General features: G+C 61.5%; 57 protein-coding genes (2 of these 57 only partly in view). 20 read left to right on the top strand and 37 right to left on the bottom strand.

Features of this window, described 5'->3' with window-relative positions; genetic code table 11:
• Together CRO46_RS04875 and chrA are read left to right on the top strand one after the other, a co-directional pair.
• Positions 1 to 750 carry the 3' portion of a chromate resistance protein ChrB domain-containing protein gene (locus tag CRO46_RS04875; protein ID WP_097105543.1) on the top strand. It extends 81 nt beyond the left edge of the window, so 750 of the gene's 831 nt are visible here — the last part of the coding sequence; its start codon lies beyond the left edge, outside the window; the stop codon is at positions 748 to 750.
• Entirely contained in the window at positions 747 to 2,063 is a 1,317-nt protein-coding gene (gene chrA, locus CRO46_RS04870) for a chromate efflux transporter (protein WP_097105541.1), read from the top strand. Before CRO46_RS04875 ends, chrA begins: the two co-directional genes overlap by 4 nt.
• A gap of 64 nt (positions 2,064 to 2,127) precedes the next feature.
• On the opposite strand, the gene CRO46_RS04865 is transcribed toward chrA, so the two are convergent.
• The 6 genes from CRO46_RS04865 to lgt form a co-directional block, all read right to left on the bottom strand.
• On the bottom strand, positions 2,128 to 3,060 hold the full coding sequence (locus tag CRO46_RS04865; protein ID WP_097105539.1) for a ribose-phosphate pyrophosphokinase: 933 nt from the start codon (positions 3,058 to 3,060) through the stop codon (positions 2,128 to 2,130).
• A gap of 186 nt (positions 3,061 to 3,246) precedes the next feature.
• Complete coding sequence (locus tag CRO46_RS04860) at positions 3,247 to 3,843, bottom strand: hypothetical protein (RefSeq protein WP_143438960.1); 597 nt, start codon at positions 3,841 to 3,843, stop codon at positions 3,247 to 3,249.
• Positions 3,844 to 3,989: 146 nt separating this feature from the next.
• A complete protein-coding gene (locus tag CRO46_RS04855; protein WP_097105535.1) occupies positions 3,990 to 5,144 on the bottom strand; it encodes a M24 family metallopeptidase in 1,155 nt (384 codons plus the stop codon).
• Complete coding sequence (gene pgeF / locus CRO46_RS04850; RefSeq protein ID WP_097105533.1) at positions 5,128 to 5,946, bottom strand: peptidoglycan editing factor PgeF; 819 nt, start codon at positions 5,944 to 5,946, stop codon at positions 5,128 to 5,130. Before pgeF ends, CRO46_RS04855 begins: the two co-directional genes overlap by 17 nt.
• A 103-nt stretch (positions 5,947 to 6,049) precedes the next feature.
• Positions 6,050 to 7,150, bottom strand: a complete 1,101-nt coding sequence (locus CRO46_RS04845) for a class I SAM-dependent methyltransferase (protein ID WP_097105531.1) — start codon at positions 7,148 to 7,150, stop codon at positions 6,050 to 6,052.
• Between the two features lie 23 nt (positions 7,151 to 7,173).
• Positions 7,174 to 8,007 carry a prolipoprotein diacylglyceryl transferase gene (lgt, locus tag CRO46_RS04840; protein ID WP_179758953.1) on the bottom strand — a complete coding sequence of 278 codons (834 nt, stop codon included), beginning with the start codon at positions 8,005 to 8,007 and terminating at the stop codon, positions 7,174 to 7,176.
• A 238-nt stretch (positions 8,008 to 8,245) separates the two neighbouring features.
• On the opposite strand from lgt, the gene CRO46_RS04835 reads away from it, so the two are divergent.
• From CRO46_RS04835 to CRO46_RS04820, 4 genes are all read left to right on the top strand, one after another.
• On the top strand, positions 8,246 to 8,524 hold the full coding sequence (locus CRO46_RS04835) for an accessory factor UbiK family protein (RefSeq protein WP_097105529.1): 279 nt from the start codon (positions 8,246 to 8,248) through the stop codon (positions 8,522 to 8,524).
• Positions 8,525 to 8,901: 377 nt separating this feature from the next.
• Complete coding sequence (locus tag CRO46_RS04830; protein WP_097105527.1) at positions 8,902 to 9,402, top strand: type III secretion system chaperone family protein; 501 nt, start codon at positions 8,902 to 8,904, stop codon at positions 9,400 to 9,402.
• A gap of 1 nt (position 9,403) precedes the next feature.
• Positions 9,404 to 10,216: a pyrroline-5-carboxylate reductase gene (gene proC / locus CRO46_RS04825; RefSeq protein WP_097105525.1), complete on the top strand. Its 813-nt coding sequence runs from the start codon at positions 9,404 to 9,406 to the stop codon at positions 10,214 to 10,216.
• Between the two features lie 23 nt (positions 10,217 to 10,239).
• Positions 10,240 to 10,581 (top strand): tRNA-binding protein, encoded by a 342-nt coding sequence (locus tag CRO46_RS04820; protein ID WP_097105522.1) that lies wholly within the window; start codon positions 10,240 to 10,242, stop codon positions 10,579 to 10,581.
• A 35-nt stretch (positions 10,582 to 10,616) separates the two neighbouring features.
• Here the strand turns inward: CRO46_RS04820 and CRO46_RS04815 are convergent, their stop codons facing one another.
• The 4 genes from CRO46_RS04815 to CRO46_RS04800 form a co-directional block, all read right to left on the bottom strand.
• Positions 10,617 to 11,999, bottom strand: coding sequence for an ATP-binding protein (locus CRO46_RS04815; RefSeq protein ID WP_097105521.1), 1,383 nt, complete (start codon positions 11,997 to 11,999; stop codon positions 10,617 to 10,619).
• Between the two features lie 232 nt (positions 12,000 to 12,231).
• On the bottom strand, positions 12,232 to 14,085 hold the full coding sequence (locus tag CRO46_RS04810; RefSeq protein WP_097105518.1) for a methyl-accepting chemotaxis protein: 1,854 nt from the start codon (positions 14,083 to 14,085) through the stop codon (positions 12,232 to 12,234).
• 236 nt (positions 14,086 to 14,321) lie between these two features.
• Complete coding sequence (locus CRO46_RS04805; protein ID WP_097105516.1) at positions 14,322 to 15,029, bottom strand: response regulator; 708 nt, start codon at positions 15,027 to 15,029, stop codon at positions 14,322 to 14,324.
• The gene (locus CRO46_RS04800; protein WP_244577806.1) at positions 15,026 to 15,505 is read right to left on the bottom strand and encodes a MarR family winged helix-turn-helix transcriptional regulator; all 480 of its coding nucleotides are present in this window, start codon (positions 15,503 to 15,505) and stop codon (positions 15,026 to 15,028) included. The genes CRO46_RS04805 and CRO46_RS04800 overlap by 4 nt, the downstream gene beginning before the upstream one ends.
• 263 nt (positions 15,506 to 15,768) lie before the next feature.
• On the opposite strand from CRO46_RS04800, the gene CRO46_RS04795 reads away from it, so the two are divergent.
• Both CRO46_RS04795 and CRO46_RS04790 read left to right on the top strand, forming a co-directional pair.
• Positions 15,769 to 16,659 carry a branched-chain amino acid aminotransferase gene (locus tag CRO46_RS04795; RefSeq protein WP_097105513.1) on the top strand — a complete coding sequence of 297 codons (891 nt, stop codon included), beginning with the start codon at positions 15,769 to 15,771 and terminating at the stop codon, positions 16,657 to 16,659.
• Positions 16,660 to 16,836: 177 nt separating this feature from the next.
• Positions 16,837 to 17,445, top strand: a complete 609-nt coding sequence (locus tag CRO46_RS04790; protein WP_097105510.1) for a 2-hydroxychromene-2-carboxylate isomerase — start codon at positions 16,837 to 16,839, stop codon at positions 17,443 to 17,445.
• Between the two features lie 71 nt (positions 17,446 to 17,516).
• Here CRO46_RS04790 and hppD read toward each other — a convergent pair whose 3' ends face one another.
• On the bottom strand, positions 17,517 to 18,626 hold the full coding sequence (gene hppD / locus CRO46_RS04785) for a 4-hydroxyphenylpyruvate dioxygenase (RefSeq protein WP_097105508.1): 1,110 nt from the start codon (positions 18,624 to 18,626) through the stop codon (positions 17,517 to 17,519).
• A gap of 148 nt (positions 18,627 to 18,774) precedes the next feature.
• Here hppD and CRO46_RS04780 point away from each other — a divergent pair, with 148 nt between their 5' ends.
• From CRO46_RS04780 to CRO46_RS04770, 3 genes are all read left to right on the top strand, one after another.
• Positions 18,775 to 19,245: an Lrp/AsnC family transcriptional regulator gene (locus CRO46_RS04780; protein WP_097105506.1), complete on the top strand. Its 471-nt coding sequence runs from the start codon at positions 18,775 to 18,777 to the stop codon at positions 19,243 to 19,245.
• A gap of 217 nt (positions 19,246 to 19,462) precedes the next feature.
• A complete protein-coding gene (locus CRO46_RS04775) occupies positions 19,463 to 20,407 on the top strand; it encodes a mechanosensitive ion channel family protein (RefSeq protein ID WP_244577805.1) in 945 nt (314 codons plus the stop codon).
• A 124-nt stretch (positions 20,408 to 20,531) separates the two neighbouring features.
• Positions 20,532 to 21,179: an MBL fold metallo-hydrolase gene (locus tag CRO46_RS04770; RefSeq protein ID WP_097105502.1), complete on the top strand. Its 648-nt coding sequence runs from the start codon at positions 20,532 to 20,534 to the stop codon at positions 21,177 to 21,179.
• Between the two features lie 99 nt (positions 21,180 to 21,278).
• Here CRO46_RS04770 and CRO46_RS04765 read toward each other — a convergent pair whose 3' ends face one another.
• The 9 genes from CRO46_RS04765 to CRO46_RS04725 all read right to left on the bottom strand — a co-directional run bounded on the left by CRO46_RS04765 (position 21,279) and on the right by CRO46_RS04725 (position 29,102).
• Positions 21,279 to 23,120: a methyl-accepting chemotaxis protein gene (locus CRO46_RS04765; RefSeq protein ID WP_097106506.1), complete on the bottom strand. Its 1,842-nt coding sequence runs from the start codon at positions 23,118 to 23,120 to the stop codon at positions 21,279 to 21,281.
• Positions 23,121 to 23,505: 385 nt separating this feature from the next.
• A complete protein-coding gene (locus tag CRO46_RS04760) occupies positions 23,506 to 23,961 on the bottom strand; it encodes a BA14K family protein (RefSeq protein WP_097105500.1) in 456 nt (151 codons plus the stop codon).
• Positions 23,962 to 24,179: 218 nt separating this feature from the next.
• Complete coding sequence (locus tag CRO46_RS04755) at positions 24,180 to 24,392, bottom strand: cold-shock protein (protein ID WP_097105498.1); 213 nt, start codon at positions 24,390 to 24,392, stop codon at positions 24,180 to 24,182.
• Positions 24,393 to 24,758: 366 nt separating this feature from the next.
• A complete protein-coding gene (locus tag CRO46_RS04750; RefSeq protein ID WP_179758952.1) occupies positions 24,759 to 25,001 on the bottom strand; it encodes a DUF1344 domain-containing protein in 243 nt (80 codons plus the stop codon).
• A 255-nt stretch (positions 25,002 to 25,256) separates the two neighbouring features.
• Positions 25,257 to 25,499: a DUF1344 domain-containing protein gene (locus CRO46_RS04745; RefSeq protein WP_097105495.1), complete on the bottom strand. Its 243-nt coding sequence runs from the start codon at positions 25,497 to 25,499 to the stop codon at positions 25,257 to 25,259.
• A gap of 301 nt (positions 25,500 to 25,800) precedes the next feature.
• Entirely contained in the window at positions 25,801 to 26,685 is an 885-nt protein-coding gene (locus tag CRO46_RS04740; RefSeq protein ID WP_097105493.1) for a DMT family transporter, read from the bottom strand.
• Positions 26,686 to 26,938: 253 nt separating this feature from the next.
• On the bottom strand, positions 26,939 to 27,196 hold the full coding sequence (locus CRO46_RS04735) for a hypothetical protein (protein ID WP_097105492.1): 258 nt from the start codon (positions 27,194 to 27,196) through the stop codon (positions 26,939 to 26,941).
• Positions 27,197 to 27,335: 139 nt separating this feature from the next.
• Complete coding sequence (locus CRO46_RS04730) at positions 27,336 to 27,827, bottom strand: DUF1499 domain-containing protein (RefSeq protein WP_143438958.1); 492 nt, start codon at positions 27,825 to 27,827, stop codon at positions 27,336 to 27,338.
• A gap of 96 nt (positions 27,828 to 27,923) precedes the next feature.
• Complete coding sequence (locus CRO46_RS04725) at positions 27,924 to 29,102, bottom strand: PQQ-dependent sugar dehydrogenase (protein ID WP_244577763.1); 1,179 nt, start codon at positions 29,100 to 29,102, stop codon at positions 27,924 to 27,926.
• 90 nt (positions 29,103 to 29,192) lie between these two features.
• Between CRO46_RS04725 and CRO46_RS04720 the strand changes: the two genes are divergently transcribed.
• Complete coding sequence (locus CRO46_RS04720) at positions 29,193 to 29,753, top strand: hypothetical protein (protein ID WP_143438956.1); 561 nt, start codon at positions 29,193 to 29,195, stop codon at positions 29,751 to 29,753.
• Here the strand turns inward: CRO46_RS04720 and CRO46_RS04715 are convergent.
• A complete protein-coding gene (locus tag CRO46_RS04715; protein ID WP_143438955.1) occupies positions 29,740 to 29,970 on the bottom strand; it encodes a hypothetical protein in 231 nt (76 codons plus the stop codon). The genes CRO46_RS04720 and CRO46_RS04715 overlap by 14 nt on opposite strands.
• Before the next feature lie 107 nt (positions 29,971 to 30,077).
• On the bottom strand, positions 30,078 to 31,022 hold the full coding sequence (locus tag CRO46_RS04710) for an EAL domain-containing protein (protein WP_097105486.1): 945 nt from the start codon (positions 31,020 to 31,022) through the stop codon (positions 30,078 to 30,080).
• Positions 31,023 to 31,207: 185 nt separating this feature from the next.
• Between CRO46_RS04710 and CRO46_RS04705 the strand changes: the two genes are divergently transcribed.
• Entirely contained in the window at positions 31,208 to 32,410 is a 1,203-nt protein-coding gene (locus CRO46_RS04705) for a pyridoxal phosphate-dependent aminotransferase (protein WP_097105484.1), read from the top strand.
• Positions 32,411 to 32,487: 77 nt separating this feature from the next.
• Here CRO46_RS04705 and CRO46_RS04700 read toward each other — a convergent pair whose 3' ends face one another.
• The 3 genes from CRO46_RS04700 to CRO46_RS04690 form a co-directional block, all read right to left on the bottom strand.
• Positions 32,488 to 32,892: a DUF2177 family protein gene (locus CRO46_RS04700; protein ID WP_097105483.1), complete on the bottom strand. Its 405-nt coding sequence runs from the start codon at positions 32,890 to 32,892 to the stop codon at positions 32,488 to 32,490.
• Between the two features lie 102 nt (positions 32,893 to 32,994).
• Positions 32,995 to 33,939 (bottom strand): diacylglycerol/lipid kinase family protein, encoded by a 945-nt coding sequence (locus CRO46_RS04695; RefSeq protein WP_097105482.1) that lies wholly within the window; start codon positions 33,937 to 33,939, stop codon positions 32,995 to 32,997.
• A 180-nt stretch (positions 33,940 to 34,119) separates the two neighbouring features.
• The gene (locus CRO46_RS04690; protein WP_097105481.1) at positions 34,120 to 35,031 is read right to left on the bottom strand and encodes a LysR family transcriptional regulator; all 912 of its coding nucleotides are present in this window, start codon (positions 35,029 to 35,031) and stop codon (positions 34,120 to 34,122) included.
• Between the two features lie 93 nt (positions 35,032 to 35,124).
• On the opposite strand from CRO46_RS04690, the gene CRO46_RS04685 reads away from it, so the two are divergent.
• On the top strand, positions 35,125 to 36,177 hold the full coding sequence (locus tag CRO46_RS04685; RefSeq protein ID WP_097105479.1) for an NAD-dependent epimerase/dehydratase family protein: 1,053 nt from the start codon (positions 35,125 to 35,127) through the stop codon (positions 36,175 to 36,177).
• A gap of 567 nt (positions 36,178 to 36,744) precedes the next feature.
• On the opposite strand, the gene CRO46_RS04680 is transcribed toward CRO46_RS04685, so the two are convergent.
• Entirely contained in the window at positions 36,745 to 37,641 is an 897-nt protein-coding gene (locus tag CRO46_RS04680) for a LysR family transcriptional regulator (protein ID WP_097106504.1), read from the bottom strand.
• Positions 37,642 to 37,695: 54 nt separating this feature from the next.
• Positions 37,696 to 38,670: a thioredoxin-disulfide reductase gene (gene trxB, locus CRO46_RS04675; RefSeq protein WP_097106502.1), complete on the bottom strand. Its 975-nt coding sequence runs from the start codon at positions 38,668 to 38,670 to the stop codon at positions 37,696 to 37,698.
• Positions 38,671 to 38,954: 284 nt separating this feature from the next.
• Between trxB and CRO46_RS04670 the strand changes: the two genes are divergently transcribed.
• Both CRO46_RS04670 and CRO46_RS04665 read left to right on the top strand, forming a co-directional pair.
• The gene (locus tag CRO46_RS04670; protein WP_097105478.1) at positions 38,955 to 39,425 is read left to right on the top strand and encodes an Lrp/AsnC family transcriptional regulator; all 471 of its coding nucleotides are present in this window, start codon (positions 38,955 to 38,957) and stop codon (positions 39,423 to 39,425) included.
• Between the two features lie 13 nt (positions 39,426 to 39,438).
• A complete protein-coding gene (locus tag CRO46_RS04665; protein WP_179758951.1) occupies positions 39,439 to 40,203 on the top strand; it encodes a glycosyltransferase family 2 protein in 765 nt (254 codons plus the stop codon).
• Positions 40,204 to 40,218: 15 nt separating this feature from the next.
• On the opposite strand, the gene CRO46_RS04660 is transcribed toward CRO46_RS04665, so the two are convergent.
• The 4 genes from CRO46_RS04660 to greA are packed head-to-tail and all read right to left on the bottom strand — an operon-like array spanning position 40,219 to position 43,784.
• The gene (locus CRO46_RS04660) at positions 40,219 to 41,262 is read right to left on the bottom strand and encodes a glycosyltransferase family 4 protein (protein ID WP_097105476.1); all 1,044 of its coding nucleotides are present in this window, start codon (positions 41,260 to 41,262) and stop codon (positions 40,219 to 40,221) included.
• Positions 41,259 to 42,206 carry a glycosyltransferase gene (locus tag CRO46_RS04655; protein WP_097105474.1) on the bottom strand — a complete coding sequence of 316 codons (948 nt, stop codon included), beginning with the start codon at positions 42,204 to 42,206 and terminating at the stop codon, positions 41,259 to 41,261. Before CRO46_RS04655 ends, CRO46_RS04660 begins: the two co-directional genes overlap by 4 nt.
• A complete protein-coding gene (locus tag CRO46_RS04650; RefSeq protein ID WP_097105472.1) occupies positions 42,199 to 43,269 on the bottom strand; it encodes a glycosyltransferase family 4 protein in 1,071 nt (356 codons plus the stop codon). The genes CRO46_RS04655 and CRO46_RS04650 overlap by 8 nt, the downstream gene beginning before the upstream one ends.
• Before the next feature lie 38 nt (positions 43,270 to 43,307).
• Positions 43,308 to 43,784: a transcription elongation factor GreA gene (gene greA / locus CRO46_RS04645; RefSeq protein WP_097105470.1), complete on the bottom strand. Its 477-nt coding sequence runs from the start codon at positions 43,782 to 43,784 to the stop codon at positions 43,308 to 43,310.
• A 523-nt stretch (positions 43,785 to 44,307) separates the two neighbouring features.
• Here greA and CRO46_RS04640 point away from each other — a divergent pair.
• On the top strand, positions 44,308 to 45,669 hold the full coding sequence (locus CRO46_RS04640; RefSeq protein WP_097105469.1) for an NAD(P)/FAD-dependent oxidoreductase: 1,362 nt from the start codon (positions 44,308 to 44,310) through the stop codon (positions 45,667 to 45,669).
• 140 nt (positions 45,670 to 45,809) lie between these two features.
• On the opposite strand, the gene CRO46_RS04635 is transcribed toward CRO46_RS04640, so the two are convergent.
• Genes CRO46_RS04635 through carB form a run of 4 tightly spaced genes read right to left on the bottom strand, consistent with a single transcriptional unit; the run spans position 45,810 to position 50,268 of the window.
• On the bottom strand, positions 45,810 to 46,250 hold the full coding sequence (locus tag CRO46_RS04635) for an SRPBCC domain-containing protein (RefSeq protein WP_097105467.1): 441 nt from the start codon (positions 46,248 to 46,250) through the stop codon (positions 45,810 to 45,812).
• A gap of 37 nt (positions 46,251 to 46,287) precedes the next feature.
• Positions 46,288 to 46,566: a type II toxin-antitoxin system HicB family antitoxin gene (locus tag CRO46_RS04630; protein WP_097105465.1), complete on the bottom strand. Its 279-nt coding sequence runs from the start codon at positions 46,564 to 46,566 to the stop codon at positions 46,288 to 46,290.
• 3 nt (positions 46,567 to 46,569) lie between these two features.
• Positions 46,570 to 46,764 (bottom strand): type II toxin-antitoxin system HicA family toxin, encoded by a 195-nt coding sequence (locus CRO46_RS04625; RefSeq protein ID WP_097105463.1) that lies wholly within the window; start codon positions 46,762 to 46,764, stop codon positions 46,570 to 46,572.
• A 12-nt stretch (positions 46,765 to 46,776) separates the two neighbouring features.
• On the bottom strand, positions 46,777 to 50,268 hold the full coding sequence (gene carB, locus CRO46_RS04620; RefSeq protein ID WP_097105462.1) for a carbamoyl-phosphate synthase large subunit: 3,492 nt from the start codon (positions 50,266 to 50,268) through the stop codon (positions 46,777 to 46,779).
• Positions 50,269 to 50,554: 286 nt separating this feature from the next.
• On the opposite strand from carB, the gene CRO46_RS04615 reads away from it, so the two are divergent.
• A complete protein-coding gene (locus CRO46_RS04615) occupies positions 50,555 to 51,499 on the top strand; it encodes a phosphatase PAP2 family protein (protein ID WP_179758950.1) in 945 nt (314 codons plus the stop codon).
• Between the two features lie 11 nt (positions 51,500 to 51,510).
• Here CRO46_RS04615 and CRO46_RS04610 read toward each other — a convergent pair whose 3' ends face one another.
• Together CRO46_RS04610 and CRO46_RS04605 are read right to left on the bottom strand one after the other, a co-directional pair.
• Positions 51,511 to 51,879 (bottom strand): hypothetical protein, encoded by a 369-nt coding sequence (locus CRO46_RS04610; protein ID WP_244577762.1) that lies wholly within the window; start codon positions 51,877 to 51,879, stop codon positions 51,511 to 51,513.
• Positions 51,880 to 51,947: 68 nt separating this feature from the next.
• Positions 51,948 to 52,817: a LytTR family DNA-binding domain-containing protein gene (locus CRO46_RS04605; protein WP_143438953.1), complete on the bottom strand. Its 870-nt coding sequence runs from the start codon at positions 52,815 to 52,817 to the stop codon at positions 51,948 to 51,950.
• A gap of 134 nt (positions 52,818 to 52,951) precedes the next feature.
• Between CRO46_RS04605 and CRO46_RS04600 the strand changes: the two genes are divergently transcribed.
• Together CRO46_RS04600 and ypfJ are read left to right on the top strand one after the other, a co-directional pair.
• The gene (locus CRO46_RS04600; RefSeq protein WP_097105456.1) at positions 52,952 to 53,923 is read left to right on the top strand and encodes a DUF2306 domain-containing protein; all 972 of its coding nucleotides are present in this window, start codon (positions 52,952 to 52,954) and stop codon (positions 53,921 to 53,923) included.
• A 70-nt stretch (positions 53,924 to 53,993) separates the two neighbouring features.
• Positions 53,994 to 54,794: the 5' portion of a KPN_02809 family neutral zinc metallopeptidase gene (gene ypfJ / locus CRO46_RS04595; protein WP_097105455.1), read on the top strand. The gene runs 111 nt beyond the window's last position; the window shows 801 of its 912 coding nt (coding positions 1–801); it begins with the start codon at positions 53,994 to 53,996; its stop codon lies off the right edge, out of view.

Below are 54,794 nucleotides of genomic sequence, written 5' to 3'. Positions count from 1 at the left end.
CGCGCCAAGTTCGAGGACGAGGCACGCGCGATTGCAGGATCTGTTTGGCGCGACCACATGCAGAGCGAAATCTGGGGGCCTGATCTCGCACGGCTCGGCAAACCGATCATTGTCTACTGCGTGCACGGGCACAATGTCAGCCAGCTGGCGGTGGCGCGGTTGCGAGCCATGGGTATTGACGCAAGCTATCTGGAAGGTGGGATCAATGCCTATGAAGAGGCGGGCGGCATGGTGCTCAAGCGGAGGGGACCGGGCGTGCCGCTGCTGTTGCCGGAGCCGACGTGGTGGATTGCCCGGGAGAGCCCCGCACCCGGCTGCATGGCGTTCGCCTGGATGGTGCGCCGGTTCATCGATCCAATGGCGCAATTTCATTTCGTCGAAGAAGAGTGGGTGGTCGATATTGCCAGGGAAATGGGGGCGATCCCGTTTGATGTCGGTGGCGTGACCTATACTCGCCGCGGCGACACCGGTAGTTCGTGCAGCGTCGATACGCTACTGGATCTGTTCGGAATCGAGGAAATGGCGCTGCGGCATCTGGCGCGGATCGTCCGCGCGGCGGACACGGGCGAACTTGAGCAGGCGCGGCAAGCGGCAGGGCTGCTGGCGATTGCGCTGGGATTGTCATCTTCGAAAAAGGATGATCTGGCACTGCTGGAAAAGAGCATGGTGATTTACGACGCGCTCTATGCGTGGTGCCGTCATGCTACCGGTAAAATTCATACTCCGGCCTCGGGGAAAGCTGCATCATGAGTTCCGTATTTGCTCCCTCCTGGTCCGAGATGTTCCGGGTCTTTGGCCGCATCGGACTATTGTCCTTCGGCGGCCCTGCCGGCCAGATCGCGCTGATGCATCGCGAACTGGTCGATGAACGGCCGTGGCTAGACGAGTCGCGGTTTTTGCATGCGCTGAATTTCTGCATGTTGCTGCCCGGGCCCGAAGCCATGCAGCTGGCGACCTATGCCGGCTGGTTGCTGCGCGGTGTCGCTGGCGGGTTGCTCGCCGGGTTGCTGTTCATCCTGCCGGGTTTTGCAATTATCATGGGACTGTCGGCGGCCTATTTTTACTATGGCGATCTTCCGGTTGTGGCCGGCGTGCTGTTCGGGCTGAAAGCGGCAGTGCTGGCGATCGTGCTGGAGGCGCTGATCAAGGTCTCCAGACGGGCACTGAAATCACGTTTTGCCTGGGGTCTGGCGGGCGCGGCATTCGTGGGGATCGCGTTTCTGAAGCTTCCGTTTCCGCTGATCGTGCTGGGCGCAGGGCTGCTCGGGATCCTCGCCTCACTGCTGGGCAAGCAAGACCCTACGGTTGGAGCCGGGCCTGGCAGTGCGCCTGCGGATTCCGGGGTGACGGCGCTGGCCGGGCCGACATTCCGCACGGTGTTGGTCTGGGGGGCTATCTGGCTTCTGCCTCTGGGCGTGTTGCTGGTGATGCCCGGCGTCCCCGACGCCGTTTCCGCCATGGCGATGTTCTTCTCGAAGGCGGCGATCGTCACCTTTGGCGGCGCCTACGCGGTGCTTGCCTATGTCGGGCAGCAGGCGGTCGAAGTACATGGCTGGCTGGTGCCCGGCGACATGCTGGCGGGCCTCGGGCTGGCCGAAACCACGCCGGGGCCGCTGATTCTGGTGCTGGTCTTTGTCGGCTTTCTTGGCGGCGCACGGGAAGCGGGGGTGGATCCGCTTGCGGGCGGGCTGATTGGAGGAATGCTGGCGCTGTTCTTCACCTTCGCACCGTGCTTTTTGTGGATCTTCGCCGGGGCGCCGCATATCGAGCGGTTGCGCTCGGTCAGATGGCTTTCAGCCGGTCTGGCCGCGATCACTGCCGCAGTGGTTGGTGTCATCGCCAATCTCGCGGCGTGGTTCGCACTCAATGTGCTGTTTGCCAGCGTCGGGGAGGCCGTGTTCGGGCCCTTCACCCTGCCGGTGCCCGAGATTGCAACGCTCAATCCGGGCGCGCTTGCCATCGCCCTTGCAGCGGGGGTGGCGTTGCTGCGCTTTCACGTCAACCTGTTTGCGGTGCTCGGCGCTTCCACCCTGGCCGGAATTGCAGTGACACTGCTGGCCTGAACCGTCGGCGCAATCGGAAATTGGCGTGCTTGGAACCCGGTCGAATGCCGGGTTCTGAGAGGCGTCAGTCGAACAGGGAGGAGACCGACTGTTCGGCAGCGGTGCGGTTGATGGCTTCGCCGATCAGCGCATCCGTCGACAGAACCCGGATGTTGGGCGCGTTCTGGATTTCCTGCGTCGGCTGGATCGAGTCGGTGATAACCAGTTCCTTGAGCTTCGACGAGGAAACGCGGGCCACGGCGCCGCCAGACAACACCCCGTGGGTGATGTAGGCGGTCACGGAATTGGCGCCATTGTTGAGCAGCGCTTCGGCGGCGTTGCAGAGCGTGCCGCCGGAATCGACGATGTCATCGATCAGGATGCAATCCTTGCCGCTGACTTCACCGATGATGTTCATGACTTCGGATTCACCGGGCCGGTCACGGCGCTTGTCAACGATGGCGAGCATCGCGCCAAGCCGTTTGCCGAGCGCGCGGGCGCGGACCACGCCGCCGACATCCGGCGAGACCACCATGACGTTTTCCAGCTCGTAATGGGCCTTGATGTCACGGGCGATCACCGGAATGGCGAACAGGTTGTCGGTGGGAATGTCGAAGAAACCCTGGATCTGGCCGGCGTGAAGGTCGAGGGTGAGAACCCGGTCCGCACCGGCTTCGGTGATCAGGTTGGCCACCAGCTTGGCCGAAATCGGTGTGCGGCCCGATGCGCGGCGGTCCTGGCGGGCGTAGCCGAAATAGGGCAGCACCGCGGTGATGCGCTTGGCCGACGACCGCCGGAAGGCGTCGATCATGATCAGCAGTTCCATCAGGTGATCATTGGTCGGATAGGAGGTGGACTGCAGGATGAAGACATCCTCGCCGCGCACGTTTTCCTGGATCTCGACGAAGATCTCCTGATCGGCGAAGCGACGGACGCTTGCCTTGCCCAGAGGCACATTGAGATATTTGCAAATGGACTCTGCCAAACGCCGGTTCGAGTTTCCCGCGAAAACCTTCATTTGGGACCGCCTGTTTTTTGGCCGCGTCGCAGCCCGCGCAGGATCACGCAGGAGGACGGGGCGCCAACCCGTTGGCCCGCTTTTTAGCGGGGGTTTTGCTGATTGCAAGCACGCATCGGCTGTGGGCGTAATTTTTCTGTTAAACTTCTCTGCGAGTGACGCCGGCAAGGCACATTGCGGAGGGTGTCAGAGTCCGCGCCAGGCGACATAATCGGACAGGGTGCGGGTTGCGATCTGTTCCATCACATTGGCAGGGACGGAGGCCCAGGGGTCGCCCGAGCCGCCGGCAAAGGTTTCCTGGCCCTGAATGCGTGTCAGCCGGGTGCCTGCCGGATCGAGAATGTCCCAGACATAATAGATGGTGGTCTGGCCATCGAAATTGTCGGCGGAAAAATAACCCTTGAGCACGTGGTCGCCACCCGGATCCGATGCGCTGAGGATTGCCAGTCCGCGATTGCGTGCTTCCGCAGCCAGTTGCCGCGAGAGCGGCGTCACAGCGTTCACGGGCGCGCCAATGACCGGCATGAAGCGGATCTGTCCGCGCATCTGTCCGGCGGGAAGTAACGCCTGCGTCTGGGCCGGGTTCGTCTGGGCAGGATTTGGCTGTGCCGGATTTGCCGGACTTGTCGCGCCCGGGTTCGCTGCCGGCGAGAACGGATCAACCCCGCCGGGAGGCACAGCGGCTGCATTTTCGCCAGAAGCCGACTGGTCACCGGGAATCGGCTGAAGTGTCTGCTCGGTGCTGTTGCATCCGGCAAGTGCCAAGGCCAGAGCGCCTGTCATCCCGATTATCCCGATGCGCTGCATCATACTTCCCGCCCGTTTTCCCCCTTTGTTATGAAATCCCGAGAGCAGACATGTCAATCGCCGAAAGGATCTGGCGGTGGGACGGCGGGCAGGCGAGTGGGGCAAAACCAAGATCTGCGTTCCTACGGCGCGATGATCAGGTCAAGCGGTTTCGCAGACAAGGATTCTGGCTCTTCAGTGGTTGTCAGGTAGGTCTGCCCCAGTGTCATGGCGGTTCCGGTTTCGGAATCCATGATAATCATGTGGACAAACAGGGTCATGTCAGGCGCGATCTCGAGCGGGTTTCCGGCGTGGAACATCTGGTGCTCCATCCAGCTCGGTGTAAAGCGTGCGCCCACAGAATAGCCGCACGCATTTAGCCGGTGCCGGGTCAGGCCGCGCTCGTCCATCACATCGGCATGGGCATCGAAGACCTCTCCGAAGGTGGTGCCGGGCCTGAGTATGGCCGTAATCGCATCAAGCGACTCCTTGCAGGCCTCGTAGAGCTCGATATGCCGGTCTGTGGGTTCTCCGATAATGATCGTGCGCATCATCGGTGCGTGATAGTGGGCGAAGGAGCCGGCCCATTCCAGCGTCAGCTGATCGGTGGCCGTCAGTTGGCTGCGCCCGGCCTTGTAGCGGCACAGAAGCGCGTCCTGGCCGGAGCCGATGATGAACTCGTTGGCGGGATAGTCGCCGCCGCCGGAGAACACCGCGCCCTGCATGGCTGACAGGATCTCGGCTTCATCGGCGCCGGGCTTGATCAGGGGCAGGGCGGCATCGAGTGCTGCGTCGGACAGTTCAGCTGCCCTGCGGGCATAGGCGATTTCCGCCGGGCTCTTGATCAGCCGCAGCTGGCTGACGACGTAGGAGGCATCGACCAGTTCGGCGAAGCTCTGCAACTGGTTGTCGAGCTTGCGGCAGTTGGTTCCGGTGAGCCCGTGGGTGTCGTATTCCACACCGATGCGTGCACCGAGAAGATCGAGGTCGGAGAGCAGGTTCTTGAGATCAAGCGCCGGGTCGGCGTTGGTGCGGTCGGTCCAAACGACGATACGCTCGATATTGGAGGTTTGCCGGGCCTGGCGCAGGTCTGCCGAGCGGGTCAGAAGCGTCATGTTGCCGTCGGCCTTGACAACCAGGCACTGAAAGAAACAGAAGCCGAACGTGTCGTAGCCTGTCAGCCAGTACATGCTTTCCTGGGCAAACATCAGCATGGCGTCGAGCTTCTCCTTGCGCATGCTGGCTGTGAGTTTTTCCAGGCGGGCGGCGTATTCCTCGCGTTCAAAATGCAGGGCCATGGGCGTCCTCCTTGATGGCGATAGCGGAGATTTGTCGTCCGTAATCGGGTTCCTGGCGATGGGTGGAGCGGCGGTAGGAAAACCAGGCCTCCTCATCGGCATAGGTGCAGTCAGGCAGCATCTCGGCTCTCACGCCGGCCTTGCGCAGCCGGTCGACCGTAAACTGCTTGAGGTCGAACAGGGCATAGCCGGGTTTGGGGGAGGGCGCGAAATAGGCCTGATTGGCGGGGTCGGCCTCAACGAAGCGGTCGACGAATTCGGGGCCGACCTCGTAATTGGACTGGCTGATCGAGGGGCCGAGAACTGCGACGGTGGTCTCAGCCCGCGCGCCCAGGTCCTGCATGGCGGCAAGCGTGCTTTCCAGCACGCCGTCAAAGGCGCCGCGCCAGCCGGCATGGGCTGCGCCGACGACACCGGCTTCTGCATCGGCGAACAGGATCGGCCCGCAATCGGCGGTCAGCACGCCGAGTACCAGGCCAGGCGTGTTGGTGACCAGCGCATCGGCCTGGGGACGTTCGTTGCGGTTTTCGAAAGTGGCGATCTGTACGCGCGGCGAATGCACCTGATGCACGGTGACCAGCCGGTCGTCGCCAAGCCCGAACCAGCGGCTGACGCGGGCGCGGTTCTCTGTCACATCGGTGCGCTCGTCGCTGGAGCCAAGTCCGACATTCAGTCCGCGGTAAAGCCCCTTGGAGACACCGCCGGCCCGGCTGAAGAAGCCGTGGGCAATCCGCCCGGTGGAGGAAAGCTCGTCCAGAATTGCGCTCCGCACCGGTTTTGGTGCGCTGCGGTCAACGGTCATGATTTGGTCCTCCCGTGGGCCCAGAGGGCGAGCCGAATCCGCAAAACAGTCCAGACTGCGTGCAGATGGTGGCCATCTGGGGACGGTCTGTCAATTCGTCAACTCAGGCAGACAGATTGTCGAAGGGAGCGAGCTTGACCGGCTTGCCGCTGACGGCGAGCACCTTGAACAGCGCGCCCATGCGTCCCTGGCCTTCGCCCGCGAGGCGATTGACGGCATCGCTTATGGTCGCCTGAGTCAAGCTGTCCCGGCCGTTTCCGAGCGCTCCGGCGCGTTCGAGAATGCCAAGACCGACCAGAAAATCGCCCTGGGTGAGCGGACGGTGGACGTGCGCGCCGGCCGCTCTGGCGGTTTCAGCGAGCACCTGAAAATCGACATGGCTTGTCAGATCAGCTTCGCCGGGGCGCAGCAGGGGCGGATCAAATTCGTGCTGGTAGACAGCCTGCAACGTGTCGCCGAAACCGGTCACCAGGTGGCCGTAATCGATGGCCAGCGCGGTGCCGCCATCGCGGACGATCTTCTCCGCCACCGTCTGCATGACCGCAGTCCTTGCGGGCGAGGTCTCGAAGATCTCGCCATCGGGAACCCGGGCCTCCTCGATGGGCAGCACGGAGGTGTCGAGCGTTCCCGGCCCGAGGCCGAAGATAAGGGCGCCGGTCTCGTCGAGGCCGACCATGCGCTCGCGAAACCCCTGGGGCGTCTTGACGAATTGCTGGATCGGGAGAGCGTCGAACAGTTCGTTGGCAACCACCAGGGTGAAGCCGGCCGGGATCTCTTCAAAGGCGGCATGCCAGCTGATCCGCTGTTTGATCCGAACCAGGGTCTGGCGCTGCACGCCGCGCAGCTGTTCGCTGGTTTCAACCATGTGAATGGTGGCGTCGGAATAAAGATCTGGCGCAAGCCGCGCGATCACCCGAAGCGCATCCGACATCAGGGTGCCCCGGCCGGGGCCGATTTCGACGATCCGGGTGTCAGCCGGCGAACCCTGGGCATGCCAGGTCTGGACCAGGAACACGCCAATCATTTCACCGAACAGCTGCGAGATCTCAGGGGCGGTGACGAAATCGCCGGCCTGGCCGAAAGGCTCCCGGGTCTGGTAGTAGCCGTGATCCGGATCGGACAGGCAAAGTGCAAAGTAATCGGATACCCGCAAAGGTCCGGACTGCTGGATCAGATTGACGATCTTTTCAGTGAGCGGCGTCATCGCGGCAACCTTTCCGGACTTTTTCAATCGCGCCGCCGGGCGGTTGACATGACCCACAAGCCAACGGCCAGCATCGGCAGCGACAGGACCATTCCCATGGTCAGCCAGCCGCCGGCGAGATAGCCGATATGGGCATCGGGTTCCCTGAAGAATTCAACGAAAATGCGCGACAGGGCATAGCCCGCAACAAAGCAGCCGGAGATCAGGCCGCGGTACTGGAAAGCCTGCCGGCGATAGATCAGCCAGGCCAGAACCGCCAGCAACAGCAGGCCTTCGAGCGCGGCTTCGTAGAGCTGGGTCGGATGCCGCGGGAACGGGCCGCCGGTGGGGAACACGAAAGCCCATGGCACATCGGTAAGCTTGCCCCAGAGTTCGGCATTGATGAAATTGGCCAACCGCCCGAAAAACAGGCCGACCGGCACGACCGCGCAGACAACGTCAAACAGGTTGAAGACCGGAATGTTGCGGCTGCGGGCAAACAGAATCATGGCGACCAGCGTTCCCAGCAACCCGCCGTGAAACGACATGCCGCCGTTCCAGATTTCCAGCGCGCGCAGCGGATCAGCCGCAACGGCGGCGAAATCATAAAACAGGATGTAGCCGATGCGTCCGCCGGCGACGATGCCGACAGTGGCCCACAAGAGGAAGTCATCCATGTCGGGGGCTGACATGCGCGGACCGGAAGCAGGCCAGAGCTTGCGGTTTTCGACCAGCCGCCGGGCATAGCGCCAGCCAAGAATGATGCCGAGGACATAGGCCAGACCATACCAGCGGACCTCGACCGGACCGATGGCAAGGATTACCGGATCAATGTCCGGGAAGGTCATGAGCGACAACAGTGTGGCAGTCTGCTCCAACGCGATTTCCTTCCTGCATGCCGGCTCTTTGCATTCTCCGGATCACCTACAATTATGGCCTGAGACCAGCTTTTCCAGCGATCAGGCGGCCATACTCGCTGCTGTTGCATGGCATGTGGGCTTTGCGCAAGCCTTGTGCTGTGTGCTTTGGCTTGCAACTCGCGCCTGGAATGCTTACCTCGAAAGTGTCGAATACCTTCCGGTAGAGCCGGATTGACCCAAAACAGGGATGAGAACGATGAACAGCGGATCGAACAGACTTCTTGACGAGCTTGCCAAGGTGATGACGGATGCCGCGGGCGCTGCTCAGGGTGTCCGGCGCGAAATGGAAACTGTAATGCGCAGTCAGCTCGAGCGGCTTCTCAATTCGATGGACCTGGTCAAGCGGGAAGAGTATGAAGCGGTTCGTGACATGGCGATCAAGGCGCGCGAAGAAAACGATGCGCTCGCCAAGCGGCTGGATGAGCTGGAGCAAAAGTCCTCCCAAAAATCGGTCTCGGACGCGGCCGACGCCTGAAATCAGCGCGCTGCCGGAAGGCTCCGGCACGCGAACGCCTGACGGGCGGTTTTTACCCACTTTTTTTTACACAGGTTATCCACCGGGTGGCGAGGCGCAAAAAGCCTTTTGCCTGAGTCAGTTATGAGTCACGGCGGAATCTGTTTGGCAGCTTGGTCCACAGGATGCGCCGGACAAAATGCAGCCGGGGGACTGGCGCTCTGACTCTGCATTTATACACTGATTCTAAATGATGATTCGGAACGGGCAGCAAAAAGCCCCGGCAGGAGTCGCGAGTGCGGACGCCCCGGGACGCGGATGAATCATGCATGGATGAGGTGTCGTCTGGAGCCGTTTGACGTGTGATCCCAGGCGCTTGAAATAAGACTAGGTGGGGCATGAATCTCAGTAATATCGAATTCGAACGGCACTCCAATCCGGTGGACATGATCGAGTTCGTAGCGGCGTCCAACGACTGGACATTCGAGCGGTCCGGCGAGCACGAAATCGCGATGACGGTCGAAGGGCACTGGACGGATTACCACGTCTCGTTTTCCTGGATGGAGGACTGCGAGGCGCTGCACATTGCCAGCGCCTTCGACATCAAGGTTCCCGATTTCCGCGTCACCGAGGTGATGAAGCTGTTGTCGCACGTCAACGGCCAGGTGCTGATGGGGCATTTCGACCTGTGGCAACAGGAACACGTGATCATCTTCCGGCAGTCGCTGTTGCTGGCAGGCGGGGCGGAGCCTACCAACCGCCAGGTCGAGGTGCTGTTGTCGAATGCGCTCGATTCCTGCGAAGCCTATTTCCAGGCATTCCAGTTTGTCGTCTGGTCGGGGATGGAAGCCAAGTCGGCCATTGCCGCAGTAATGTTCGAGACCCGTGGCGAGGCCTGAGATGGTATCTCCCGACAATCCTCTGGTTCTGGTCGGCGCCGGCAACATGGGCGGCGCCATGCTTAACGGGTGGCTCGATGCCGGAACTGATCCGGCAGCCATTCTGGTTATCGATCCCAAGCCCTCCGATGCCATGGCGGCACGGCTGGCCGCCGCAGGCGTGCGGTGCGAAAGCGCGGCGCCCGAGGGCGTGACGGCGGGTATTCTGATGCTGGCGGTCAAGCCGCAGATCATGGATACCGTTATTGAAGGTGTGAAAAAACTTGTCGGGCCAAGAACCGTCAGCCTCTCGGTCGCTGCCGGCAAGACACTGGCCTACTTCGAACAGCGCCTGGGTGGGGCGGTGGTCCGGTCGATCCCGAACACGCCGGCCATGGTCGGTCGCGGAATCACCGGCGCGGTTGCCAATGCTGAGGTCAGTGCCGAAGCCAAGGATGAAATCGAGAAGCTGCTGTCTGTTTGTGGACCCGTCGAATGGGTCGAGGATGAAGCGCTGATCGACGCCATTACCGCAGTCTCGGGCAGCGGTCCTGCCTATGTCTTTTATCTCGTCGAGTGCATGGCTGAGGCGGGTCGCAAATGCGGCCTGCCGGCGGACCTCGCCATGCGCCTCGCACGCGCGACCGTCACGGGGGCTGGTGAATTGATGCACCGGTCCCCGGACGCCGCTGCCACTTTGCGACAGAACGTGACCTCGCCCAATGGCACCACGGCTGCGGCGCTGTCGGTGCTGATGGCCGAGGACGCACTGCAGCCGCTGTTTGACTGTGCCTTGCGTGCCGCAGCGGACCGTTCCCGCGAACTGGCCGGCTGAATGTTCGTTGAGAGATCAGACCCATGAGCCAGACCATCAGCTGGGATGAATTCGAGAAGGTCGACATCCGCACAGGTACCATCACTGCTGCGGAAACCTTTCCCGAAGCGCGCAAGCCGGCCTACAAGCTGCGTATCGATTTCGGTCCCGGGATCGGCGAGAAGAAATCTTCCGCGCAGATCACCGACCATTACACCACCGAGGCGCTAGTCGGACGCCAGGTCCTGGCCGTGGTGAATTTTCCGCCCCGGCAGATCGGTCCGTTCATGTCGGAAGTCCTCACCCTCGGCTTCATGGACGATGACGGTGCGGTGGTGCTGGCTGCGGTCGACAAGGCCGTGCCCAACGGTTCGCGGCTGATGTAGCCGGAGGCGAGCTCCGGAGCGCCATCCCCCCCCGTCTAGGCGGGCAGCCTTACGACGGCGCGCAGGCCGCCCATGGCGCTGTCGGACAGCGTCACGTCACCACCGTGGCTGCGGGCGATGTCGCGGACGATGGCCAGTCCCAGTCCGGTCCCGGTCTCATCCTGGTTGCGCGCCGCATCAAGGCGATAGAATGGGCGGAACACGTCCTCGCGTGCGTCGGCGGGAATGCCCGGGCCGTCATCGTCAATCGCGATAGTAAGCCACCTGCCGCGGTTGCTGGCAGCGATGGCAACCTCATCGGCGTGGCGGCAGGCGTTGGCCACCAGATTTGTGAGCAGCCGGGTGAAGGCGTTGGGCCGGACATTGATCTCGTCATCGCCTTCCACCGACACCGTTACTGTCGCGCCGCGAAGCCGGCCGTCGGCCGCGATCTTTTCGACGACGCTGGTGAGGCTGACCGCACCGACATCCTCCTCGGCCTCGCCACGGGCAAAGGAGAGGTAGCTGTCGAGCATCGACTGCATGTCGTCGATGTCCTTGTTCAGATCGTCCATTTCCGGGCCATCGCCGACAAGGGCAAGTTGCAGCCGGAAGCGCGTGAGGATGGTGCGCAAATCGTGACTGACACCCGAAAGCATCGCCGTGCGCTGCTCAAGCTGGCGTTCGATGCGCTCGCGCATCTTGATGAAGGCAATGCCGGCACGGCGGACCTCGTCGGCGCCGCGGGGGCGGAAATCATCGGGCATGCGCTGCCCCTTGCCGAAGCTCTCGGCCGCCTGGGTGAGCTTCAGGATCGGCCGGATCTGGCCGCGCAGGAACAGGATGGCGATCACCAGGAGCACCAGCGAGGTGCCGACCATCCACAGCAGGAATATGTGGGTGTTGGATGCGTAGGCCTGGCTGCGCTTGGCAAAGACGCGGAGGATCTTGTCCTCGAGCTTGATCCGGATCTCGACAATGTTGGAGTTCCCGACCGTGTCGATCCAGAACGGAAGGCGGATCTGGCGGGTGATCTCTTCGGACAGGATCTGGTCAAGGATCGAAAAGAACGGTTTCGGCCTCGGGGCGGGCAGGTCTCCAGGCGGTTCGATGGCGATGTTGAGTTCGAGCCGTTCGCGGGCGATGCGGATGATGTCGTCATAGGCCGCGTCCTGCGGGAAGGTCTCGAGCACATCGATGATGGCGGCGATGTCACGGGTCACGGCCATCGAAAGCCGCTGGGTGACGGTCTGCCAGTGGCGTTCCATGAAGACGAAGGCGATCACCGACTGCAGCAGCACCATCGGAATGATGATGATCAGCAGCGCGCGGGCATAGAGCCGCGTCGGTATGCGCTTGGTGAACCAGCGCGTAAAGCGCCGAAACCCGTTGGGAGGGTAACGCTCATATTCGCGGCGGATGGAATCCATGCTGGTCATGTCAGTTGCCCGGTTCGCCTCCTCTGGCGCCGCGTTCAATTCGCGCCACAGCCTTTATAGCCAGGTGGACGGGCAAAGAGCTACAGCGGAGAGCGAAATTGATGGCCCGGTCCGCGTCCTTTGAAGGAGCAGGGAAGAGGGGAGGGCCAGAGGCAAGCGAAAAGCCCCGCAACCTGGGTTGCGGGGCTCCTGCTTCACGATGCAGCAATGGCTGCAGGGCGGCGGTAATGGCTCAGGCGGCCCGGGCGCGGCCCTGGGCCGGTGCGCCGGAGCCGATGTCGAACTGGTCGACCATACCGGCCAGCTTCTGGGCGCTGCCGGCGAGCTTGTGCATGACGGCAGTGGCTTCCTCGACCATGGCCGCGTTCTGCTGCGTGACCTGGTCCATCTGGTTGACGGCGCTGTTGATCTCGCCGAGGCCGGTGGTCTGTTCACGCGCCGCGGTGGCGATGGAGGCGATGTGCTCGTTGATCGCGGCAACCTGCTCGGAAATCGTGCCCAAGGCTTCACCGGTTTCATTGACCAGATGGACGCCGCTTGCGACCTCCTCACCGGACTTGGTGATCAGGCCCTTGATGTCCTTGGCGGCACTTGCGGAACGCTGGGCAAGTTCCCGGACCTCCTGGGCGACAACCGCAAAGCCCTTGCCTGCTTCGCCGGCGCGGGCGGCCTCGACACCTGCGTTGAGGGCGAGGAGGTTGGTCTGGAAGGCGATCTCGTCGATCACGGTGATGATGTTGGAGATTTCACCCGATGCCGCTTCAATCCGCGACATGGCGTCGACGGCGTTGGACACGACACCACGCGAATTGACCGTGCTGCTCTGTGCCTTCTCGGCCATGTCGCGGGCTTCCTCGGCGCGGGTGGCGGCGCTGCGAACCGTTGCGGTGATTTCATCGAGCGCAGCAGAGGTTTCCTCAAGCGATGCGGCCTGCTGCTCGGTGCGGCGAGACAGGTCGTCGGTTGCGGACTGCATTTCGGATGCGCCGGCGTTGATCTCGTGGGTTTCGCCACGAAGCTCGGCCATGGTGTGGCTCAGGCGTTCAGCAGCATGGTTGAAATCGGTGCGCAGCTTTTCGAACTCGCCAGAGAACGGATTCTGAAGCCGGACCTGGAGATTGCCATTGCTGAGTTCGCTCAGGCCGGTACCCAGTTCGGCAACGGCGGCTTCCGTCTGCTGATCGCGGGCCGCCTTCTCGGCTTCGCGGGCACGGCGCTCGGCTTCGGTCTGTTCGCGGCTGCGCATCGAGTCTGATTCCAGCGCCAGTTTCTCGATCGCGCCGTCGCGCAGGACCGTCAAGGAACGGGCCAGGGAGCCAATCTCGTTGCGCTGTTCGTGACCGGGAACCTCGATCTCGAGATTACCTTCCGCGATGGCGTTGGCAACGTTGGTGAGGCGCGGAATCCGGCCCAGAACCTGCCGGTTGACCCATGCGGCGAGTGCCGTGCCGGCCAGCAAAACGAGAACGGCGATGATGCCGATGGTCCAGGTAAGTTCGCTGGCGATCGCATCTATTTCGGCCGAGCGGACGCCGGCGTAAAGAATGCCGATGGTGTCACCGGCGGGCGAATAGATCGGCTCGTAAATGGTGTAATAGGGTGTGCCCAGAATCACCGCTTCACCACGGAAAGTCTTGCCCTGGGTCAGGACAGGATAGACGGCGCCCTTCTGGCCCAGCTGCGTCCCCACTGCACGGTTGCCGTCCGGCTTGATGATGTTGGTGGTCTTGCGCCAGAAGTCCTTGGTCTCGGCGTCCCATGCGAAGATCGTAGCGGTCTGGCCGGTCATGCGGCCGATCGTGTCGATCATCTCGTGACTTTCAAACTCATTCGGGATGCTGTCCATCACGATCCGCTTGACGTTGCCGTCGTCGGACCAGCTTACCGCAGTGCCGGGCAGGTCGCGCGCTACGATCGTGGCAGCTGTCCGCAGGCTGGTGTTCTGGCTGTCGATCGCCTGCGTCTGGATGCGCGAATTGATGTTGGACAGAACTGCGATCTCGACGATTGTAAGTGCGATCACCAAAATGGCGGTTGTGACCACCGTTACAGTTTTGACCACTCCGAAACGTGAAAATATTGACATGATTTTCCCCATGGTTTTGCATAGAATTAGATTGAAATAATTAAGGAAATGATACCCAACCCTCTGCTTTTTGGCAGCAGAACGGGCGCGGTTGCCTTGGGTTGAGGCGAGAGATCTCGACAGCACCGGGCCCTTGATAATTGCAATCCGATCAGCCAGCCAACAGGGCCGCAAGGACCGGGGGCGGTGCCTGCCAGTCCGAATCGGCGGTCAATTTTGCCGTGAATTTCGGTTGATTAGACCTTGGCCTCGACACTCAGCCGGTAGCCGATGCCGCGGACGGTCTGGAGCCAGACCGGATTGGCCGGATCGTCCTCGATCTTGCGGCGCAGACGGTTGATCTGGACATCGATGGTGCGTTCGCCGACCTCGATGTCGGCGCCGACGAGTTCATGGCGGGGGACAGTCTCACCGGCGTTTTCGGCGAAGGCCACCATGATCTCGCGCTCGCGGTCCGTCAACCGGACGGGTTCGCCGGATTTCTTCAGTTCGCGGCGAGAAATGACGAAGGTGTAGGGGCCGAACACCACCTGCTCGATTTTCGGCGTAGCGGGCTGGCCACCGCGCTTGAGAATGTTGTTGATCCTGAGAACCAGTTCACGCGGATTGAAGGGTTTGGCGAGATAATCGTCAGCGCCGGCCTCCAGCCCATCTATGCGGGCCTCGCCCTCGGACAGCGCGGTGAGCATGAGGATCGGCACGGTCTTGAGCTCGCGCAGCGAGCGGGTCAGCGACAGGCCGCTTTCGCCGGGCATCATCACGTCCACGATCAGAAGGTCGAAGTCCATGCCTTCAAGCTTGCGGCGTGCCTCGCCGGCTTCGGCGGCGGTGGTGACGCGGAATCCCTGTTCGGATAGATAGCGCGATAGCAGATCACGAATGCGGGTGTCGTCATCAACGACGAGAAGATGGGCCGCGTCATCATCCGGCAAGGAATTGGTCATCGGTCTTGTCCCTCTTTCGCATCGCTCTGGTCTGCTGCCCCGCTGCGATTGGCAGAATTGATCATGCCCGAAAGGAACGTCTTGACCGCTGCACGCCCACTTTCGTTCAGTCCTTCCATTGCATTGGCGATACGGCAAGACTGTGGCCTTGCCAATGCCAATGCGAGGTCGCGCCCCCTGACCGTGGGGAACAGCCGGCGCTGCCTGCGATCTTCCGGGCCTGCGATCTGGACAATATAGCCTGAGTCGATAAGTTGCTTGAGCACCCTTGCGAGCGATTGCTTGGTAATCTTGAGCGTGTCGAGCAAGGCTGCCACGGTGAGGCCGGGCTCGCGGTTGACGAAATGGACAACCCGGTGGTGCGCGCGGCCGAAACCGGAGGTATCGAGAATCGCGTCGGGATCCGAAATGAAGTCACGGTAGGCGAAGAACAGCAGCTCGATGATCTCGAAGTCTACGCCGTCGGCCTGCCCCATCGGGTGATCGAGAACTTGAATGGATTCTTCATTGATTGCGCCCCTGTGGCTCATAGCGACTATTCCTTTCGAATATGTCAGCTATGTTGACATAAATTGGCGCAATTGCTAGCTTCGATTTGCGCGCGAGGCAAATCTGGCCCTGCCCGCCGGCTTGCCAATGCCCGTTTGCCTCCCGCCTGGTTCCGGCGCTTGCGCCACGGTCACCGACACCGGCTTCAGACAACCATTATCACGGCGGCATACCGCCTGGAGGAAACGTGATGGCGTCCGTACCTTTTGATCAACTTGAAGGTGAAATCTGGTTCAACGGCGAATTCGTTCCGTGGAAAGATGCGAAGGTTCATGTTCTGACCCACGGGTTGCATTATGCCAGTGCGGTGTTTGAGGGTGAGCGCGCCTATGGCGGCGAGATCTTCAAGCTGACCGAGCACACGGAGCGTCTTCATACATCGGCTGAGATCCTGGGCTTCAAGATCCCCTACAGCGTCGCCGAGATCGATCAGGCCTGCGTCGATCTGCTTGGACGGCAGGGCTTTAAGGACGCCTATGTCCGGCCGATCGCCTGGCGCGGTTCGGAAATGATGGGCGTGTCGGCCCAGGCCAACAGGATCAATCTCGCAATCGCCATCTGGCAGTGGCCAAGCTACTTCAAGCCCGAGGAGCGGATGAGAGGCATTCGCCTGGATATGGCGGAATACCGCCGTCCGGATCCGATGACGGCGCCGTCCCGTTCGAAGGCTGCCGGTCTCTACATGATCTGCACCCTGTCCAAGCACCGGGCCGAAACGCGCGGTTATGCCGACGCGATGATGCTCGACTGGCGCGGCCGGGTGGCGGAAGCGACCGGCGCCAACGTATTCTTCGTCCAAGACGGCAAGATCCATACGCCGACGCCGGATTGCTTCCTCGACGGCATCACCCGCCGCACGGTCATCGGCCTTGCCAAGAAGCGCGGCTATGAGGTGATCGAGCGGGCGATCATGCCGGAAGAGCTCGAAGGCTTCGAGCAGTGTTTCCTGACCGGCACCGCCGCTGAAGTAACCCCGGTCTCGGAAATCGGACCCTACAGCTTCACGGTCGGCGAGATCGCGCAGAATTTGGTCAACGACTACATGGCCGAGGTCCAGCCGAAAAAGGCCGCTGCCGAGTAACCGCAGCACCAGTTACGAAAACTACGGCCTTGCCAGAAGGGCGCGGTCCGGCTTTCGCCGAATGCGCCCGGCTGTCCTACGGCAGCCGGCCCCTCCAGGTTGCCCGGTGCCGGGCCTTGCATTGACAAGATCGGCGTGCGGGGGTCCAATTCAGCCATGATATTTCGAGGAGGGGTCTTGAGCACACCTGAATTCTGGATATCGATCGGCAGTACCTACAGCTATCTGACAGTATCGCGACTGCCGGAAATCGAAAGATCGACCGGATTTGAGTTTGAATGGCGCCCGTTCAGCGTCCGCGAGATCATGGTCGAAATGGACAACATCCCCTTCGCCAAGAAGCCGGTAAAGGCCGCCTACATGTGGCGTGACATCGAAAGACGGGCGAAGATGTACGGGCTGAAACCGTTGCTGCCCGCGCCCTATCCGTTACAGGAATTCGACCTGGCGAACCGGATTGCGGTCGTCGCCAGGGAAGAGGGCTGGTGCCGGGACTACATCGCTGAAACCTACAGGCGGTGGTTCGAGGAGGGTGATGCAGCCGGAGGAAAAACGAATCTCTCTGCTACGCTCGAGCATCTTGGCAAGGATTTGACCAGGACTCTGGAGAAGGCGAACTCGACGCAAACCGAAGCAGCCTACAAGGCCGCAACGCAGGCCGCCCGGGACAGGGGGATATTTGGCGCGCCAAGTTTCTGTATTGATACAGAGCTGTTTTGGGGCGACGACCGACTGGAAGACGCACTGGCGTGGCTTGATGGCAGTGCCGTGATCCCGAGCCGGTAAGCGGCAAAAGCAGCCCCGGCCTCACCGGATATAATGCCCGGTTCCGCTCGGGGCTGCCTGCATGCCGAAGCTTACTCCGCGGCGTCACCTATCACGCCGCGGCGTATCTGGTCTTCCTCGATGGATTCGAAAAGGGCACGGAAATTGCCCTCGCCAAAGCCCTCGTCACCCTTGCGCTGGATGAACTCGAAGAAGATCGGGCCGATCACCGTCTTGGAAAAGATCTGCAGCAGGATCTTGGTCGTGCCGCCATCGACGACACCTTCGCCGTCGATGAGAATGCCGTGCTTCTTCATTTTCTCGATCGGCTCATCATGGCCGTTCACGCGCGATTTGGACAGATTGTAATAGGTCTCGGGCGGGCCTGGCATGAACTTGACGCCCTTGTCGGCGATCCAGTCGGTGGCGTCATAGATGTTGTCGGTGCCGACGGCGATGTGCTGAATGCCTTCGCCGTTGTATTTGCGAAGGTATTCCTCGATCTGGCTCTTGTCGTCGGTGGATTCGTTGAGCGGGATGCGGATACGGCCGCAAGGCGAGGTGATGGCGCGGGAAACCAGGCCGGTCAGCTTGCCCTCGATGTCGAAGAAGTGGATCTGCTTGAAGTTGAACAGGTCGCGGTAGAAATCCCACCACTTGTCCATGTTGCCGCGAATGACGTTGTGGGTCAGGTGATCGAGATAATAGAAACCCGCACCCGCCGGCTTGGGGTCGCGCTCGCCGAGCCAGTCGAACTCGGCGTCATAGGCCGAGCCCTGGTCGCCCCAGGTGTCGACGAAATAGAGCAGCGATCCGCCTATGCCCACGATCGCCGGAACATCGAGGGTCTTGTCGTCCCCGGTGTATTCCTCGGCTCCCTTGGAGACGGCGTGAGCCAGAGCCTTGCTGGCGTCGGCGACGCGCCATGCCATCGAGGGCGCACAGGGGCCGTGGATGCTGACGAAGCGATCGGCGAAGGAACCCTTTTCCGCGTTGAGAATGTAGTTGATGTCGCCCTGACGCCAGACCGTGATGGCCTTGCTGCGATGGCGCGCGACGGGCTCGTAGCCCATGCGGGCAAACAGGGCTTCAAGCTTCTCGGGCTCGGGATGGGCGAATTCGACAAACTCGAACCCGTTGGTGCCGGCCGGATTGTCTTCGGAAATCGGTGCACGCGGCGCGTCGTGGGGGAATGGGCCCATGGGTATCTCTCCTCGTTTGTCCGCACAGATCCTGCTTGCCTGCGCTGGTTGACTGTTGCACATGATGCTGCATATTCGTTGCAAGGTGTATGCATTCACCGCGCAATGGCGAAATTTCATGCATGCTTTGTGCGCTGAGGAGGAGATTATGGCGGTTTCAGTGCATCTGGATGCGTTTGATCGAAAGCTGTTGCGGCTGTTGCAGGAAGACGGGCGGCTGACCAACAACGAGCTGTCACAGAAGATCAATCTGTCGGCCTCGCAATGCTCCCGGCGGCGCAGCCGGCTTGAGCAGGACGGCTATATCCGCGGCTACCGTGCGGACCTCGACCGCGAAAAGCTCGGTATCGGCATCGTCAACCTGATCACGGTGACGCTGGCGACGCACAATCGCGACAATGCCCAGCGGTTCGCGCGGCTGATCGGCGGCCTGCCGGAGGTGCTGGAGGCCTATTCGCTGACCGGCGAGATGGATTACATCATCAAGGTGGTGACGCCGGATTTGCGCAGCCTGTCAGCCTTTGTCAGCGATGTCCTGCTGCCGCATGAATCGGTGCAGCACGTCAAGACGGCGATCGTGCTGGACACGCTGAAAGAGAGCGGCGCGCTCCCGATCTGAAAGCCGCAAGCGCTGTGGCCGCCGGCGTTTCCTGCGTGCTCAGCACCAACCCGGGCGGCTGCGCAAAAATATTGTCTGGAAGATGGAACCAAATGCCGCCGAAAACGTTACGATGTTCGGAACATCGGTTTTGATGTTCGCGAAATTCGAACTGAAAAGGTGTTGAGACAGTATGGAAGATCAGACGACGACTGCATCCGAATCCCAATTGGGGCAAATGTTGGGAGGTTGGGCAGAGGCGTTTGATGGCCTGCAAGTGCTGTTCGTGACCTATGCTTTCTCGGTGATCGGCGCGATTGTTATCCTGATCGTTGGCTGGACGATCTCGCGCCTGATGGGGCGCTGGGTCAAGACCCTGCTCAAGCACACCCACAGGGTCGATCCCACGGTTTCCGGCTTCTTTGCAGTCTTTGTCCGTTACGCTGTGCTGGTGCTGGTCATCATCATGGTGCTCGGTCAGTTTGGCGTGCAGACAGCTTCGATCATCACCGCTCTGGGTGCCGCCGGCCTGGCGATTGGTCTTGCGCTGCAGGGCACGCTGCAGAACATTGCAGCCGGCATCATGCTGCTGGTGCTGCGCCCGTTCCGCGTCGGCGAATATATCGACGCCGACGGGATCTCAGGAACAATCAAGGAGATCGGCCTGTTTGCGACCGAGCTGCAGACGCTGGACGGTCTGTATCGGATGGCGCCGAATTCGCAAATGTGGAACGTGCCGGTAACCAATTACTCGCGTCTGCCCGAGCGGCGCTACGACCTGGTAATCGGCATCGGCTACGAGGACGACATCGAGAAGGCGCAGTCTGTTCTGCTTGATCTGGCCAAGGCTGACGAGCGGGTGCTGCGCGACCCCGAGCCTTGGGCCTACGTCTCCGAACTTGGCGACAGCGCGGTGTCAGTTACCCTGCGCTACTGGACCAAATCGGCTGACTGGTGGGTGACCAGCCGTGAGATGACCAAGGCCGCCAAGATCGCCTTCGACAAACACGGTATTTCGATCCCGTTCCCGCAAGTTACCTATTCCGGGTCGCTGGAACTGGAGAGGCCGGATGATTCCGATGCGGCGAAGACCGGCGATGGCGGCAAGGCTGCCGACAATGGCAAGGGTGATGACCGCAACATGTCGCGCGACGACGACGACGAGGCGCCTGCGGCAAACTAGGTGAAGGCGGCGCGTTTTCCCTTAACCGGCAAGAAGCGAAAGCAGGACTGCCGGGAGGGTGACATCGCGCTCCCATGCGTTCACTTTGGTCGAATCGAATCGCCATACAAGGACAATAGATATCATGGGCAATTTGCAGGCCGGGATCATCCCCGTCACTCCGTTTCAGCAGAACTGCACGGTGCTGTTTGACCAGGACACACGGTCCGGTGTGGTGGTTGATCCGGGTGGCGATGTCGACGTCATCCTGCAGACAATCACCGAGAACGGCCTGAGCATAGAGGCGATCTGGCTGACCCACGGCCATATCGATCATGCCGGCGGTGCAGACGAACTGCGTGAAAGACTCGGTGTAAAGATCATCGGTCCGCACCAGGATGACCTGCCGTTGCTGTCGGGCCTCGAAGCGCAGGCCAAGATGTTCGGGCTGGACATGGAGGTGCGCAATGTTACCCCCGACCAGTGGCTCAAGGATGGCGAGACAGTCTCGTTTGGAACCCATGAATTCGAGGTCTCTCACACACCCGGTCACGCACCGGGTCACGTGATCTTTTACAATCGGGCGGAGGGCTTCGCCCATCTTGGCGACGTGTTGTTTGCCGGATCCATTGGCCGTACCGATCTGCCGGGCGGCGACCACCAGACGCTGCTCAACTCGATCCGCGACAAGGTGTTTCCGCTGGGAGACGAGACAGGCTTCATCTGCGGCCATGGACCTGGCGGAAAGATTGGTGACGAAAGGCGCAGCAATCCGTTCCTGAAAGGGCTGTAGCCGCGCGCCCAGGCAGCGCAACCGGCTGCTTCCGGGGCCGCAAAATGCGAAAGGCCGCCGCGAGAGATCGCGGCGGCCTTTGTCGTCAATGCAGTCAGGTCAGCTGGCGCGACGCATGGTGTTGGCCATGTTCCGTAGATCCCGGCCGGCGGACGAGGCGTCGTTGGACACCTTGAAGCCGCGGATCAGATCCAGAAGACTTTCGGTGTCATTGGCCAGGACTTCAGCCGATGCCGTGGTCTCTTCAGCCATGGCAGCGTTCTGCTGTGTCACCACGTCGAGCTGGTTCATGGATGAGGAGATCGAGCGCAAGGTGGTGTCCTGTTCCGAAGCGGAATGGGCGATCTTGGTGACAATCTCGTTGGCTGACTTGATCTGGTCAGAAATGCGCTTGAGCGCTTCGCCGGCTTCGCCAACCAGGTGTACGCCGTTCTGGACCTGTCCGGACGAGTTGGAAATCTGGCTCTTGATCTCCTTGGCGGCCGCGGCCGAGCGCTGCGCAAGTTCGCGAACTTCCTGGGCGACAACCGCAAAGCCCTTTCCGGCTTCCCCCGCGCGGGCTGCCTCAACACCGGCATTGAGCGCGAGCAGGTTGGTCTGGAAGGCAATCTCGTCGATGACTCCGATGATCTTGGAAATCTCGGCCGAGGACTGTTCGATGCCGCTCATGGCGCCGATCGCTTCGGCGACGATGGTGTCCGACTTGGTGGCTTCACCGCTGATCGAGGTTACGCGCTCGGCGGCTTCCTGGGCGCCTTCGGCGGTCTGGCGGACTGCCACCGTCAACTCGTCGAGAGCGGCGGACGTCTCTTCCAGACTCGCAGCCTGGCGCTCGGTGCGCTGCGAGAGCTCGTTGGAGGCACGGCGAATCTCCTCCTTGGAGCCACTGATGTCGACACCCTTGGCATTGACCTTGGCCATTGCAGCCTCGAGCAGAGAGAGGGCCTCGTTGAAGTTGTGACGCAGCTCCGCATACTTCGGACCAAGTTCGGCACAGCGCACCGTCAGATCACCTGACGCCATGACTTTCAGGGCTTCACCGATCGTCTTGACGACGCGGGCCTGCTGGTCTGCCTGATCCTGCTGCAATTGTGTGTTCTGCTGGCGTTCATTGTCGAGTTCGCGGCTCTGTTGTTCCTGCCGGCGGGCCATTTCGTGGCGTTCGCGGACCTTTTGCTGCAACGCCTTGGTGGCTTTGGCCATCTGGCCGACTTCGTTGCCCATATCGGTGTGCGGAATTTCGATGGCCACATCCTCGTCGGCAACGGCTTCGAGCGCATTGTGAATATCCGTCAAAGGCCGGGAAATGCCGCGAATGACCAGGAACGCCGCGGCAATGCCCAAGCCGAACACCACCAGTCCGATCGACACGGCCTTCCAGACCGACGCACGGACCTGTGCTGCCAGGTCATCAACATAGACGCCGGTGCCGATGACCAGGTTCCACGGAGCAAACGGCGCCGAGTAGCTGGCTTTCGGGAAAAGTTCGCCGCTCTTGTCGCCGGGCTTTTCCCAGACATACTGAGTCCGGCCGCCACCGGTCTTGGCGATCTTGATGATGTCGTCAAACAGCATGTTGCCCTGCTTGTCGACGACGCCCTTCTTGTTCTGTCCGACGAGACTGGTGCTGGGATGGAAACGCATGGTGACGTCGGTATCGAGCCCGAAGAAATAGCCGTTCGGCTCGTAGCGGAGATCCGTGAGAAGCTTGTAGGCCTGGGCCTGGGCTTCTTCCCGGGTCAGTTCACCGGACACTTCCCTGGCATGGTATGTCTTGAGAACAGACATAGCTGTCTCCACCTGCGTGCGCAGCATGTCGTAACGCTCGGTGTAAATGGATTGGGAGGCCGACTTGATCTGGAAGTAGGTCACGGCGGAGAAGGCCACCATGAGGGCGCCGATCAGAAGAAAAAGTTGATGCGATATCTTGAGGTTTTTCATGATTGCCATGCTATAAATGTTTTGGTGGGGGCCGGGTTCTCACGGCTGTGAGACTTTGCTGAGATAGGGCCTAGGCTTTAATTGCCCGTTAACGACGCTTGCCGACGCGGCGGGCGGGTTTGAAATTCTTCCGCCCGTGCTTTCTGCTGCATCCTACACATCGCGATGCAACGGCGCCGGGGCGCCGATCAGACTTCATGACGGTCGCTATCGCTGTTTGATCCCGGGTCAAAAAACCATGCGTTCATCTGGCAACAAGGCTGCCGTAAATGGCGTCCCCGGTTCTTCAAGGATGCGTAGCCGGTGCGCCCGTCAACACAGAAAAACCGGCCCCGCCAGCGGCGGAGGCCGGTTTTTGCTTTGTGAATCTGATGCGAGGCCAGCGTTACCTGGCGACGCAGAAGTGGTCGCGTCCATCATAGCCGCGATAGGTGCCGGTCGCTGCATTGAACGAGCGAAACCTCTTCGAGCAATAGCGGTACCATGATCTGCTCCAGGGCTCGTACGTTCCGCCGCTCACTGCGCGCGGGGCGGACGGCTGGCGGTAGATCACGCGCGGATTGTTGGAGTTGGCAATGGCTCCGCCGATAATGGCGGCAGCACCCAGACCGATGATGCCGAGCGCGATGGCGTCGCTGTTGTTGTGATGGTGGTAGGTGTGGTGCGGTCGATGCCACCGGCCCCAACGGGGGGACTGATACTGCCTGTACAAGTGCGGCTGGTTGGGGTCGAAGAATTCGTCTTCGCCAGCGTGGGCGATTCCGACGCCGGTGGTAAGCGGTGCGAAGGCGGTCGCTGCGGTGAGCAGCGTGATGCTGAGCGTCTTGGCGATGATGTTCATCACGATGTCCTTCCCGGTTGACGTATCTTGCGAACGTATCTTGCGGCGGCCGGTTTTCCGGCTTGCAGGAACACTATTCAGTCCAAGCTGAACGGTAGCTGAACAAAGTCTTAATCATCATTGTCCGGCAAAACCCTGACATGCGTCAATTGCTCCAAACACAAAAAAGCCCGGCGAGCGCGGCGCCGGGCTTTCTGTTCGTGGAATCTGGATGCCAATCAGGCGAGGCGCAGATTAACGGCCTTCGGCCCTTTGCCGCGGCGGTCAGGCTCGGTGTCGAAAGCGACTTTCTGGTTTTCCTCGAGGCCGGTCATACCCGATGCCTGGACTGCGGAGATGTGAACGAAGATGTCCGCACCGCCATTGTCTGGCTTGATAAAGCCAAAACCCTTGTCGACGTTGAAAAATTTTACGGTACCGGTTTCACCCATGCTGTCAGGTCCTTTGGTTGCCTTCCGGTCTCCACTCGGTTTGTCCGGTCGGCGAGCATCATGTCATATCCCGCATTTGCGCGGGGGTTATGGCAGGCAGTTCTTGAAGTGTGAGGAAAGGTCCTGATTGTAACGGCTTCGCCCCTTCACGCGGTCTGGCGTGTGGGCTCTTGTTGAAGTCGTCCGAAGTTTTTTGTGCGGCTTCGGCGCGCATGTTTCTGGTCTTCCCGTGTTCGCAAATTGCCCGAACATATAAAAGATGATTGGTTTGTCGGAAATTGGCAAGCAAAAGTTTGATGACGTCTGCCAATGCACGTTTGTGGTCCTGGCCGGGGCGCCGAAGCTGCCCCGGCCAAGCCCGTCAGATTACTCGACGATCGCGATTTCGGTGGCTTCTGTGGTGCCATCGTTGAACATGATCATCACGGTCTTGCCGGCTTCGACGCCTTCGACTTCGACGCCTGCAGCAACGGTGTAGACTTCACCGGATTCCAGTTCGACGGTGTTTGCAGCTGCGTCAAAGTTCTTGACGACGCCTTCGATTTCGCCAGCGAAGGCGGTCGAGAGCATGGCTGCGGATGCGAAAGCGATTGCAACGATCTTTTTCATCTTGTTTTCCATAGGTTGTTAGCCGATCCGCAACCGGCTGGCAGAGGTGCCAGACTGTGATCGGTTGCAGCGGGGCGGCGCTGATATGCGCCGGTTTGTGGGGCCGCGCAAGCGGCAAAAAAACAAATTTTTCAAGGCTGAAACCGGCTTAATTTTGCCACGATCCGATCAGATCGGTATGGCTTTTTGCCCTCTTTTCAGCCTCTCGATGCCCGGCCCGGGCAGTGCGGTTTTGTCCTGGCCGGGCCACCGGCGTCACTCCACCACGGCGACTGCGGTGGCGTCGGTGGTGCCGTCGTCATAGGTGATGACGACCTTGCCACCCGGCTGCAGGGTGTCGAGCTGGATGCCTTCGGCAAGGGTAAATGCCGCGCCGCTTTCCAGAACGATCATCTTGGTGGCGGGATCGTAATTCGTGACCACGCCTTCCACTTCGGCTGCATATGCTGCACCGGCGAAGCCGAGCAATGAAACAGTGGTAATAAAGATCTTCTTCATGGTCTTTGTCTCTCTGGTTGTGCGGCACCGGTAGTGGTGCCTGCAGAACCACATCTGGCGATGCGAGAGGCGTTTGGCAAATCACGTGTCGTAAATAAAATGAATAATATCAATAACATAATCCTGCCATATTGTGGCGCAGCAGCATCGGGCCAGAGCCGCTTTTGCGATTGCTCGAGCGGTAAACAGCCTGCCCACAAGGGCGTTCTGATTGCCCCGGTTCCGCCCGGATTATGGCTGGCTTGCGGCCAGGCTCGAGCGGGATCGATCACGAACCGCGCACAACAGCCTCGAGAACAGGTCAGGATGCGGGTCTGGGTCTGAGAATCGGGCCGATTTCGGCCAGCAGAATAGCGATGAAGATCAGCATTCCGCCGGCATAGCCCAGCGCCGGGATCTGTTCTCCGAGGATGACCGCGCCGAAAAGGGCCGCGAACAGCGATTCCGTCGACAGGAAGATCGCGGCTTGCGGCGCGGTCGTGTATCGCTGACCGATGACCTGCAAGGTGAAGGCCAGCCCGGTGGCGAACAGCCCGGCGAAGAGAATTTCCGGCAGCGTCGCCAGGATCGCGGCCAGGTCGACGGTTTCGACCACGGTGCCGGCGCACAGGCCAAGTAGGGACGTCAGCGCAAACTGCACGAAGGAAAGCGTCAGCGGGCGACCGCTCGGCCCCACATAGCGCCCGACCAGAATGACCTGAAGCGCCCACATCACAGCGCAGGCGATGGTAAGGAAGTCGCCATTGTTGAGACTGACCAGGCTACCGCCGGCAAGCATCCAGATGCCGATGAAGGTCATAAGCACCGCGGGCCATATCACCGGGTGCGGCCGCTGCCCCAGTACCAGCAGCGTGATGAAAGGGACAAAGACAACGTACAGCCCGGTCAGAAAGCCTGAATTGGTGACCGTGGTGAAGAGCAGGCCGACCTGCTGCAGTCCCATGCCGAGGAACAGCACCAGCCCGGTCAGTGCGAAGCCGCGCAAATGGGCGGTCGACACCGGCGCGGCGGCCTTTCGCGATTCCAGCCAGGCGAAGGGTGCCAGCAGGATTGCGGCGACCAGAAAGCGCAGGCCGATGAACAGGAACGGACCGATATTGTCCATCGCAGTCGACTGCGCCACGAAGCCCGCACCCCATGTGGCGCCGGCAAGAAGAAGCAACAGGTTGGCAAAATAACGCGGCATTTCGGGGTCCGGACAATGAGTATCGCGGACGCCTCCTGCCTCCTGCGTTCAGAAATGCCTTCTGAAGCACGAAAAGGCTTAAATCAAGGGAGAAGCGCAGTCTGTTTTGGAAACCGGGAGAGTGTTGCATCACAATGGGGCAGTTGGCAGCGATGGTCCAACTGCCCGCCTGTTCCAATCGTGAGGATAGCCTGGGCCCCGCTTTCGCGGGTGCCCGGCACAGGTCCTGGCCTGGCCAGGAAGCAATCGCGGTTTACCGTTTCCAGTGGCACCTTGTGGTGTAAACCCTGCCACGGGAGTTTCGGTATTGGCACAGTCCATCGGAGGTTTCGACCAGATAGGTTCCGAACCCACCGATCAGCGCGCCGGCAACGGCACCACCAGCACTGTTGAAGGCGATTGCTCCAACGGCTGCACCGACGCCGGCACCACTTGCGGTCTTCTCGGCGGTCGTGCAGGCAGACAGGGTGCTTATCGCAGCTATAACCACTGCCAGTTTCAGGACTTTCATCGGCTAACCCTCACATCATGTTTGCGGTTCATGCTCGTATCAGTTCCAGATCGAATAGTGCCTCTGCGGTGATTGCCGGTCAAGCACTCGCAGATTTGCCGGTTCTTTTGGACTGACGGCCGAGCGCGCGACACGGAACTCAAGGTGTCCTGAACAGCTTTCGCAGGCGCTCCCGGTTTTTGCCCATGTCGCCGCTGCCCAGTTGCGCCCGGGCATAGGCCATGATGCCGGTGCGGCCGTCGGGCAGGAGCCGGGCTTCGAGATGGATAACATCGGGAAACCGCATAAGCGGCGAGTAAGTAACAAAGCGGGCCCTGGCTGCATCCTTGCGGTCGTCCACGCGCCGTGCAAGTGAATCCGTCATCATCAGCCGTTGTGACAGCCTTTCGATCGCGATTGCCGGCGCATCTTCAAAGGGCGGGATCTCGAAATCGGGGTCGGCGCACAGGCCGGGACTGCAGGCAAGTGCGTCGTTGTCCGTGGGGCTGCGCGGGGAGCTGGTGAAATTCCGCTGGCCGCGGTCGGGCGAACCGGCCAGCAGTTCCCAGCTGCGTTCGCGGCCATACAGAATGAATGCGGCGATGAGTACGCCGAGCAGCAGCATGGCGCACAGGAAAATGGTTTTCAACATGATCTCTTCCGGTTCGTTGAGGGGCCCTGTGCGGCGCGGCTTCACCGGTCAGCCTCCGCCGGGCTTGTCCTGGCGCGGGCAGAGTCCTCAACCGCATTACTCGGACGCGCGCGACAGACGCAGGATTGAACCGTTGTCTTCGTCGGTTGCCAGCAGCACGGAGCCGTCGGCGGCCACCTGGACATCGCGAATGCGTCCGTAGTCGCCCTTGAGCATCCGCTCTTCGGTCAGCACCTCGCCGGTTTCCGGGTCGAGGTCAAGCCGCACCAGCAACTGGAACTTGAGGGCCGCGACCAGCAGATCGCCATTCCATTCGGGGAACATCTCGCCGCGATAGACAGCCATGCCTCCCGGTGCGATCGATGGATCCCAGTAGTGAACCGGCTGCTCGAAGCCTTCGGCGGCCGTGCCGATGCCGATCTCAGCGCCGGAATAATGGCGGCCATAGGATATTTCGGGCCAGCCGTAGTTCCTGCCCGGTTCAGGACGATTGACCTCGTCACCGCCGCGGGCGCCGTGCTCGACCGAATAGAGCACGCCGGTCTCGGAGTCGATGTCGAGGCCTTGCGGGTTGCGGTGGCCTTTCGACCAGAGTTCGGCAGCGCCGCCGCCGCCGGCATAAGGATTGCCAGCCGGAACCGTACCATCGGCATTTATCCTGAGCACGGCCCCGGCGTGATCGTCGAGGTCCTGCGCCCGCTCGCTCTCGCCCCGGTCGCCGATGGTAAAGAAGACCGAACCGTCCGGGGCAACGGCGAGACGGGAGCCGAAATGCTGGCCGGCTTTGGTGAACCGGTTCATGCGAAAGATTTCCTGCACATCGCTGAGCGCGGTGCCGTCTTCCGACAGGCGCGCCCTGGCTATGGCGGTCCCCAGGCCGCCATCGCTGCGGGTCGAGTAGCTGATGAAGATCGTGCGGCTGGTGGCGAAATCATTGGCAAGAGCGACGTCCAGCAAGCCGCCCTGACCAGCAACCGCGATATCCGGCAGTCCCGATATCGGACTGGTTGTTTCGCCATCCCGGATGAGCCGCAGTGCGCCGCTGCGCTCGGTGACAAGCAGCGAACCGTCGGGAAGCGGCTCCACCCCCCAAGGGTGGTCGAGGCCGGAGGCGAGGACTTCCACCTTGATATCAACCTCCTGAGTCGGGAAGGTTTGCTGAGCCTGGGTACCGGTTGCCGCGCCAATCAGAAGGGCGGTGGAGACGCCAAGCAGGGTCTTGATGCGGTCATACATCGCAATAGGCTGCATCGCGGGGGGATAAGTGTATGCCATGTGCTGCCTCATGTGCTCCCGATTTCCTGGTCCTTAATGGCATATGGTGCGTCGCGAGCGTCAGAAAAGGTCCCGCGCAGGAGGCCAGACGTGACGGTGACTGAAATCCGTCTAAACTTGGCTGTCATGGATAGTGCTGATTCGCATACTCACAATGGCCTTACCGAGGCCGCCGGGGCTTCGGACCAGTTTGCCTGGCGGGCCAGCGCCGCTGCGCTTTTTCTTCCCGCGCTGGTGGTGGCGGCGGGCTACGGTGCCCTGCTGTTGGCGCTCGTCCTGGCCGACAGGGGAAACGGGCCTCTGGCTCGGGTCTGCATGATCGTGCTGGTCATCGGGGTTCCCTTGCTGCTTGCCCATGCCGGCCTGCGGCTGTCGACAACCCGGCTGGCACTGCACGCATCCTATCTGGAGGTGCATCCGGGATTTCCCGCCCGGGATCCGGTGACAATCCCCTATGCCTCGGTCAGTCGTGCGACGGTTCGGCGGGGGCTTTCTGGCTGGATCACCGGCGCGGGGTCGCTGGTCATCGAACGCGAAAGCGGGTTGCCGGTAATCGTGTCGGGCCTGTCCTCCCCTGACACGGCGGTTGCCAAGCTCGACGCCTACCGGGACGGGGTCCACGGCAAACGTGTGAACGCTACTGTCGGCTGAACCCCATCGGATGGCTGGTGGGTTTGTCGATCGGGTCGTGGGATTTTTCGATCTGGCGCTGCAGCATCGCTTCGGGTTCGGCGCGGGCCTGAAGCATCAGGGCAACCATCAGCAACAGGCATCCCATCAACGCGATCAGTGCAATCCTCACCGCCGTGACGGGTTCCTTGCGTGAGGGCCTGTCGAGCAGATAGTCGTCATCAGGTATCATTTTCATTCCCCGTTTCTTTGCGATTGGGACGCATCTAACGGGGGGAAATGGTCGTCAATCGGACCGGATTGTGACCGTGACAGACCAATGTCGTGTCAAGATTGTGTTTCCGGTTAACGAACTCTTTTGCCAAAGGTCGCAGCGCGGCGCGGCGGCGCGGCGCGAATGGGGAGATCGCTTGCCGGAGCCGCGACGGCAGGCTCACGCTGCAGCACGCGGGCCTGTGCGGGACGCTGGCTGTCTCCGGCCTGTGAGAGTACAGGCTCCGGGAAGCGGTCATCGAAGGTTCTGGGCACGATCTCCGGGCGCGCTAGCGCATAGCCCTGCATCAGCTGCACCCCGACCGTCTGGCAGAACTCGATCTGGTGTTCTTCCTCGAGTCCTTCGAACAGAACGGTGATGCCGCGTTCGATGAACTGTGCCACCATCATCTTGAGCAGCCCCATGCCGGCAGTGGTTTCGGTGAAGCGACGCACCCATGCGGCATCGAACTTGAGCACGTCTGGCCTGAGTTCGTCGACGCGCTTGGAATCGGAATCGTCCGCGCCGAAGTCATCGACCGCGATCTTGAACAGACGTGACCGCAGGCCGTTGACGAGCCCGTTGAGGACCTTTTCGTCGCCGCTGCCCTGTTCGGTGATTTCACAGACGACCCTGCCTGGGCGCAGGCCGGCACGGACGGTGACATCGACCATGCGGTCGATTTCGGCGTCAATGCTCGAAATGTCGTCAAACAGGCTGGGATTGAAGTTGACGAACAGTCTTGCCTTGAGGCGGCCAAGGTTGCCCATGTTGCGTATGTGCAGTTCGCGGCACAGCGTGTCGACCATCAGGGCATCGGCTTTTTCGACCATGGAGAAGAAGCGGGGAGGGGAGACCGGCTTGCCATCCTGCTGCGCGCGGATCAGTGCCTCGAAGGCCTCGATGGTCAGGTGACCCTCGTCATTTTGACTGAAAATCGGCTGGAATGCCGAACGCAGGACAAAGGGTCCGTAGGAGGTCGTGAAAAAGCCCCGGTCGTCCTGTAAGAAATGCGGTTCGCGTTGCCCGGCCATCATGTCCTGGACTCCGGTTTCCGTTAGCTTCACTGTCGGACCCTAACAATCAAATCTTTCTCCAAGGTTAAATGAACTGCCACAAGCCCGGCTGGCGGCTTGCATCACAGGCCCGCTTGCGACATAGAAGGCAACGGGCGCGGGCGCCGCGTCCCTTGCATTTTCGTCTCAGCACCGGAGCGCATTTCATGGCCTTTCTCGCCAACGCCCTTTCCCGGGTCAAACCGTCTGCCACCATTGCCGTCAGCCAGAAGGCGCGGGAACTCAAAGCAAAGGGCCGCGACGTGATCGGACTTGGCGCCGGTGAGCCGGATTTTGACACCCCGGACAACATCAAGGCCGCTGCAGTCGATGCGATCAATCGCGGCGAAACCAAGTACACGCCGGTCTCGGGCATTCCGGAGCTGCGCAAGGCAATTGCCGCCAAGTTCAAGCGCGAGAACAATCTCGACTACGATTGGCAGCAGACCATCGTCGGCACCGGCGGCAAGCAGATCCTGTTCAACGCCTTCATGGCGACGTTGAACCCCGGCGACGAGGTCGTTATCCCCGCGCCCTACTGGGTCAGTTATCCCGAAATGGTGGCGATCTGCGGCGGCACGCCGGTGTTCGTCCCGACCACCCTCGAAAACGGCTTCAAGCTGGCGGCTGCCGATCTGGAAGCTGCGATCACGCCGAAGACCAAGTGGCTGATGTTCAACTCGCCGTCCAACCCCTCTGGCGCGGCTTATACCGAGGACGAGCTGAAGACGCTGACCGAAGTGCTGATGCGGCATCCGCATGTCTGGATCCTGTCCGATGACATGTACGAGCATCTGACCTATGGCGATTTCAAGTTTACCACACCGGCACAGGTCGAGCCTGCGCTCCACGACCGCACGCTGACCATGAACGGCGTGTCCAAGGCCTATGCCATGACCGGCTGGCGCATTGGCTACGCAGCCGGGCCGCTGGAGCTGATCAAGGCGATGGACATGATCCAGGGACAGCAGACATCGGGTGCCTGTTCGATTGCGCAATGGGCTGCGGTGGAGGCGCTCAACGGCACCCAGGACTTCATCAAGACCAACCAGGAAGTCTTCCGTGGCCGCCGCGACCTGGTGGTGTCGATGCTCAACCAGGCCAACGGCATCAAGTGCCCGGTGCCGGAGGGGGCGTTCTACGTCTATCCGTCCTGTGCCGGGCTGATCGGCAAGACCGCGCCTTCGGGCAAGGTGATCGAAACCGATGAGGATTTCGTCACCGAGCTGCTCGAGACTGAAGGCGTGGCCGTGGTGCACGGTTCGGCCTTCGGCCAGGGGCCGAACTTCCGCATCTCCTACGCCACGTCCGAAGAACTGCTGGAAGAAGCCTGCAACCGGATTCAGCGGTTCTGCGCCTCTCTGCGTTGATCCGCTTCCCAGCTGTTCTCAGGGCATCTGCCCCTGCCGGTTATCGCGGCCGCCCCTTCAGGGCGGCCGTTTCCGTTTCAGACCCAGCGCAAAAGCCAGAAACCGACTGCCGAGGCGGCGGCCGTGAGCAGCGTGCCCCAGGCCATGTCGACGATGCTCATGGTGATGGGCCAGTTTTTCAGCGTGGCCATGTTGGTGATGTCATAGGTGCCGTAGGCGGCAAACCCGAGGATGGCACCCAGCATCAGCGCATCCTGCAGCGATCCCGAGCGAAACGCCGGGGTGGACGCCAGCAACACCGCAACGCCGGAATACATGACGTAGAAAATTGCCGCGATCCCCAGGCGCGGCTGATCAAGCATCAGGTCGCCAAGCTGCCGTGCGTAAAAGCCCTTCGCGACGACACCGAGCCAGAGGGCATCGACGGCAAGAAGAAACAATGCGGTTCCTGCCCATGCCTTGAGAAAGCCCGCCGGGATCATCGTGCTACCACCGAAACGGTCGTGATGGCCGTGTTGGCGGGCCGGGCGCGGCGGATGAGACAGGTCATGAGTTTGCCTTTCGGTTTTGGGCGGGCACGGGGCCTATGCCGTTTTGAGATCCGGAGCGCGGGCTGCGGCACTGACGGAGTAGGATTTGGGAACGAGCGTGCGGAGTGCGCCGGGATGGCAGACACATTCAACCTCCTGCTCCAGCGGAACGATCTCGCCGTCTATGGCGGCTTTCGTACTCTTGCGGGCGTTGGGGAACATCAGCTTGACCCGGAGGGCGGGTTCGACGCTCATGTCCGGGTCTTCCCGCAATCGGCCGATGGCGGCGTGCAGGGTCAACCGGAACACCGTCCCGGGTTCCAGTGCACGGGAGCGGTAGACGCCCAGAACGCCTTCATCCAACTGCGCCGCATAGGCCAGCGGGGTGTCGCCGAAAAGGTTGTTGGAGACAGAAACGGCGGACACGATCTGCCGGTTGCGGCCTGTGCCGGTGTCAACCTCGACGCCGAAGCGCGGCGGATTTAGAATCACCCGGCCAAGAGACTTGATGGTGGAGGTGATCTTGCGAAACCGGGTCGAGGTGTCGAGTCGAGACCGTTGGTGCACCAGGCGGGCATGAAGCCCGACCGAGTACTGGTGCACATAAGGCCGGCCGTTCGCTGTGGCGATATCGAGTGGCCTTTCGTCGGCCTGCACCAGCGCATCTAACGCTTCGGCCGGATCGAGGGGCAGTGTGAGGCTGCGTGCGAACATGTTCATGGTGCCCATTGGCAGCACGCCGAGGGTCTTTCCGGTTCTGAAGCAGGCTGCCGCTGCCGCCGAGATCGTGCCGTCCCCGCCGCCGGCCACGATGGTTGCCGTGTCCCGGTCCTCCGCCACCTCGTCGAGGGTCTTGACCAGATCCTTGCCAGAGACCAGCCGAACATCGCACTGCTGTCCCCGCTGAGACAGTTTTGAGCAGGCCATGTCAGCAAAGTGCTGTGCATCCATTCCGCGAATAGTGCCGCCCTCCTGATTGAGGATCAAGGTGGTGCGCATTTCGGACCTCGTGAACTTGGAACGACGCAAGACAACCGCTCAGCGACGCGGAAGTTCCATACCACCCTGCATTCACAAAGATGTACGGGCTGCGGAACAAATCGGATCACTTGCCCCGAAAACAGCCGTCGTGACGCCGCTCCGACGGGGCAAATTTGAGAAGCGAAACGCGTCAGCAGTTCAGCCAGCGCGACCGGGCACCCGTGCGCGGTAGGCCAGCAATCCGTCGGCAAGCGCATCAAAGGCAACCCGGCAGCGCGGGTCCGTTTTCAGGTTCTCGTGCATGACCAGAAAGGTCATCAGCTGCAGATCGAGCTTGCCGGGAAACAACTGGACCAGATCGGGATCTTTGCAGGCGAGCCCGACCTGGCACATGCCTATTCCGCCTTGCGCCCGGATCATCGCCAGCTGTGCGGCATTGCTGTCAGAGCGGAAATCGAAGCTCAAGTGTGCTATTTCCGGGAATTTCCTGATTGCGTCCCGGACATAGGTCAGTTGGCGATCGAAACCGATCAACCGGTGCTCCGACAACTCCGCGAAATCCTGCGGCCAGCCATGCCGATCGAGATAGCCGCGATGGGCGAATATTCCGATTGCGAGCCCTCCGATCTTGCGGCTGACCAGGGCGCCCTGCGTCGGTTCCACCATCCTGACTGCAATGTCGGCCTGCTGTTTGAGCAGGTCCTCGATAGCATCGGAGAGCGACAACTCGATTGCAAGGCGCGGGTAACGCTCCTGAAGCGCAGCCAGGATCGGTGGCAGCACCTCGGTGCCGATGATTTCGCTGGCGCTGATGCGAACCGTTCCTTCCGGGCTGGTTCCGCCACCAGAGGCGACGCGGGACAGGGCCGCGGCACTTGCCGCCATGGTCTCCGCGTAACTGCGCATGCTCAGCGCTGTCTCGGTCGGCAGCAGTCCTTGATGGGAGCGCAGGAAGAGCGGCTTGCCCGCGGCCATTTCGAGTGCATCCAAATGCCGGCTTACGGTTGGCTGGGTCACGCCCAAAGCGCGTGCTGCAGCCGATTGGGAGCCTTCATCGAGGATTGCCAGGAAGGTGCGGTAGTGATCCCAGTCAAGTGAACTCATAGCCATACATTATTGTATAGCACACCCAAGTTAATGCGCAATTCCGTTTAGTCGGAGCCTGATCCATAGTTCGTTCATCGCAACTGATGGAGACCAGACATGACCAATACCACTACGATATCGCAGACAGATTCCGTCCAAAAGCTCGCGCTAGTCCTAGGGGCGACCGGCGGCGTTGGAAGCGCCATGGCAGCAAAGCTTTCGTCACGCGGCTACCAGGTGCGGGCCATGCACCGGGACGCGGGCGCACAGGCCAAAAAGATGCCACAATACGAGTGGGTCAACGGGGATGCGATGGCTCGAGCTGACGTGCTCGCCGCCGCGAAGGGCGTCGAGCTGATCGTTCATGCGGTCAATCCGCCCGGCTACCGCAACTGGGGCACGCTGGTGCTGCCGATGATCGAGAACACCATCGTTGCGGCGAAAGCCAGTGGCGCGCGCATCCTGATGCCCGGAACCGTGTACAATTTCGGTCCGGAAACATTCGCCAATGTGACCGAGGACAGTCCGCAACGCCCGCAATCGTTCAAGGGCAAGATCCGGGTTCAGCTTGAAGAACGGCTCGAAGCGGCGACGCATGAGGGCACCCAGGTCATTCTCGTGCGCACTGGGGATTACTTTGGTCCCGGCGCCGAAAGCAGCTGGTTTTCCCAGGTGATGATCAAGCCCGGCGCGCCGGTGACAAAGATCACCAGCCCGTCAGATCCCGGTGTCGGGCATCAATGGGCCTATCTGCCCGATGTGGCTGAGACCATGATGCAGCTGGTTGAACGCTCTGAGGATCTGCCGACCTTCGCCCGGTTCCACATGGAAGGGGTCTGGGACGCGGACGGCATGCAGCTGAGCGAGTCGATCCGGCGGGTCACCGGCAGACCGTCATTGCGTACGCGGCGGTTTCCCTGGTGGTTGCTGTATCTGGGGGCGCCCTTCATCGCGTTTTTCCGTGAGCTGCTTGAGATGCGCTACCTCTGGCGTCAGCCGCTGCACATGCGCAACGACAAGCTGGTGGCTTTTCTCGGCGCCGAGCCGCACACGCCGCTTGACCAGGCGATGCGGGAGACCTTGCGCGGCTTGGGGTGCCTGGAAGCTTCTGCCTCTTCGGACCCGGTGACAGCCGCCAAGGGCAAGGGCCGCGCGGCGGTGACGGCATGAAACTCGGGGTGTGAAAGCCCCATGAATCGCTCGATAGAGGCAAGGCAAAAAAAATGGGCCACGAGATTTGCTCTCGGGCCCAATAAGTATGAAGGTCAAAAAACCTCCAGAGGGGAACAGCTCATGCGGCGGCACTGGGAGGAGTAGGCCGCCAAAGGTGCATCAGCTGCAGTCGATATGGTGCTTTATTGAGCAGTGTGCAAGGGAACGGTGCGCATGACTGCCATGCGGAGGCTGCATAGCCTGAAAAGTAAGCAATTTCGGCTACGAACCAGGCAAAAAAATGGGCCTCGAGATTGCTCTCGGGCCCAATAGGTATGAAGGTCAAAAAACCTCCAGAGGGGAACAGCTCATGCGGCGGCACTGGGAGGAGTAGGCCGCCAAAGGTGCATCAGCTACAAGCGATATGGTGCTTTATTGAGCAGTGTGCAAGGGAACGGTGCGCATGACTGCCATGCGGAGGCCGCATGGCTATGTTTTTGCTCGAAAAATAGGCGACAAAATAATTGCGATCTTTCCGGGTTGTTGATGCTGGTTGGTATGACGGACCCGTTTCTGCTGCAGCTGTCAGAAACTCCAGTTGCGCGCTTTTCCAACCAGAAAATCGCGGAATGCTTTGAGTTTGGCTGCGTTTTTCATCTCTTCGGGATAGCAGAAATAGGTATCGAAGCTCGGGATGTCGGCTGTGAGATTGAGTTGCACAAGCTGCAGATCGCGGTTGATCATGTAATCGGGCAGCAGCGAAATGCCGGCACCGTTGAACGTCGCGCGCCGGATTGCCGGCAGATTGTTGATCTGCAATTGCGCTGGCCGGCGGTTGTCCGGGCTGCGTCCGGCGGTTTCCAGCCAGTTCACATCGGTGAGATAGCCCGGGGCCGGTTCGCCGAAGGTGATGATTCGGTGGTTGTCGAGATCCTCGATGCTCTTGGGCTCGCCATGGCGCGCCAGATAGGTGGGCGAGGCGTAGATGTGCATGTGCACAGTGAACAGACGGCGCTGGATCAGGTCGGGCTGCTGTGGCTGCCGCAGGCGGATGGCGCAATCGGCCTGGCGCATGTTGACGTCGAGTTCCTCGTTGTCGAGCAGCAGCTGCACCTGGACATCGGGATAGAGCGACTGGAACTCCTGCACCTTCTCGGTGAGCCAGCCCTGGCCGAAGCCGACAGTGGTGGTGACACGCAGCTTGCCAGAGGGGCGCTCGCGAGTTTCGGTCAGCTGGTTCCTGACCGATTCCAGCTTCATCAGCACTTCATGCGCCGTCTGGTAGAGGATCTCGCCCTGTTCCGATAAGATCAGGCCGCGGGCATGGCGGTGGAACAGCTTGGCGCCGATGTCCATCTCGAGGGCCGAGACCTGCCTTGAAATGGCCGATTGCGACAAGTGCAGTTTCTCGGCTGCGTGCGTGAAGGAACCCGCTTCCGCAGCCGCGTGGAATATGCGCAGTTTGTCCCAGTCGAGTGGCACCAAGCATCCGTCCCCATGGCCCGTTGTTCGGGCCCTTATCTGGCGCTCACGCGCCTATTCAGCAGCTTCGGCGTGTCTGACATGGCCTGCCAGGTAACGCTCAGCCTCCAGCGCCGCCATGCATCCCATGCCTGCCGCAGTGACCGCCTGACGGTAAATATCATCGGTTACATCGCCTGCGGCAAAAACCCCTGGTACATCCGTGGCAGTCGAATCCGGCGCTGTCCAGAGATATCCGTTGGATTTGTGCTTGAGCTTGCCTTCGAACAGGCTGACAGCCGGGGCGTGTCCAATGGCAACAAAGACCCCGTCAATCGGCATGTCGGTTGTGATTCCGGTCTTGCGGTTCTTGAGCCTTATGCCGTTGACTGAAGCAGGCATGGGCGGCTGTGGTGCGGTGCCGAGATACTCGACCACCTCGGTGTCCCAGATCACGTCGATATTGTCTTTTTCGAACACACGCTGCTGCAGGATCTTTTCCGCACGAAACGCATCGCGGCGGTGGACGATGGTCACCTTGGCCGCGAGGTTGGACAGGTAGAGCGCCTCTTCGACAGCCGAGTTGCCGCCGCCGACGACCACGACGTTCTTGCCGCGGTAGAAAAAGCCGTCGCAGGTGGCGCAGGCGGAGACGCCAAAGCCCATGAATTGCTTCTCGCTCGGGATTTCCAGCCATTTGGCCTGGGCGCCGGTGGCGATGATCAGCGAGTCGCAGGTCCAGACAGCGCCGGAATCGGTTTTCACGGTGAAGGGCCGGTTGTTCATCTCGACCTCGGTGACCAGGTCGTTGATGATCTCGGCGCCGACATGCTCGGCCTGCTTGAGCATCTGCTCCATCATCCACGGGCCCTGAACCGGATCGGCATAGCCGGGATAATTCTCCACATCGGTGGTGATCATCAACTGCCCGCCCTGTTCCATTCCGGCGATCAGCACGGGTGTGAGCATGGCCCGTGCGGCGTAGATCGCGGCGGTGTAGCCGGCCGGGCCGGAGCCGATGATGAGAACGGGGACGTGACGTGTGGACATGGAATGATCCTGAAACAGATATTGCGAGGCGGCAGTGTGGGCCATCCCCGGTGACGCATCAATGACGAAAGCCAGAAATCTGGCGGCGCGGGCATGACGCGGTGCGGTTTGACACCATTTAGGTGCGAGCAAGGCGCGTTTTCAAGCTTGGCGACGGAGTTACGCACAGAACTTCGCACCTGAGGGGCTTGCGAGACTTTACAGATGCTGCGCACTGGCGCAATAAAGTTTCGCTCAATTCACCGTCCCGCGCAGGATGGTGGCGCCGAACCGGGGAAGACTTCATGGCGATCAAGGCCGAACTCGATGCAATCGATCTCAAGATTCTGCGGGAATTGCAGAAAGACGGACGAATGACCAATGTGGACCTGTCGGAACGTGTCGGGATCTCGGCACCGCCCTGCCTGAGGCGGGTTCGCAAGCTCGAGCAGGCGGGGATCATTCGCGGTTACCGGGCGCAGCTGAACGCACCCAGCCTCGGGTTCGATCTGGTTGCATTCTGCATGGTCGGGCTCAAGCATCAGTCTGATGCCAACCTCAAGGCCTTTGCCGCCAAGACCAACGAATGGCCGATCGTGCGCGAAACCTGGATGGTCTCCGGCGAAAGCGATTTCCTGTTGCATTGCGTGGCGCGCAATCTCAGCCACTTCCAGGACTTCGTCATCGAGGAACTGACCGCCACCGACAATGTCGATACCGTGCGCACCATGCTGACGATCCGCCAGGTCAAGGATGAAGGTCTCGTGGCGCTTTGACAGAGGCAACGGCATGAAGCCGACGATCAGCGCCGTCATCATCACCCGCAACGAAGCGGAGATGCTGCCCGGGCTTCTCGAGAGTCTGCATTTCTGCGACGAGATCGTGGTGGTGGACAGCCACAGCGATGATGCCACGCGCGACATCGCGGCGTCGTTCAAGGCGCGGGTCATTGCCCGCGACTTTACCGGATTTGGCGACCAGAAGGAGTTTGCCCGCACGCAGGCCAGCTGCGACTGGGTGCTGTCGATGGACGCCGACGAACGGGTTCCGCCCAGCCTCGCTGAGGAGATCGTCTCGACCCTGGCTGACCCCGCTTACGATGCCTACCAGGTGCCACGGCTGTCCTATTTTCTCGGTAAGCCGTTTCGCCATTCGGGCTGGTGGCCGGACGCGCCACTGCGGCTGTTTCGCCGCGATGCAGCCCGGTTCAATTCCAGGCTGGTGCATGAATTCGCCGAAACCGACCGGCCTGTCGGCACGCTGTCCCATCCCATGGATCACTTCACCGTGCGGTCGCTGGAACAGGCGCTGGCCAAGGGGCAGCATTATGCCACGCTCGGCGCGCGGCAGCTTGAAGAGTCAGGCCGCAAGGTCTCGTTGCTGACCCCGTTCGGCCATGCGCTCGGGGCGTTTGCGAAAACCTATGTGCTCAAGCGCGGGTTTCTGGGCGGCGTCGAGGGCCTGGTGAATGCGTGGATCCACGGCCAGACCGTGTTCTGGAAATACATGATCGTGCATGTGAACCGCCGTGCCGAAGCCCGCCGCTCCGGCTAGCCTGATCGTGCAAGCTCAGGCGCCGGTGAGGCGCCGGTAGATCTCGAGGTGCCGGGCGTGGAACGTGTCGAGCGAGAACATGCCGCGCGCCCGTTCTGCGCCGGCTTCGCCATAGGCCCGGCGCATCGCGGAATCTTCGGACATGGCAATCAGGTTTTGCGCCAGCTGTTCCGCGTCTCCGGGCGGGCTCAGGAGCCCGGTTTCCCGGTCGCTGACAGCTTCGGCAATGCCGCCGGCCGCGGTGGCCACCACGGGTTTGCCAGCCAATTGCGCCGTGCACAGGCTCGAGCCGAGACCCTCCTCGCGCGAGGCGAGGGTGACGATATCCGCCCCCTTTGTCAGCGAGGCTACGTCGTTGCGCCAGCCGAGGAAGGTGACCCTCGGCAAGCCCTCCGCCCGGGCCCGGATACGGGCAAGATCGGGCCCGTCTCCGGCCAGAATGAGATGCGCCCGGGGCGAGGCCTTCTGGACCAGATGCCAGGCGTCGAGCAATGTGGCGTGGTCCTTTTCCGCGGTGAAGGCGGCCACGCAGAGGATCATGATTTCCTCTGCGCCCAGGCCGCACCGTTCGGGACTTGCGGCCGCGAGCGCGGGTTCATCCACGGCATCATGGATGATGCTGATGCGGTCGGCTGTGATGCCGCCAGCGCGCAATGCCTGGTAGCCGGCCTCGGAGATGGTGATGAAATGATCGGCAGCGCGGTAGGCCCAGCCGCCCCGGCATCTGAACGCGTTGCGTCGGGAGACAATCAGGCGCTGGCGGCGGCCGATCTTTGCTGCAGCGGCTGTCTTGTGAGCCCGGTTCGAGTGGGCATGGATCAGATCGATGTCCTTGCTGCGGGCAAGGCTTCGGATTGTTGCAATCGAGGCCAGATCAAGAAGTCCACGGCACCGGATCGGCAGCGTGGCGATATCGGCGGGGAGGGCGGTGGAAAGGCCTGAACCCGGCGGCAGCCCGTACCACTCGGAAATCCCCGGCCTGGTCCGTCCGGCGAGAAGAAGCAGCTGGTTTTCACCGCCGCGCAACCCCTTCTCGCTCGACAGGTGCAGCAGGTTCATCGCGCGTCGCTGCCCAGCAGTGTTTGCAGCCGTTCGAGAAAACCGCTTTGGATGGCCTCGAAGTCGCGCCGCGCCTGCGTTCCGATCCGCACCTTCCCGTCGCTGTCCATCCGGATCACCTCCTCGACCGCTGCTTCCAGCGCAGCCTGGTCGACCTGATAACAGGTGCCCAGGTGACGGGGGGTGGAGGAAGCGGCAGCAACCAGGATTCCGGAATCCGCCGTGACCAGCTCGTTCATCGGCGGCGCGTCGGTGGTGATCACCACGGCGCCGGTCGACATGGCTTCGACGATGTAATGGCCCCACCCCTCGGCCTGGGACGGGCACAGATGAATGCCGCAGGCGTTCTGCAACTCTCTCATTTCGTCATCGCCGAGATAGGTGCTCATCAGCCTGACATTGTCCGGCACCGTGGCGGGTGCCAGACGGGCATTCATCACCAGTGTCAGCTCCGGCCAGTCCGGATGCGCCTGCCAGGCGGCCAGCACCGCCTCCGTACCCTTGAGCGTGCTGGCGCCGGCGATGTGCACGAAGCGGGCGCGATCCTTGACGGTGTCCGGTGCATGCTGGTCTTCGGAAGTGAAGCCGAGATGAAACGTCCGGGCGCCTTCCTTCGAGAACACATCGACCGCGTGGCGGCTCTTGCACAGAACCAGATCGATGTGTTTCAGCCGTCCCAGCTGGCGCCGTGGATAGCGCTCCTGGTTGGGCAGAAGGTAATGGATGTCGGCGGCCGAATACCAGGCGGGATAGACCCGTTCGACATGGATGGCGATACGCGCCCGCCGGGTCCGGAAGATCCGCTCCATCAGCGGCCGGCTCTTGTGGTCGGCGCGCCCGATGGCATGGGGCAGGCCGGCGTTGCGGATCGCGTCTTCGAGCAGCAGGCTGTCCTTGGTCAGGCCGTATTTGCTGTCCTTGCCGATGATCAGGATATCAAGCATCGAATTTCCGCCACACATCCTCATAGGCTGCCGAAAGCCGCTCTGCCTCGCTTTCTATGGTGAAATTGGCCAGCACGTAAGGTCTGGCGCGTGTGGCTGCGGCGCTTAGCCGTGCAGCATCATCCATAAAAGCCGCAGCGGCGGCCGAAAGCGCTTCCAGATCATCCTTGCCGACAACCATGCCCGTCTCATCCGCATCTTGGGCGATGATTTCCTCGAACGCACCGGCATCGGTTGCCACCACCGGAACACCGCTGGCCTGGGCCTCGAGCGGAGTCAGGCCGAAGCCTTCCCAGCGCTGCGGGGCGACAAACAGGTCAAGCGCCCGGTACCAGTCGTTGATATTGGTGTGTTCGCCGACGAACAGGATGCGATCGCTCAGGCCTGCGGCAGCAACACGGGCTTTCAGCCCGGAAAGATAGCCGGTATGGCTGGCGGTGGCGCGGCCTGCGACAATCGCACTCCAGTCCGGCCGCGACGGCAGCAGCCGGATCATCGCGTCGACAAAGATGTCGGTGCCCTTCTGGTGACGAATGCGGCCGAAACAGCCGGCCAGTTTCTGGTCCTGCGGCAGCGACAGGGCGCGGCGCACCTCGCTGCGATCAGCAGCGGGCGAAAACCTTTCGGCGTTGATGCCGTGCAGGCTTACCCGGTGTGGAACCTTGAGATAGGCAGCAGACTTGTGACTGGTGGCGACGACGCCATCCATGCGCGCAACCAGAAACCGTGTCCAGGCCGTATGGACCCGCTGCGAGGCGGAGGTGAAAACGAGTTTCACCGGCATGCGCAAGATGTCGCGCAGGATGATGCCGAGCAGCATCTCGACATTGCGCCTCGCGTGCCAGATCCTGAGTTTCCGTCCCTCGGGCGCTCGCCAGAGCCGCGGCAGGTCACGCAGGCGCAGCCGCGGCAGATCGTCGGGCAGGCCCGGTCCGAAGACTGCGATCTGCTGCCCGATCCGGTTCTGCACGGGGATCAGCTGGATGATCGAGGTGGTGACGCCAGACAGGCGCCGCTTGAGGTTCGGTGCAATCACGTGGGTCCGGGATGGATCAGATAGCATGGGATCTCAGCCTGAACCGTTTGCAAAGTTGCCGGGCCTCAGCCCCACCTGACCTCGAGGATCTCGTAGGCTTTCGACCCGCCGGGGGCCACGACCTCGATGGAATCGCCCACCGACTTGCCGATCAGCGCCCGCGAGATCGGCGAGGAGATGGAGATTCGGCCTGCCTTCACATCGGCTTCCTGGTCGCCGACGATCTGATAGGTCTTTTCTTCCTCGGTGTCCTCATCGACCAGCTTGACGGTCGCGCCGAACTTGATGGTGTTGCCGGAAAGCTTTGACGGATCGATGACTTCGGCGCGGCCAATGAAATCCTCGAGCTCGCCGATTCGGCCCTCATTGTGGCTCTGGGCTTCCTTGGCGGCGTGATATTCCGCGTTCTCCGAGAGGTCGCCATGGGCGCGGGCTTCGGAGATCGCCTCGATGATCCGCGGCCGCTCGGTCTGTTGGCGCCAGCGCAGTTCTTCCTGCAGCTTGGTGTAGCCGGCTTGCGTCATCGGAACCTTTTCAACCATCGGTCTCAATCCTTGTTCATGGTGTCCTGGCACCCGTTGAAACGGCAGCAGAACACAAAAATGGAACGCCTCCGAAGTGGGCACTCCGGAGCCGTTCAAGTGTTTCTTTCTCTCAGGCTAGCAAATCCGGCAACGGAATTCACCTGAAAAAAGACAGCCCGGGCCGCAACGCGTTTCAGCTCGGTCACGCCATGGCTGGTCTGCCTCTACGTCGGTGCCATGATCAGGTCTTGCAAGGTCCGATGTGTAGGAATTTGCAAAGCGCCACGGCAACAAGCGCAACCTGCAACCGCCATCACCGGGCGGGCGCTGGCGAAGATCTCACCTCCAGCTCGCTGGGAGGCTGCCGCCGGTGCGCGCCTGCGCACCAGGGGTTGCCGCGGCCGGAAGATGCGGATGTGGCACAGGCCCGAGCCGCGCTGTCGCATGACGGGCCCCATTGCGGCGCGCTTGCTTTTGAGCTTTGCCGCCATCAAGATCGCGCCAGACCGATCCGGCGTCTCGTCCCGTCTCTGGAGTTCCCATGTCTGCGCGCTCTGCCGCCCCCATCACCGCGGCTTCCCCTGTCAGTTTTTCCGATCCTCTGCCCTCAGGGGTCGATGTGGTCATTGTCGGTGCCGGCGTCATCGGGATCATGAGTGCGCTCTATCTCCGGCGGGCCGGTTTGTCGGTGTTTGTCGTCGAGAAGGGCCGGGTGGCCGGTGAACAATCCTCGCGCAACTGGGGCTGGATCCGCCAGCTCGGCCGCGACGAGGCGGAACTGCCGATCATGATGGAAGCCTCGCGGCTGTGGCAGCAGATCGATGCGGACACCGGCAACCGCACCGGCTTCCGGCGCACCGGCATCATGTATCTGGCGAGCAGCGACAAGGAGATGGAAGAGCGGGCAAAATGGCTCGATGTGGCGCGCCGGCACCAACTTGATGTGCGAGCCATCGATGGGGACGCGGTGGCGGGACAGATCGACACCGGGCCGGGCGGCAAGCGCTGGGCCGGCGCGATCTGGTCGCCGACCGATGCCCGTGGCGAACCCTGGGTGGCAGTGCCGGCAGTGGCCCGGCTGGCGCACAGCGAGGGCGTCGGCATTTGCGAGAACTGTGCCATCCGCACGTTTGAAACCGAAGCCGGGAAACTGTCCGGCGTCCACACCGAGCAGGGCTTCATTGCCACTTCGCAGGTGGTGGTCGCAGGTGGTGCGTGGACCTCGCTGTTGTTGCGCAACCACGGCATAGCGCTGCCGCAACTCTCGGTGCGGTCGACGGTGATGCGGACCGCGCCGATGCCCGAGGTCTATGACGGTGCTGCGCTCGACGAGGAGCTGGCAATCAGACGGCGCGAGGATGGCAGCTACACGGTCTCTGCACTCGACGCCCATGACCTGCTGATCGGACCGGACTCCTTCAGGCATCTTCGCACCTGGCTGCCGACAGCCGCGAAGGTGCTGGGGCAGACCCGTTTCCTGCCGGCTGCGCCAAGGCACTATCCCGACGCCTGGGGCACGGCGCGGCGATGGGGGCCTGGCGACGAGACCCCGTTCGAGCGCTGCCGGGTGCTCGATCCCAAACCCAACGAGAACCGGATGGGCGTGCTCCAGCGGCGCTTCGCTGCCCGCTTCCCCGCGCTCGGCGAGCCGGAGATCACCCATGCCTGGGCCGGCATGATCGACGCCATGCCCGACGTGGTTCCGGTGGTCGACCGGGTGCCCGGGATCGAGGGGCTGATCGTCGCCACCGGCATGAGCGGGCATGGCTTCGGTATCGGGCCGGGCTTCGGCAAGGTGATTGCCGATATGGCCACCGGCCGGCCCACCGGCCACGACATGTCACGCTTCCGCTTTTCACGCTTTACCGACGGCAGAAGGCTCATTCCCGGTCCGGCGCTCTAGATGATGTCAGGCTGAAATCGAGGCTAGATGGCAATTGGATTTCTGCCATTGCGGCTTCGAAGCTGGCTTATCGAAGCATTGCGGGAGCCTGTCCGGAGGCGGAAAGATCGCTTCAGCTCCACCACGCCGAGAACAAACTGTTATCGGAGTGTCGCCTCGATAAAACGTTCCAGCCGGTCGAAATTCTGCTCGTTGGCGGCGTGCAGGAACTTTTCCATCGCCTCGATCTCGTCGGTGTGCTGAAACACCATGCGCCAGGACATACGGGCGCTTTTGCCGTCCCCGGAGAATTTCATTTCCAGCGTGAACACATGAACCGGTTCATGGTGCGTCATCCGCACCAGCTTACCCGCAATCACCTCCTCGATGGTCCAGCGGTTGTGAAAGTCGCTGCCGTTGTCGGCGGTCATGGTGATCAGCCAGTGGCCGCCGGGCTTCAGATCGAAGGCGGTGACGCGATTGGTGAAGCCTTCAGGTCCCCACCACGCGACGAGCTTCTCCGGATCGGCAAAGGCGTCGAATAGCGTTTGCCGGTCGACCGGAAAAAGGCGGCTGTTGTAAATTTCGATGGGGGTGGTCATCGAGGCTCGCAGTGACCGCATCGCTGCAGATCAACGATCACGTCGCATCTTCGAGGTTGGACGCTGGTGCAACTGCGGCAACGACAGCGTCAACTGAAAGGGCGAGAAAGTCCTCGTCCTGGCGTAAAGCATCCAGGGTCCGGGGCGCCGGCAGTTCTCCCTCCCAGTCTTCAAAAGCAAACGCCAAAGCAGTCGCAGCTTCGCGCATTGCGTCATCAAGCGTATCGGCAACCGCGGTGATGCCTGGAACATCGGGAAAGGAAATGCAGTAGCCGCTGTCAGGTTCCTTGTGAACGAGAGTGATGTAGTAAACCATGTCTCAGTCCTTGGGCCAGCGGGCCTGTGCGTAGAACGACCGAACTGTTCCAGCAGGAATATCCTTGCGCGGATGGGTGAGAATCACAACCCTACCGTCCAACGGTTGCCGGAACTTGTGATGGGGCCCACGAACCGATACCAGCTCGAAACCATCAGCCTTCAGACGCTTGATGGTATCGCGGCTGTCCCGCAGCATCAACTTGCCCCGTCAGGCGGCCGGGAAATAACTCTGCAGCGGGTGTACCTCGAGGTTTCCGGCCTTCAGCGCGGCGATGGCCTGGGCGGCTGAGAGGCTGCCGGCCATGGTGGTGAAGTAGGGCACCTTCTGCATCAGGGCGGCGCGGCGCAGCGACTTCGAGTCCGAGATCGTCTTGGCGCCCTCGGTGGTGTTGATCACCAGCTGCACCTGGCGGTTCCGGATCGCGTCCTCGATATGGGGACGGCCTTCGGCCACCTTGTTGACCTGCTCGGCATCAAAGCCCTTTTCGTTGAGGAACTCGGCGGTGCCGGATGTCGCCATCACCTTGAAGCCGTTGTCGGTGAGAATGCGCACCGCCTCGAGAACGCGCGGCTTGTCCTCGTCGCGGACCGAGACGAACACCGTGCCCGAGCGCGGCAGATCGTTGCTGGCGCCGAGCTGCGCCTTGGCGAAGGCGAGTGCGTAATCGCGGTCAAGCCCCATGACTTCGCCGGTCGAGCGCATTTCCGGTCCAAGCAGCGTGTCGACGCCGGGGAACTTGGCAAACGGGAACACGGCTTCCTTGACCGCGATGTGAGTGAGCTTGCGGTGATCGGGCACATCGCCATAGGCGGCGAAGGCTGCGTCCAGCTTTTCGCCGGCCATCACCCGTGTCGCCACCTTGGCGATCGGCGAGCCGACGGTCTTGGCCACGAAGGGCACCGTGCGCGAGGCGCGCGGATTGACCTCGAGCACATAGATCACGTCGTCCTTGATGGCGTATTGCACATTCATCAGGCCGCCGACATTGAGCGCCCTGGCAAGCGCGATTGTCTGTGACTCGAGCCGGTCGACCATCTCGGACGACAGCGTGTGCACCGGCAGCGAGCACGCACTGTCGCCGGAGTGAATGCCGGCTTCCTCGATATGCTCCATGATGCCGGTGACATTGACGCTTTCGCCGTCGCAGAGACAGTCGACATCCACTTCGATGGCATTGGTCAGATAGGTGTCGAACAGGAGCGGATTGCTGCCCAGAAGCGTGTTGATCTGGCCGGTCTTGTCGTTGGGATAGCGCGCCTTGATGTCTTCAGGCACCAGTTCCGGCACGGTGCCGAGCAGGTAGTTCGACAGGTTGGACTCATCGCGGATGATCTGCATGGCGCGGCCGCCAAGCACGTAGGAGGGGCGAACCACCAGCGGGAAACCGATATCGGTGGCGACGAGGCGGGCCTGCTCCACCGAATAGGCGATGCCGTTGTTGGGCTGGATCAGGTCGAGCTTGTGCAAGAGCTTCTGGAAGCGGTCGCGGTCTTCGGCCAGGTCGATCATGTCGGGTGCTGTGCCGAGGATCGGAATGCCGGCCTTTTCCAGCGCATCGGCCAGTTTCAGCGGGGTCTGGCCGCCAAGCTGCACGATCACGCCCTTGAGCGTTCCGGCCTCCTGCTCCTTGTGCAGGATCTCGAGCACGTCCTCATCGGTCAGCGGATCGAAATAGAGCCGGTCGGAGGTATCGTAATCGGTCGACACGGTTTCCGGGTTGCAGTTGACCATGATCGCCTCATAGCCCGCATCCTTCAGCGCAAAGGCGGCGTGGCAGCAGCAATAGTCGAACTCGATGCCCTGGCCGATGCGGTTGGGGCCGCCGCCGAGGATGACCACCTTGGTCCGGTCAGAGACGCGCGCCTCGCAGGCCGGTGCGCCGGCAAACGGGGCTTCATAGCTCGAATACATGTAGGCCGTGGGTGAGGCGAATTCGGCAGCGCAGGTGTCGATGCGCTTGTAGACCGGGCGCACGCCGATCTCGCGGCGCAGCCTGGCGACTTCGTGGCTGCGCTTGCCGGTGAGCGAGCCGAGCCGTGCATCGGAAAAGCCCATCGACTTGATCAGCCGCAGGTTCTCGGCGTCGGTCGGCAGACCGTGCTCGCGGATCCGGGCTTCCATCGCCAGAATGTCCTTGATCTGGGCCAGGAACCAGGGATCGATCTTGCAGATCGCGTGCACGTCCTCAGCGCTCATGCCGAGCCGCAGCGCCTGTGCCACCATCCTCAGCCGGTCCGGCGTCGGCGTGCCGATGGCGGCCTTGATGGCATTTTCGTCGTCGCCTTCACCGAGCCCCGGGATCTCGATCTCGTCGAGGCCGGTGAGACCGGTTTCGAGACCGCGCAGCGCCTTCTGCAGGCTTTCGGCGAAGGTCCGGCCAATGGCCATGACTTCACCGACGGATTTCATCGCGGTGGTCAATAGCGGCTCGGCGCCGGGGAATTTTTCGAAGGCAAAGCGCGGGATCTTGGTGACGACATAGTCGATCGACGGCTCGAAGGAGGCCGGGGTGGCGCCTTGGGTGATGTCGTTTTCAAGCTCATCGAGCGTGTAGCCGACGGCAAGCTTGGCGGCGACCTTGGCGATCGGGAAGCCGGTGGCCTTGGAGGCCAGCGCGGAGGAACGGGAGACGCGCGGGTTCATCTCGATGACGACAAGGCGGCCGTCCTTCGGGTTGACGGCGAACTGCACGTTGGAACCGCCGGTTTCGACGCCGATCTCGCGCAGCACCGCCACCGAGGCGTTGCGCATGATCTGGTATTCCTTGTCGGTCAAGGTCAGCGCCGGGGCGACGGTGATCGAATCGCCGGTGTGCACGCCCATCGGGTCGAGGTTCTCGATCGAGCAGATGATGATGCAGTTGTCGGCGGTGTCGCGCACCACCTCCATCTCGTATTCCTTCCAGCCCAGCACCGATTCCTCGATCAGCACTTCGGTGGTCGGCGAGGCATCGAGCCCGCTTTCGATGATGTCGAAGAATTCCGAGCGGTTATAGGCAATGCCGCCGCCGGTGCCGCCCATGGTGAAGGAGGGGCGAATGATGGCGGGAACGCCGATCAGGTCGAGCGCCTTGGCGGCCTGTGCCATGGCATGGCTCATATAGCGCTGCTTGCGGTCGGATTCGCCCAGGTTCCAGGTGTTTTCCAGCGCGTCGAGGGCGGCATCGAGTTCGTCGCCCGAGAGCTTTTCGCGCAGTGCCCTGCGCTCGGCCTCATGCGCCTTGCGGTCGGTGTCCTTGATCTCGGTGGCATTGGCCAGAAACGAGCGCGGGGTCTCGAGCCCGATACGTGACATCGCCTCGCGGAACAGGGCCCGGTCTTCTGCCATGTCGATGGCAGCCGGCTTGGCGCCGATCATCTCGACATTGTAGCGCTCGAGCACGCCCATGCGCTGCAGGGAAAGCGCGGTGTTGAGCGCGGTCTGGCCGCCCATGGTCGGCAGCAGCGCGTCGGGGCGTTCCCGCGCAATGATCTTGGCCACCACTTCCGGCGTGATCGGCTCGATGTAGGTGGCATCGGCGAGGCCTGGATCGGTCATGATCGTGGCCGGGTTGGAGTTGACCAGGATGACCCGGAAACCTTCTTCCTTCAGCGCCTTGACGGCCTGGGTGCCGGAATAGTCGAATTCACATGCCTGCCCGATAACAATCGGTCCCGCACCGATGATGAGGATCGACTTGATATCATTGCGTTTCGGCATGGTCCGGGTCCCTTTTCTGCGGGCTTCGCGCAAAAATCCCCCCGCTGGAGATCAACCACCCGGGAGACGCCATGCGCAAAATCTGAGGCTAGACGCGGCTTATAGGGAAATGGATGCTGTGAGGGAACCCCCAATGCGACGATGTGCAGGGGAAAGTGGGGGGTGTGCCGGTTCCAATTCTGAAGCCTTGCGGTGCGGCTTTCAGCCCCGGCTGTTGTTGCCAACGGAATTTTAAGATGCATCCGACATCTTTAAAGCCCGTTGCAATAGCATGGCGCAGGAATGCATGACCCGTGAATTGAAGATCCTGCGCGCATTCATGTGGTGGTCGCTTCTGGCATCCGGCACCGTGGTCATGCTGTTGTTCAGCGTCTCCAAGGTTTTGCTTGATGTTCATGCGTTAATGCCTGTTGCCTCATCAATGTCCCTGATGATTTTGACAACAGTGATTTGCCGATTACGCGGTTTCATCAAATCCTCTTTGATCTTGGAAGCCCTATCCGGTGGTGTCGCGTTCTCGGTCCTGGTGCTGATGTCGACCTATCTGGCGGTGTCGCTCAATTCACCATTGGCAGATGCCACACTCATGGCGATTGACCAGCGCGTGGGGTTTGATGGTGTTGCATTGATACGCTTCATCGACACCATACCACTGTTTTCGTGGGCGCTGATGCATGCCTACGCGTCATTTTCCCTCCAATTGATAGTGTTGCCCATGCTTTTGATCCTTTGTGGACACCCAGAACGAGCGTTTGCATTGGTTCTGGCCTATGCCGCGGTTGGCTTTTTTTCGAGCTTTGTTTCGATCTGGTTTCCGGCTTTGGGTGCGCATGTGGTGTACGCCATCGAGCCGGATTCACTGGCCTCGATCAATCCTTATTTCGGGCATGCATTTCTTGACCAGTTCAATGCAGTCCGTGAGCAACCGGAGTTCATGTTCTCGCTGGCGACGGCGGAGGGGATCCTCACATTCCCTTCTGTTCATGCTGCGGTTGCTTTGATATGCGGTGTCTCGGCGTTCAGCCTCCCATGGCTCAGATATCCGTTCCTGGCGCTCAATGCCTTGATGGGGTTTTCGACCCTGACCCACGGTGGGCACTATCTTGTTGATGTGTTTGCCGGTTTTGCCGTCGCGGCGTTAGCGCTTTATTGTGTCGGGGCTGTTTCCCGGATGCCGCAGCACAAACCGACCCAAGCGTTCCAGTTCAGCAGCAGAAGAAGCGCCGGGTAGATCGATCAGGGCTAATTCCCCACTTCGCGCTTTTGCAGATCGAGCAGCCATTCCACCACATCGGTCTTCTCATGGTCGAACAATCTGAATGTGGCCATCGGGAAATGGTCTGCCGCGAGGAAGGCTTCGAACCAGGCGCGGTCGCGCTTATCGCCCTTGACGATAATCGAGTAGGGCGGGGCCATGTCGGCGGTGAGCTTTTCGCCCTCGCGGACATGGCAGTCGCGGCACCATTCGTCGACCACGGCCTGACCGCGCTTGACGGCTGCCTGATCGGCCGGCGCGGGGGTGGCTGTGAGCGGCAGGGCTGTCAGTACCATGACGCGAACAGCGATCAATGCCGTTGCCGCTACCTTACCTGACATTTTGTTGATGGCCATTTCAATTGCTCACTGGTTGGTTCCGATGCGAGCCTGAGGCATGTTCGACGCGCCCGCCATGATCGGGATCAAGAATTTCTGATCCTGTTGCCCCAGCGGCTGCGGACGGCCGGCATCTGGCTGCGGCTCACCGGCAGCTCGCGGCCATCAAGGGTCTGGACCACCAGTTTCGGGTTCTTGCCACCTTTTCTACTCAAGGTCTCGACGCCGGCGTCCGAGACCCAGTGCGAGCGGTGGATCTGCTGGCCGGCGCCAGCTTCCGCGATGGCATCGGCAAGGCGCATCAGGATCAGCTCTTCGCCCCTCGTGGTCACCACCAGCACATAGTGATCCTGCACCTCAAGCCGGATCAGGGTGCCGCGCTTTTCCACAGGAAGCCTGTCAAGCAAGGATGGCCGATCGGCTGCAACGCCGGAATCGGTTGCGGCGGCTATGGCGCCAGGTGAAGAAGATGCGCCGGGTGTGGTGGCGGTCGCCTCGCCCGGGCCGGCCGGTGCGTCTGGTTCGCCGCTGCTCATGCTGAGCCATGCCAGCAGCGAGAACGTCACGCCGATCGGCAGGGCGATCAGCGCGTTTTCGGCAATCTGCATCGCGTTGAGAGGGCGCATCAGTAACGCGAAGTTGATCACCGAGATGACCAGCCCGAGGGGCGGAGCCGACACAATGGCACCGATAAGCATGCGGTTGAGCCGGGAGGCCATGCGGGCTGCCAGCAGAGTGTCGAAGAAGGCAATGCTGGTCAGCGCGCAAGCCCAGCTGGCAGCGTGCAGCACCAGCCAGTAGCCAAGCCGGGTGGGGAAGGCCAGCCGTTCATAGGTGCCGAACGGGCCGGTGATGACGAAGAGGCCGACCACCAGTGCAAACACCAGCCACAGTCTGGGCCGTTTGAGATGGGTGTGCAGTTCACGAAGCGTGGATTGCAGCAATGGGGCGCTCACGAAGTTCTCCGGTCACAGACGCAGATGGCGTTGAGGAACGCCTCCGTTCATGGCCGATGAGGTTCGATTAAGCAATCGGAGTGCAGGTGTTTGACCCGCCAGCCCACCGCGATCCACAACAAGGACCTGTTTTCATGACTCTCGAACCTCTGCTCAATGCCAGCCCTGCGATCCAGCTTCACGTGCTTGCCGTCGTTCCGGCGGCGGTCATTGACGGCATCCTGCTGCTGGGGCGGAAAGGCACGCCGGCCCATCGCAGTGCGGGCCGGGTCTGGATTGCGCTGATGCTGCTTGCCGCGCTGTCGAGCTTCTTCATTCACACGATCAGGCTGTGGGGGCCGTTCTCTCCCATCCACCTGCTCTCGGTGTTAACGCTGGTGGGCGTCTTCGCGGTGGTCTGGTCGGCGCGGCGGCGCGACTTCATCAATCACCAGCGGGCGGTCAAGTCACTCTATTTCGGCGCCATCGGGATCGCCGGAGGTTTCAGCTTCCTGCCTGGCCGGATCATGCACGAGGTGGTGTTCGGTTCAGCCGGGGCGAGCGCTGCTTCCGTTCCTCCGACAACGCTTGCAACAGGTCCGGCAGCGGCCGTGTATATCGTTACTGCGGCGCCGGTCTGGGTCTGGCCGCTGCTCATTGCGCTGATTGCGCTTGGCGTGAGCCGCATGCGCGACCGGGTCCTGCCGGTGTGGCGGCTGATGCTGTTGCCGGCGCTGCTGATGGTTGCGATGCTGTTGCCAGTTCTGACTGGCGGGATCGATGCTTCCGGGCTCTCGGCCATGGCGGCAGGCCTTGGCCTTGGCCTGGCCGCCGGCTTCATGACCATGCGATCCGCTGTGGCAACGCGGCTTGAGGGCAACAGGGTGCTGGTCAGGGGGGAAGTCATCTCGCTGCTCGCCCTTCTTGCGATCTTCGCGTTCCGCTTTGCTGCTGGCGCCATTGCAGCAGTGGCGCCCGATCTCATGGAGAGGGCGGGTGTCCGGGAACTTTTTGTCGCCGCGCCGGTTTTCCTAGCGAGCGTGATGGCTGCCCGGGCGCTGGCGCAGGCCGGCTACAACCCGCTTGCGCGGAAGTCCCGCCGACTGACGCTGGAAGCCGAATGTTGAAACTGGCTTTGGCGCGCCGTACCAGCGTATTGCAGAAGCACGGCTCATGCCGCCCGGGAGACTTGAGATCATGGATTGGAAAGGCCGCCGCCAGAGCCGCAATATCGAGGACAGACGGGGATCCTCGTCGCGTGGCCGCACTTCATTTGGCCGCAGCGGAGGTATCCGCCTGCCATCGGGCGGCATTCGCCGTTCGGGGCTGAGCTTCAAAACCATCTTGATCATCGGGGTGATCTTTCTCGTCCTCAAGCTGATCGGCATCGACCCGCTGCAATTGCTCGGCGGCAATACCGGCGCGCTAAACGGGCAAAGCCAGACTGAACGCCAGGTGACACCGGCGCGCCAGGACGAGATGACGCAATTCGTGGCCACGGTTCTGGCCGAGACCGAGGATGTCTGGAACACCATCATGCAGTCGCACGGTTTCGCCTATCCGGAGCCGACACTGGTGCTTTTTTCAGGCGCAGTCAGTTCGGCCTGCGGCAATGCCAGTTCCGCTTCCGGTCCGTTTTATTGCCCCGGCGACCAGAAGGTCTATATCGATCTCACCTTCTTTGACGAGCTGGCCCAACGCTTCAAGGCGTCGGGTGATTTCGCCCAGGCCTATGTGATCGCGCACGAGGTCGGACACCACGTGCAGAACCTGATCGGCGTGCTGCCCGAGTTCAACCGGATGCGCCGCTCGATGAGCCAGACGGAAGAGAACCAGATGTCGATCCGGGTCGAGCTGCAGGCCGATTGTTTTGCCGGGATTTGGGGGCATTATACGGAGCAGAAAGGGCTGCTCGAGCGTGGCGATCTGGAAGAGGCGCTCAATGCCGCCCGGCAGATCGGCGACGACACGCTGCAGCGCCGCACCCAAGGGTTCGTT

Source organism: Parahoeflea halophila (assembly GCF_900220985.1).
GTDB lineage: Bacteria > Pseudomonadota > Alphaproteobacteria > Rhizobiales > Rhizobiaceae > Hoeflea > Hoeflea halophila.
The sequence above is the reverse complement of the archived record's forward strand: the minus strand, read 5'-3'. Positions and strand labels throughout refer to the sequence as shown.

Bases quoted from the DNA above. Each gene is read 5' to 3' on its own strand.
- chrA (WP_097105541.1), top strand. From the start codon at position 747: ATGAGTTCCGTATTTGCTCCCTCCTGGTCCGAGATGTTCCGGGTCTTT.
- CRO46_RS04865 (WP_097105539.1), bottom strand. From the start codon at position 3,060: ATGAAGGTTTTCGCGGGAAACTCGAACCGGCGTTTGGCAGAGTCCATT.
- CRO46_RS04860 (WP_143438960.1), bottom strand. From the start codon at position 3,843: ATGACAGGCGCTCTGGCCTTGGCACTTGCCGGATGCAACAGCACCGAG.
- CRO46_RS04855 (WP_097105535.1), bottom strand. From the start codon at position 5,144: ATGGCCCTGCATTTTGAACGCGAGGAATACGCCGCCCGCCTGGAAAAA.
- pgeF (WP_097105533.1), bottom strand. From the start codon at position 5,946: ATGACCGTTGACCGCAGCGCACCAAAACCGGTGCGGAGCGCAATTCTG.
- CRO46_RS04845 (WP_097105531.1), bottom strand. From the start codon at position 7,150: ATGACGCCGCTCACTGAAAAGATCGTCAATCTGATCCAGCAGTCCGGA.
- CRO46_RS04835 (WP_097105529.1), top strand. From the start codon at position 8,246: ATGAACAGCGGATCGAACAGACTTCTTGACGAGCTTGCCAAGGTGATG.
- CRO46_RS04830 (WP_097105527.1), top strand. From the start codon at position 8,902: ATGAATCTCAGTAATATCGAATTCGAACGGCACTCCAATCCGGTGGAC.
- proC (WP_097105525.1), top strand. From the start codon at position 9,404: ATGGTATCTCCCGACAATCCTCTGGTTCTGGTCGGCGCCGGCAACATG.
- CRO46_RS04820 (WP_097105522.1), top strand. From the start codon at position 10,240: ATGAGCCAGACCATCAGCTGGGATGAATTCGAGAAGGTCGACATCCGC.
- CRO46_RS04815 (WP_097105521.1), bottom strand. From the start codon at position 11,999: ATGACCAGCATGGATTCCATCCGCCGCGAATATGAGCGTTACCCTCCC.
- CRO46_RS04810 (WP_097105518.1), bottom strand. From the start codon at position 14,085: ATGTCAATATTTTCACGTTTCGGAGTGGTCAAAACTGTAACGGTGGTC.
- CRO46_RS04805 (WP_097105516.1), bottom strand. From the start codon at position 15,029: ATGACCAATTCCTTGCCGGATGATGACGCGGCCCATCTTCTCGTCGTT.
- CRO46_RS04800 (WP_244577806.1), bottom strand. From the start codon at position 15,505: ATGGGGCAGGCCGACGGCGTAGACTTCGAGATCATCGAGCTGCTGTTC.
- CRO46_RS04795 (WP_097105513.1), top strand. From the start codon at position 15,769: ATGGCGTCCGTACCTTTTGATCAACTTGAAGGTGAAATCTGGTTCAAC.
- hppD (WP_097105508.1), bottom strand. From the start codon at position 18,626: ATGGGCCCATTCCCCCACGACGCGCCGCGTGCACCGATTTCCGAAGAC.
- CRO46_RS04780 (WP_097105506.1), top strand. From the start codon at position 18,775: ATGGCGGTTTCAGTGCATCTGGATGCGTTTGATCGAAAGCTGTTGCGG.
- CRO46_RS04775 (WP_244577805.1), top strand. From the start codon at position 19,463: ATGTTGGGAGGTTGGGCAGAGGCGTTTGATGGCCTGCAAGTGCTGTTC.
- CRO46_RS04770 (WP_097105502.1), top strand. From the start codon at position 20,532: ATGGGCAATTTGCAGGCCGGGATCATCCCCGTCACTCCGTTTCAGCAG.
- CRO46_RS04765 (WP_097106506.1), bottom strand. From the start codon at position 23,120: ATGAAAAACCTCAAGATATCGCATCAACTTTTTCTTCTGATCGGCGCC.
- CRO46_RS04760 (WP_097105500.1), bottom strand. From the start codon at position 23,961: ATGAACATCATCGCCAAGACGCTCAGCATCACGCTGCTCACCGCAGCG.
- CRO46_RS04755 (WP_097105498.1), bottom strand. From the start codon at position 24,392: ATGGGTGAAACCGGTACCGTAAAATTTTTCAACGTCGACAAGGGTTTT.
- CRO46_RS04750 (WP_179758952.1), bottom strand. From the start codon at position 25,001: ATGAAAAAGATCGTTGCAATCGCTTTCGCATCCGCAGCCATGCTCTCG.
- CRO46_RS04745 (WP_097105495.1), bottom strand. From the start codon at position 25,499: ATGAAGAAGATCTTTATTACCACTGTTTCATTGCTCGGCTTCGCCGGT.
- CRO46_RS04740 (WP_097105493.1), bottom strand. From the start codon at position 26,685: ATGCCGCGTTATTTTGCCAACCTGTTGCTTCTTCTTGCCGGCGCCACA.
- CRO46_RS04735 (WP_097105492.1), bottom strand. From the start codon at position 27,196: ATGAAAGTCCTGAAACTGGCAGTGGTTATAGCTGCGATAAGCACCCTG.
- CRO46_RS04730 (WP_143438958.1), bottom strand. From the start codon at position 27,827: ATGTTGAAAACCATTTTCCTGTGCGCCATGCTGCTGCTCGGCGTACTC.
- CRO46_RS04725 (WP_244577763.1), bottom strand. From the start codon at position 29,102: ATGGCATACACTTATCCCCCCGCGATGCAGCCTATTGCGATGTATGAC.
- CRO46_RS04715 (WP_143438955.1), bottom strand. From the start codon at position 29,970: ATGAAAATGATACCTGATGACGACTATCTGCTCGACAGGCCCTCACGC.
- CRO46_RS04710 (WP_097105486.1), bottom strand. From the start codon at position 31,022: ATGATGGCCGGGCAACGCGAACCGCATTTCTTACAGGACGACCGGGGC.
- CRO46_RS04705 (WP_097105484.1), top strand. From the start codon at position 31,208: ATGGCCTTTCTCGCCAACGCCCTTTCCCGGGTCAAACCGTCTGCCACC.
- CRO46_RS04700 (WP_097105483.1), bottom strand. From the start codon at position 32,892: ATGATCCCGGCGGGCTTTCTCAAGGCATGGGCAGGAACCGCATTGTTT.
- CRO46_RS04695 (WP_097105482.1), bottom strand. From the start codon at position 33,939: ATGCGCACCACCTTGATCCTCAATCAGGAGGGCGGCACTATTCGCGGA.
- CRO46_RS04690 (WP_097105481.1), bottom strand. From the start codon at position 35,031: ATGGCTATGAGTTCACTTGACTGGGATCACTACCGCACCTTCCTGGCA.
- CRO46_RS04685 (WP_097105479.1), top strand. From the start codon at position 35,125: ATGACCAATACCACTACGATATCGCAGACAGATTCCGTCCAAAAGCTC.
- trxB (WP_097106502.1), bottom strand. From the start codon at position 38,670: ATGTCCACACGTCACGTCCCCGTTCTCATCATCGGCTCCGGCCCGGCC.
- CRO46_RS04670 (WP_097105478.1), top strand. From the start codon at position 38,955: ATGGCGATCAAGGCCGAACTCGATGCAATCGATCTCAAGATTCTGCGG.
- CRO46_RS04665 (WP_179758951.1), top strand. From the start codon at position 39,439: ATGAAGCCGACGATCAGCGCCGTCATCATCACCCGCAACGAAGCGGAG.
- CRO46_RS04660 (WP_097105476.1), bottom strand. From the start codon at position 41,262: ATGAACCTGCTGCACCTGTCGAGCGAGAAGGGGTTGCGCGGCGGTGAA.
- CRO46_RS04655 (WP_097105474.1), bottom strand. From the start codon at position 42,206: ATGCTTGATATCCTGATCATCGGCAAGGACAGCAAATACGGCCTGACC.
- CRO46_RS04650 (WP_097105472.1), bottom strand. From the start codon at position 43,269: ATGCTATCTGATCCATCCCGGACCCACGTGATTGCACCGAACCTCAAG.
- greA (WP_097105470.1), bottom strand. From the start codon at position 43,784: ATGGTTGAAAAGGTTCCGATGACGCAAGCCGGCTACACCAAGCTGCAG.
- CRO46_RS04640 (WP_097105469.1), top strand. From the start codon at position 44,308: ATGTCTGCGCGCTCTGCCGCCCCCATCACCGCGGCTTCCCCTGTCAGT.
- CRO46_RS04635 (WP_097105467.1), bottom strand. From the start codon at position 46,250: ATGACCACCCCCATCGAAATTTACAACAGCCGCCTTTTTCCGGTCGAC.
- CRO46_RS04630 (WP_097105465.1), bottom strand. From the start codon at position 46,566: ATGGTTTACTACATCACTCTCGTTCACAAGGAACCTGACAGCGGCTAC.
- CRO46_RS04625 (WP_097105463.1), bottom strand. From the start codon at position 46,764: ATGCTGCGGGACAGCCGCGATACCATCAAGCGTCTGAAGGCTGATGGT.
- carB (WP_097105462.1), bottom strand. From the start codon at position 50,268: ATGCCGAAACGCAATGATATCAAGTCGATCCTCATCATCGGTGCGGGA.
- CRO46_RS04615 (WP_179758950.1), top strand. From the start codon at position 50,555: ATGACCCGTGAATTGAAGATCCTGCGCGCATTCATGTGGTGGTCGCTT.
- CRO46_RS04610 (WP_244577762.1), bottom strand. From the start codon at position 51,879: ATGGCCATCAACAAAATGTCAGGTAAGGTAGCGGCAACGGCATTGATC.
- CRO46_RS04600 (WP_097105456.1), top strand. From the start codon at position 52,952: ATGACTCTCGAACCTCTGCTCAATGCCAGCCCTGCGATCCAGCTTCAC.